Raw genomic sequence first — 57671 nt, 5'->3', positions numbered from 1 at the left:
TTCAGCTGCATTTTGAGGAAGCCGGATTCTGCCTGCTGGCGGCGTTGTTCGAGCTGTGCCCGGCGCTGGTCTTCCCGGAGCCATCGGATGAAAAGCTGTAGCGACAGGGCAGCTATGAGGATGACCAGGGCTGTCCAGGTATTATCCATGAAGAAGGAAGGAAAAGAATTATATAGCTGTATCCTCACTTTTGAAATAGTATCGAAGCGGTAACCCTGATATAGCATTTCTTTTTTGAAGACAAAAAAAGCCAGCAGGTATTTCAGCAGATTAAAAGCGAGCATGACTGGTATCACCAGCTGAAGAAATTTTTTCCAGCTTTTTTGCACCAGCAACAACTGCGCACCCCATCTGTAATAGATATAAAACTGAAAGAAATTGACAAAGCCGAGGATGCCTATCCTTATATGCAGATAGCGGAAGCTCTCTTTTGTAAAAACCGCCATGGTGAGGAAGTTCATACCATATAACACCAGCATGAACAATAGCATCAGCCCCAGAAACTCCTTTACTTCAGACCTGCTCATGATAAAGTTTTGTATGGAAGGAATAAGCGACCATGGATTCTTTTACCGGTCTGATTTCAAGATTTGCCTGGCTCATTTTGATGGAAACGGTAATACGAATATTTCCCGTAAAGCCGGATAACTGCTGCAAACGCTCTTCTGTAGCGGCCTGCATCTGCAGTGGTTCTATCAGCGTGGCTGATTCATTACCACTGCTAATTTCCAGGTCGAGCTGCTGATGCGGATAAAGATATTTTCTTAAAGTAATATAGTGCTGGAAGAAATACAGTTCTTTTTTCAGGTCTACTTTCGCTTCCGTGATTTCTTTATCATAGAGCATGTAACGCAGTAGCTCTGAAAGCAGCAATATGGCCCTGACGCCTTCTTCGCTGCGTGTGGCCTCTTCTTCCAGGATGGGGGTCAGCGCCTGCAAGTGTTGCAATAATAGCTGAGAGCCGCGGTGCATCCGTTCAAAACGAATACTGGCAGTGCTTACCGCCGATTCCAGCCCTTGCTCTGCCAGTTCCGTATTACGCCTGTTTAGAAACAATCCATATCCTATTGCCAGCAGTGCTACGCCCAGACCGGTTTTGAAGGCCTGCTTAAAATATTCTGCAAAAGTAAAATATGATTTAGGCCGGCCTATTAACGCCATTGCTTTCTGAATGACCAGGTCTTTAAACCAGGTACTGCCAATGAAATATTTCAGGAAACACCAGGCAATAACGGCTGCCAGCGCATAGGCAATCGTACGGATGTATTGCCGTTGCTGAATGGGTTTTGTCAGCAGACCGAAAACCAGCAGATAGAAGAGGTTAAAGTTAATGAACCCATACAGGATGTACCTGACAACAGTATATTCCATGGAGAAGGTAGTACGCCATCCAGCGCGCAGTTGCGGGTAGCAATAGAGTAATACCAGCGACATCCAGATGGCGCCATGTATCAGGTAACGGTATGGTTCGCGGTGATAATTCATGTTCCGACCCGATGAAATTACTATAAAGTGCCCGTTAATCCACTGTTTGGCCCAGGAATATTTTTCGTCCCTTCAGGAATCCTGATTGTACATTTTTTATCGGCGGACGTCCAAAAAAAGATAAAACTATCAAGTGTAAATGTACTTTGGTAGCCTATTCCAGCTAGTGGTATCCATAATAAAAATCAACCAACTAATCAGATGAGAAAGCTAGTATTTTTATCCCTACTATGTGCGAGCAGCTTCACTGCAGCGGCACAACAGGTGCTAAAGGGCACCGTAAAGGATTCTCTCACCCGTCAGCCCGTTCCGGGAGCTACCGTAAAAGTCATAGGTACACTGAAAGGTGTCACCACGAATGTAAATGGTGAGTTTGAACTGAATGTTCCTGCCAATGCGCAGATACAGATTTCCTCCGTTGGATTCGAGAACGTTATCCTACAGGCCAGCCTGATCAGCAAAGGTCCAGTTTTTATGAAAATCAGGGCGATGGAATTGTTAGGCACTGTTGTGGTAGGTTATGGTACCCAACAAAGGGCTACGGTTACCAATGCTATATCTACCGTGGGCGCACAGGCATTATCTTCCGAAAAAAACATCGTAAGTGATGTGGGAAAAGCACTACAGGGACGCGTTGCCGGACTTCTTGTTTCACAAACCAGCGGCACTCCGGGTCAATCACCCAATCTGCAGATCCGCGGTGCACAATCCGTTAGCGCGCTTAGCACCAATCCGCTGCTGGTAATAGACGGACTGGTGGTAGAAAACAATGCCATCAATATCAACAGCATCAATCCGCAGGACATTGAGAGTATTGAAGTACTCAAGGATGCAGCATCAGCGGCTATTTACGGCGCCAGAGGCTCCAATGGTGTGATCATCATCTCCACCAAAAAAGGTAAGATGAACAGCAAGCCTACCTTTAGTGTCAATGCCTATGATGGTAAAAACTATGTTCCTACTTCCAGGCGCATGCTCACTACAGATGAGTATAAAAGCGCTTTTGACGACGCACGCACTAACCGCATCGGCGATATCAATACGCAGTTAAGTGATCCTACCGGCCTTACCGCTGCCCAGATCAGTCAGCTGAACAATGAAAAGATAAAATTACAGGGACAGATAGATGCATTGAAAATGGGCAACAGCAGCATCGACTGGATAGACCGTATTAAAAACAAGCAGGCACAGATCAACAACATACAAGCCAGCATGAGCGGTGGTGGAGAAAAGAACTCCTATTATATGTCTTTAGGCCACTACAGCGAAGATGCTGCGATGGGTTCCGGCAACTTCGAACGCTATACCGGTAAAATGAGTCTCACCCAGATCGTGAACAGCTGGTTGAAATTAAATGGTGACCTCACCATCACCCAGGGCACTACCAAAGGCATCAACAACCCTATCGTATCAGCGTTCAATGTACGCCCGGATACACCTGAAGGACTTATCTATAATGCAGATGGCACATTGGGCTACTACGTAGGTTCTCAGCAGAATCCACTGGGGGTTATGCTGGATAATAAAAATAAAAACAAGAGTACCCAGTATGTGGCTTCGTTGGGCGGCGATGTGACGTTAACGAAAGACCTGCAATTTCACAGTGGTTTCAATCTGACTAAACTCAACTCGCTCGCCCGCGACTTCTACTCCCCGCTGAGTTACCTGGGCACCTTTAACAAAGGACAGGCCAAGCTTTCAGGATCAGATAACATGTCTTACAATTTCGACAACTATCTCTCCTATAACAAAAAGATGAAGCACCTGAATGTAAACGGTACATTGGGTTATACTTTTTACAGCTACGAACTGAATACCCTGGGCTATGATGTGATGGGCTTTCCTATCATCGACGGTATCACCGGCTCAGGTGCGGCCGCTACCTATGGCAGCACAGGTACTATAGGCAGTTACAATACTTCCAACAAAGAAATTTCTGATGCGATATTCCTTCGCGGTGGTGTAAACTGGGAAGGCAAATACATGCTGAACGCTTCTCTCCGCCGTGATGGTTCTTCTAAACTGGCGTCAGATCACCGTTACAGCTGGTTCCCATCTATCTCCGGCGGCTGGGACCTTGCCCGTGAAAACTTCCTTAGAGACAGCAGGTTGATTTCTCAGCTGAAACTACGCACCAGCTATGGTATCAGCGGTAACATGCGTGCAGTAGGCTACTGGGATGCACAAAACCTGTTGCTGGCCTCTTCCTACATGGGTACTTCTGCATTGAAGCTTAATGCTACCATCGGTAATCCTGAAATAAAATGGGAAAGGACCAAACAGGTAGATGCCGGTATTGATGCGGCTTTCCTGGCAAACAGGTTAAATATCGCCTTCGACTATTACAATAAAACCACCGATGGGCTGATGAGCAAAAATGATGTCTCCTGGGTATTCGGTGCAGCAGCTATTCCTGATAATATCGGTAATATCCGTAACAAGGGCATTGACCTGGAACTGAGCTATGGCAGCAGACCTGGCAAGTTTACCTGGAAGGTATCTACCAACCTGAACATCAACAAAAATGAAATCCTGTCGCTGAAAGACTCCCTCACCAACTATGGTACCTACATCTTTGGCGGGCCGATGTCTAAAGCCAAAGTAGGCCAGTCTGTAGGCTCCGTACAGGTGTATGAATCATTGGGTGTAGACCCTGCGACCGGCGATATGGTCTATAAAGATCAGAACAAAGATGGCAAATGGGATTCCAATGACATGATCACTGTACCTATTGCCATGCCTAAATTCATTGGCGGCACCACCGTCACACTGGGATATAAAAACTTTACACTGGAGGCACTCTTCAACTATGTAGTGGGCAACAAAGTGTATGATTACTATGAACAGAACCTGCGCAACTACGATGTAGATTATACAGGTCAGATGATCAACAAATTTGACATCGTGAATAAACGCTGGAGAAAGCCGAATGACAAGACAGATGTGCCACGCGCTATCACCGGCCCTCATGGCGCAGGTAAAACCTCTGACTGGAACTATCGCCCTTCCACGCAATTTGTTTATGACGCGTCGTATATCCGTATGCGTAATATCATGCTGAGCTACGCTGTACCGAACAAACTGCTGACTAAAGCGAAGATCACCAACATGCGTGTATATGCATCTGCACAGAACCTGTTTACCATTACCAAATACATCGGCTTTGATCCGGAAGCAGCCGCCAATTCAGGGATTGTGAGCACTAACCTGCCAAATCCGAGATCAGCAGTTGTAGGTATTGATTTATCATTCTAATCATCTCACTAATGAAAAATATACTCAGAAATATATCTCTTGCAGCAGGCCTGACATCGTTGTTTTCCTGCAGCGCCAAACTGGACAGCGTTTCGCCGGACACACAAATTTCCTTCGATAAGATCAGCAGCAGCAATCTGCCCCTGGTCGTAAATGGCATCAAGCTGGCCATCACCAATACCAATGCATTTTATCTCTACTACAGTTACCAGGACATCATGTCTGACGATGTGGAATCCATTGCCTACCCTACCTGGGAAGCCAACAATGTTTTGCCTACAGACAATGGCCTGACTTTCATGTACAAGGCACCGTATACGGCGATAGCTACTGCTAATATGGCGATTCGTTTTGGCGATGCCCACCCTGGAGATTCCACTATACGTACCCCTCTTGGAGAGGCTTATTTCCTGAGAGCATACTCCTGGATGTTATTATCAGAGCATTTTGGCGGCGTTGTGCTGGTGTATGGAGGCGAAGACCCAAGATCACGCCCCCGCAGAGATTCGCTGGGCGCAGTGAACGCACAGATAGAAAAAGACCTGCTGAGAGCGAAAGACCTGCTGCCCGATTATACGATCGGCACCAGTGCTTCAAAACAGGCAGCCCAGCTACTACTGGCAAGAATTTACCTGAACCAGGGCAGAAATGATGAAGCCCTGAGCATGGCTACTGCGGTAATCAATTCAGGTAAACTTAGCCTGACAAATAAATTCGGCGACATTTTCGTATCAGGTACTAATACTTCCGAATCACTGTTTCGCCTGAACGAAATGACATCACCTTCCAGTGATCAGTATGGTCTTGCATACAACTTCGGCCCGGGAAAAAATGCCGGTAGCACCAAAGCTGGAAATGGTAATAGCTGGATAGATTCTAATTTGGTAAAGTCTTATGATAAGAATGACGTAAGAAGAGGTTTCTTCCTGAGAAGCAAAGGAGGCAGCATATTAGACAGCGTTTATTTCCTCACCAAATTTCCGCAGGAATACAACAATTCCTACCCTATATGCCGTTATCCTGAAGCGCTGTTAATAGCCACAGAAGCCACTGCACGGAAAGGAACCATTAACGTAACCTGGTATAACCAGTTAAGAACGGCACGTAACGCCAGCACGCGACAGGTGTCAGATTTCGCCAATGCAGCCGCATTTTTAAGCGAGATAGAACAGGAACGCAGAAGAGAATTTGTAGGAGAAAGGTTACGCTGGCAGGATATGCAACGTTTTGGAAAACGTGACGCATGGCTGCAGTCTTTCGGGCAACCAGTTACACATGCACTATTACCGATTCCTGGCAGGGAAATCTTCACTAATCCAAACCTTGACCAGAACCCGGATTACACTAAATAAATAAAAAACAAACAACATACCACCAATGAAAAGAGCAGTTTATAAAATGTGGATGCCGCTGGCATTGTCAGTAACCTCACTGGCAGTACAGGCACAGCAGAACAAGGTAATAAAAGCTATTACCGTAAAGGGTACCGTTCAATTCACCGATCCTAAGAACCAGGAGCATAAAGTATGGCTGATGAAAGAATCGCTGTCCGGCAAGCCGGTAGCAGTAGATTCCTGCCTGCTGGGTGCAGACAACACCTTTAAATTCAACCTGAAGCAAGACCACCAGGGCGTATATACAGTAGATGCCTTCCATTGGGACCGTGCAAGCTTCTGGAGTGATGCCGATGTTAAAATGGAACTGCGTGGTTATGATACCGCGAAATATAAAGTTAAAATCCCGCACTATAACTATGTAGAGGGATCTTACGACAACAACTTCATCAACCTGGCGGTACTCAACAATGAATTAGGCTACCGTCGTTCTGTGGACGAGTACAACATGCAATACTATGCAAAGAAAGCCGGTGATAGCAGTGCATGGCAGAAATACATGGATACACGAAAAGTGTATAGTCCTTTCAATGAAGATTATAACCAGCGCCAGGAAGTGCTGCAACGGGCTTACCAGGACAGGCCGGTATTGATCTATGCCATCCGCGGCATGGCTGGTACTGAAGCCGGTGAAAAATACGACAAAGCGATGAAGCTGCTGGAAGTACTGATGGTGAAATATCCATGGTTAACAGAAGCTAAACAGCTGAAAGAAACCATTATCTACAATATGAAGCAGGCAATGAAGCTGAAAACAGGTCAGCCAATGCCTTCCGTGAAATATCCTACTCCTGATGGTTCACTGGCATCGCTTGATCAATACAAAGGCAAATACCTGCTGGTAGACTTCTGGGCCAGCTGGTGCGGACCTTGCAGACAGGCAATTCCTCACGTAAAAGAACTTTACAGTGCCTATAAAGACCGTGGCTTTGAAGTAGCGAGTATTTCTATCGACACTGATAAAAAAGCATGGGTAAAAGCGATGAGCGAAGAAAACATGCCATGGATGCAGTTATTATCTGACAACAAAGATAAAACTATGCAGGAATTCCAGTTCAGCGGTATCCCTACCATGTACCTGGTAGACCCTGAAGGAAAAATTCTGGACAGATATACCGGCTTCTCTGAAGAAACTGCGGTGAAAGTGAAAGAAGTTCTGGAAAAAGGTACCAAAGCAGGGGCACCTAAGAAAGCGACTTCTATCCCAATGACAAGCTTTTAATCAAACACCAACCATGAAACAATTTAGCATTATGCTGGCCGGCGGTTTACTGCTGGCTGGCTTTGCCAAAGCACAGACCACGCAGTACAAGTTTACTGCCGACCTTAAAGGACAAGGAGATTATAGGCTCTATACCGGCGTTTTAGTGGGTATGGATCGTAAAACAGATACGGCCAAAGTTCACCAGGGTGATCATTTTGAGTTTAGTGGGGAATATGCTGGTAAAGGACCTGCGCTCGTCATGATCTCTTCTTCGAGTCCTTCCGCCAAATATGAATATTCAAAAGGAGGCATGTTCATGCCGGGTCCGGGCCTGGATTTCTTCATCAGCGACAAACCAGTTACCATTGTTGGGGATGTATCGGAGATCTACAATGCAAAGGTAACCGGCGACAAACTCAACGATGAATATAATAAGCTGAAAGAGAAAACGCTGCCATACACCGCCAAAGCCTGGGAGCTGCGCAAAAAAGCAGCTGCCTTCCGCGCGCCGGCAGACAGCAATGAGCGTAAGCCACTGCTGAAAGAAGCACAGGCAGCAGCTGATGCCATTACTGCTATTCATAAGAAGTTTATAGCGGACAATCCTACATCGTATATCAGCCTGGTATTACTGCAACGCATGTACGAAGACTATGAGCTGGCAGATTATGAGAAAGCATACAAAAAGCTGACGCCTGCGTTACAGCAATCCGCCATGGGTAAGTACATTGCGGATAAAATCCAGGGGACAAAAATGACCACTGTAGGCTCTAAAGCCCCTGATTTCACCAAACAGGATATTAATGGTAAACCATTATCCCTGAGTTCTTTAAAAGGCCAATATGTACTGGTTGATTTCTGGGGAAGCTGGTGCGGGCCTTGCAGGGCAGGCAATCCACATCTGAAAGAATTATATGCAAAATATCACGCCAAAGGTTTTGAAGTAATATCTGTTGCAGATGAAAAAGCCAGTGACCTGAAAGAAGCCGTAGAACACTGGAAAGAGGCCGTAAAAAAGGACGGACTTCCCTGGTTACATGTATTAAACAACTATGACAAAGCAAAAAACGATGTCGTATCAAAATATGCAGTAACCGGTTTTCCTACCAAATTATTACTTGACAAAACAGGTAAAATAATCTTCAAGGAAGTTGGTAACGGTGACGGCTTAAATGCAGAACTGAAAAAAATCTTTGGGGAATAAAAGTTGGTTTTAATCATCATCCCCCCGATGAATGTGATTTGTAAAAGCCGGATAATTCATTATCCGGCTTTTTCGATATTATCAGGCGTATCCATTTCATCTTCGCGCCAGTCGTCGCTAAAGCCTCCCATTAATGGATGGTACATTTCATCACCACTATGCTGCGTAAATTCTATATTCAGGCTATCTGCCTGTAAATTCAGCATTTCTGTACATACTTCCAGTAATGCCTTTGCCAGGCGGCCTCTGCGATCAGGAGTGCGGCCACGGCGAATATCACACATTAATAAAGCTACCTGCCTCGGTTCTGCTTTACCACAGCGCCACACAGCCCCTTCTCCCAGTTCCCGCAAGGCTACAGTAATACGACTGACTTCTGTGGTCATAATCTCCGCGTAAGTATCTCCCATACGCTTAGCCCATCTGCGTTTAACATCCAGCGAATAGTGTCCGTTTACATCAAGTTGAAGGTAAGGCATAACAATTTTTTAGGAGCGTTAACGCAGGCAGAATCGCGATTGTTTAACATAACAGATTTTTTTCTGCAAAGGACGCAGGAAGGCCTGCGTGGCGAAAAAAAAGCAGCCTCCAGAGTAGAGGCTGCTTAACGCAAAAACTAAAAGTAACAGAAACAATCTTTACCAGCCAAAGTATGTTTTGGCGTTATTATAGCAGATATCCTGCACCATATTTCCTACGAGCTGGATATCATCCGGTATTTCTCCTTTTTCCATTTCTTCTCCCAGCATATCACAGAGCAATCTTCTGAAATACTCATGACGCGGATACGAGAGGAAGCTGCGGGAATCTGTCAGCATACCCACAAAGCGCGATAACAGCCCCATATTTGACAGCGCATTCATCTGGCGGGTCATTCCCTCCTTCTGATCTAAAAACCACCAGGCGGCCCCGAATTGCACCTTTCCGGCTATACTACCATCATTAAAATTGCCCGTCATGGTAGCCATCAGTTCATTATCAGCCGGGTTGAGGTTATAGATAATGGTTTTGGTGAGCTGGTCTTTGGTATCCAGGCGGTCGAGGAAGCGCGCCAATGCGCGGGCCTGACTGAAATCGCCGATGGAATCCCAGCCGGTATCGGGACCCAGCTGCTGCATCATGCGGGAGTTGTTATTACGCAGGGCACCCAGGTGATATTGCTGTACCCAGCCGGTACGCCAGTCCATCACGGCCAGTTCGAACAGCAGTGCTGATTTGAGCTGACGCAATTCCGTAAACGTAGCATTTTTGCCGGAGCGGATTTTGCCGAAGATCGCACGAACTTCACTTTCCGTATAGTCGTCGGCGTAGATTTCTTCAATACCATGATCAGAAACCGTGCAGCCGTTGGCGGCGAAGAAGTCGTGACGCGACTGCAACGCCTGCAGCAAATCGTCGTAGGTATGGATACTGATATTCGCTGCTGCGGCCAGTTTATCCAGGTAGCGGTTGTAATTATCCGGGTTATCGGCGTTCATGGAGGCATCCGGGCGGAAGGCCGGAAACACACGTATATCCAGGTTTTCCGCTTTCATCTGCTGATGATATTGCAGGTCATCGGCAGGATCATCGGTTGTGCAAACCACTTTCACATTACGGCTGCGCAGGAGGTTGCGCACGCTGTGGGAAGGTTGTTGCAGCAAAGCACTGCTATGGTCATAGATAGCGCGGGCGCTGTCTGCATTTAATATGTCGTTGATACCAAAGTAGCGTTGCAGCTCGAGGTGCGTCCAGTGGTACAGCGGGTTACGCAGCGTTTTGGGAACGGTGGCGGCCCATTTTTCAAACTTGTCGTAGTCCGTCTGGTCACCGGTGCAGTAACTTTCATGTACACCGTTGATACGCATGGCGCGCCACTTGTAGTGATCTCCGTATAGCCATGCCTGTGTGATATTTGCAAAACTGGTATCCCCTGCAATCTGTGCTGGTGGCAGATGGCAATGGTAATCTATTATCGGCATATCCCTGGCAAAATCATGGTACAGCTGTTCTGCCGTACGGGTATTTAGCAGGAAATTCTCATCCAGGAACTTCTTTCTCATCTGTGATTCTGATTTATATTACAATGAAACCCCACGCTTCCAGGGTATAAAATCATCCTGACCATTGATTACTGATTTCGCCTGGATATTTCCGCTGGCTACTTCTATCACGTAGTCGAGTATACGCTGTCCGGCTGCTTCGATGGTTTCTTCCCCATCGATAATAGTACCGGTGTTGATGTCTATGATATCAGGCATATGCTGATATAGTTTGGTATTGCTGCTGAGTTTCAGCACCGGCGCAATAGGGTTGCCGGTAGGCGTACCCAGACCAGTGGTAAACAATACGATATTGGCGCCGCTGCCTACTTCTGCGGTGGTAGACTCTACGTCGTTGCCTGGCGTGCAGAGGAGGTTAAGCCCCGGCTTCGTTACCTTTTCGGGGTAGTCCAGTACGGCAGCCACCGGAGAGGTGCCCGCCTTTTTAGCGGCACCGGCCGATTTGATGGCGTCGGTGATGAGGCCATCTTTGATATTCCCCGGACTGGGGTTCATATCGAAGCCTGATCCGGCTTCTTCTGCACGCAGTGCATAGGTACGCATCAGCGAAATAAAGCGGTCGGCATCGCCGGTGGTTACACAACGATCGCTCATTTCCTGTTCCACACCACAGAGCTCCGGAAACTCCGCCAGTATTACCGATCCACCCAGGGCTACCAGCAGGTCGCTGGTATAGCCGATGGCAGGATTGGCAGAAATGCCGGAGAAGCCATCAGAACCACCGCATTCGAGGCCGATACACAGCTTACTCAGCGGGGCAGGCTGACGGCCGTTTTCATTGGCCTGCATCAGTCCTGCAAAGGTTTGTTTTATGGCGTTGGTGATCAGCAGGGATTCCGTGCCGGTTTGTTGCTGATCAAGGATGTATAGCGGTTTTGCGAAGGCAGGATCACGCTTTGCGATCTCTTCCTGCAACATACTGATCTGGGCATTCTGGCAGCCCAGACTTAATACCGTAGCACCGGCAACGTTGGAATGGGTGATGTACCCTGCCAGGAGGCCGCAAAGCGTTTGTGCATCCTGTCTGATACCACCGCAGCCGCCTTCATGCGTGAGGAATTTTATACCGTCAATATTTGGGAAGATACGAGTGCTGTTGTCATGGGCAGCAGCCTCCGTATACGTTGTTTCGAGGATGGCGGCTGTGCCTTTTCCTGCCTGCTGCTGCGCGATCAGCTGCTGCATGAAGCCGGCATATTTATCAGGTTTGGCATAGCCCAGTTCTTTCAGCATGGCGACTTTCAGTACTTCCACATTCCTGTTTTCACAGAATACCATGGGAATCACCAGCCAGTAGTTGGCCGTACCTACGCTGCCATCTGCGCGATGGAAGCCGTTGAAGGTGCGGTCCTGGAATTGCGCTACCGCTGGCTGATGCCATGCAGTCCTCCTTTCCGGCGATAAAGAATAGCCGTTGGCAGCATGGTGTACGTTGGTGGTGCTGATACGCATACCAACAGGGATATCTGTATTGGCGCGGCCTACGAGTACGCCATACATGGTAATGGCATCACCTGCACGTAGGTCGGTGGCAGTAAATTTATGTTTGGCTGCGATACGTTCCTTCAGCGTGTATTCAGTACCGTTATACGATATACTGGTACCGGCTTCCAGGTCTTTCAGTGCTACGATCACATTATCGGCAGGATGTACTTTTAAAACTGTGTGCTTCATTTGCTATGATATGATTATCTCTGCGGCTACTCTTTCCAGATAGGCGTTTACACCTTCCCGCTGTAATGCCAGCAGCATGTTGGTAACTGTTTTTGTGAGCCCGGGTACCGCTGTGTTCAGGTTGGTTCCCCATACATTGCTATCAGACAGGCTCTTCTCTGCTACTGTCTCTGCAGGATGCTGTGTCCATAAATCTGCGTAGTAAGCAGCAAACGGATCATCTGCCGCAGGCGATTTCATAAATAACAGGTGGGCAGCAAAACCTAATGCCATCAGCGCAGGTACATGATCAGTATGTTGCTGGTACTGTAACAGTGCCGGCACCACCCTTGCTTTTAGTTTGCTGGTATAGTTGGCACAGATGCTCACCCATTTATGCTCTATATACGGATTACGGAAACGATCGAGCACAGCTACCGCAAAGCGTACCGCCGCATCATGACGTATATGCTTGTCTGTTATAGCGGTCACTATTTCGTGCAGCATAACACCCTCTATGTATGCAGCCATGGAATCGTTTGCCATAGCGGCCTTCACCGTATCGATGCCTGCCAGATGAGCAAGGCCACAGCTCAGTGTATGCGCCCCATTCAGCAGGCGCAGTTTCAGCTCCCGGAAAACGTTGATATCAGGAGCAAGTACAACACCGGCATCTGCACCAGCAAAAGATAATACTTCCTTCACACGCGGACTGTCAGTTTCAATCGCCCAGAGGCGGTAAACTTCCGTCATGATCAGCAGCTCATCTTCATAGCCGGTATCAATATTGGCAGCACCAGGAATGATACTATCTACCAAAGAGTTACAGAAATAGTTATGCTGTTCCAGCCAGGTGATAAAGTCCGTGGGCAGCTGGTTATAGGCTGCCAGTTGCAATATTGTCGCTTTCAGCAGCGTGCCGTTGTCGACGATCAGTTCTGCCGGAACGATCACCATACCACTTTCTTCGCTACCATTAAAATGCTGGTAACGCCTGTAGAGAAAAGCGAGTAGCTTACCGGGATATGATGCCGGTGGATTATTATGAATAGATTCTTCCACGTATGCAATCCCTACTTCAGTAGTATTGGAGATGACCAGCTGCATATCCTTGCTGGTAGCGCAAGACAGGACCTCTTCCCATTGTGTGGTGGCCGTGAGTACGCGGCTGATACTTGCATTGATGATATCCTCCGATACTTTTCTGCCACCGTCTATACCACGGATACACTGCGTATAGAGGTTGTCCTGTTTTTCAAAACCACCGGTATCTCCTTTAGATGTAGATTTTATAACTACTACCCTGCCGTTGAACAGGCCCTGTTTATTGGCTTTGTCGATAAAAAAATCCGGCAGACCACGCAGCAATACACCTGTACCAAACTGCAATACTTTTTCGGGGAGTGCCAGCAATGCTGCGTCAGGCACCTGTAACTCAGGCTGAAGGCGTAAGTCAGCCAACAGTCCTTTGGATAATTTCATGATCGTTCTTTTTGCTATTTGCGCATTAATTCCACTTCATTGGAGGCAAGGATATAGGCTCCTACTCCTTTGGCATCGTTGTCGATTACCTTCTCGCTGAGATAGTATTCATAGCTGCCATCACGGTAAGGGTTTCCTCCCAGTCCGGCTACACTTACCGTACCGGAGAGCCGCAGGTCCCCTTCCGGGTTTTTATGAATAAACTGTTGCTGAATACCACTATACCCTTTTTTCACGACTGCCTTATACGAATCAGGCAGGTATCCTAACCTCACTCCTTTCGCCAGCGCATATACGAACATGCAGGACCCGGAAGACTCTACATAATTCCCTTTACCATCTTTTTTGTCGAGCACCTGGAACCAGCAGCCGGTGGCGGGGTCCTGGTATGTTTTAACGGCAACGGCTGTACGTTTCAATATCTGTATCAGGCTATCTCTTCCCGGATGATTTTTAGGGTAATATTCCAGTGCATCTACCAGTGCCATGGCATACCATCCCATGGCGCGGCCCCAGAAGTTGGGTGATTGTCCGGTCGATTTATCCGCCCATTTCTGCTCGCGGGATTCGTCCCAGCCGTGATAGAGCAGCCCCGTTTTTGCATCGCGGGCATGTTGTTCCATCAGTACAAACTGGCGGGTGATATCATCAAAAGCGCTGTTCTCCCCTGTCATGGCCGCATATTCCGCGTAAAACGGTTCGCCCATATAGAGTCCGTCCAGCCACATTTGCCAGGGGTAGCGCTGTTTATGCCAGAAGCCCCCGTCGTGTGTACGTGGTTGCCCACGCAGCTGCTCGCGGAGCTGATCCGCTGCCAGCTTATATTTAGGATCTTTAGTTTCTTTGTAGAGGGTGAGCAGCACACGGCCATTCTTCACATTATCGATATTGTAATCCTGCAGTTTGTAGGTACGGATATGTCCCGATTCATCAACAAACAGGTCCATGCTCTTTTTGATATAAGCCATGTATTTTGGGTCGCTGGTACGTTTGTACAGGCCTGTAAAGCCTTCCAGCACTACGCCTTCATCATAGCTCCATCTAACCGGTACACCGGGCGTTACAGAAAGGGAGTCTTTCCATATCCGCATACAGGTGGCCGCCATTCCTGCCGCACCGCTCTGGGCGCAGGCATACATCGATTGCAGTGATAAGACTGCAGCTATCAGTTTAACTTTAGAACGCATGATCCTCATTGCTTTTTTGTTTCGCATCACGATAACGGCAGTTATCGAAGGTGATATCGTTGGCATTACGTTTAACCAGTGCTTCTTTTCCCGCACTCGTATGTACGTATACGTTAGAGAAGTGAATACCACTGGCTTCCAGGCAGCTGATACCTTCTTCTGCCTGTATTGTCATATTGCGCATGTTGATATTGCTGATAGGCATCTCCGGTAAACCACGGATAAACACTGCTTTCTTCGCGCTCTGGCAAACAATATCTTCTATATAAAAATTACGGAACACAGGAGTAGCCTCCGTTACCGGCTGCGATTCAATTTTCGGACCATTTCTTTTTTCGCCAGGCAAAGGCACCGGGTCTTTGGCAGCATAATACATATCGAACAGAATGGCTTCTGCCGGAATATCTTTCATGTTAATACGTGCTACATAGATATCTTCCACTACACCACCTCTGCCTCTGGTTGTTTTAAAACGCAGGCCGATGTCGGTACCGAGGAAAGAACAATCCCATACGTAGATATTTTTGGCTCCGCCAGACATCTCACTACCAATTACAAATCCGCCGTGCGCATGGTATACGGTGCAATTGTTCACGATGAGATTTTCTGTAGGCTTACCTCTCTTTCTGCCCTGTTCATCACGACCGGATTTAATACAGATACCATCATCGCCTACATCGAAAGTGCAATCCTGTATCTGGCCGTAGCTGCATGATTCCAGGTCTACCCCATCACCATTTTGCGCATACCAAGGGTTTTTGGCGTAGATGCCGCGTAAGGTGATATTTTCACATAACAGCGGGTGCAGGCACCATGCCGGGGAGTTCTGGAAAGTAACACCTTCCAGCAGCACACCTTTACAAAGACTGATGCTCACCATGTTCGGACGCAGGAAATCTTTGATGGCTGCGAAATCAGCAGGCTGGCTGCCCGGTGTGATCACGCCGGGTGATTTAGTTTGTGCACCCTGGTAAGATAATTCAGATGGATACCAGGTAACACTGTCGGGGCCTAACATGCCGCCACTGCGTACGAGGTTTTTCCACTGTCCTTCGGTTTGTTTATCTTTTTTCACAATGCGCCATGCGTCGCCGCCTCCATCGATAATACCTTTACCGGTGATAGCGATATTTTCCTGACTTACTGCAGAAACCGGCGCCTGGCAACGCATAGCGGCCACGCCTTCGTAGGTGGTAGCCACCAGCGGGTACTGGTCAAAATCGGTGGCAAACTGCAATACAGCATTGGCTTCGAGGTGCAGGTTAACATTACTTTTTAATACGATCGGACCGCTTACCCATAAGCCGGCAGGCACTAAAACTACACCACCGCCTTTGTTGCTGCAGGCGTTGATGGCGTCGTTGATGGCTGTTGAATTCAGCGTATAGCCGTCTGCTTTAGCACCGAATTTGCGTATATCGAAGGTATCGAGTCTGAAGTGAGGCACATAGATCACCGGCAGCTGCCAGGCATATTTGCCCTGGAATGGTGTCTTACGCAGATAAGCCGTCAGTGGCAGTTTCAGGTCGGTGATTGCACCAGCTACCAGCGCGGCGATTTTAGTAGCGCCGTATTCGGTGAAGTGGGTATTATCTTTAAAACCTTCCGGTAATGATTTGTAATGACCGGCAGGAATTGTTTTATACATTTTTACGGAAGCGGAATCGCCCATGGCGTTTACCATGTCGAAGCTACTTTTCTGCAGGTCTATCAGCGGCACGCTCATGGCTTTCGCTACGTTACGTACTACCACCGGGTAGTCGCCGTGGGTATCTACCAGCTGGCCTTTTTCAAACTTGCGGCGTGTCACCGGCGTGATCAGCACCGGGATGGCGCCTTTGGCGCGGGCTTCTTTCACGAAGCGCTCCAGGTTTGTTTTATAGGCGCCGAATGGAGCTGCAAAGCGGGTGCTATCTTCTTTCTTGGCGTCGTTGTGGCCAAACTGTATGAATACATAGTCGCCACTTTTCAGCTGCGACAATACGGTATCCCAGCGGTGTTCATCGATAAAGCTTTTGGTACTTCTGCCATTCACCGCGAAGTTGCGTATATCCGTTCCGTCTTCGAAGAATTTAGGAAAGAGTTGTCCCCAGCCTCTTTCCGGATTGTCTTCGAGCGGTTTGTTGGCCATGGTACTATCTCCAATGAGGAAGATAGTCGGTTTGGAGGCCGTTGGCATCAGCCCTATCAGCGATATCAGTAAAATCTGTAATAATTTCATAGCGTTGGTCTCCTAGTTATATTTTTCGTTCTGCTTAAAGGTATCCTTGTTGGTAACGGCGTCGATCTGGTCCTGCGGGATAGGTCTTACGGTATGGTAAGACTGGAAGAACTTCGCTGCATCCGGGTTGTAGGTATTGATCCTGTCGCCCAGCTTGTTGGTACGTTTGAGATCGAACCAGCGTAATTGTTCGCCGGACAGCTCCCTGGCTCTTTCATCGAGGATGAAGTCGAGGCTGATATTTGATGCATTGATAACCATATCTGCTTCTTTACCGGGGATGGCTGCACGTTTGCGGATCACGTTGATATAGTCTGCCGCTTTGGCGCTGTTGCCCAGTTTAAACTGTGCTTCTGCCGCTATCAGGTACATCTCTGCCAGTCGGATGATAAAGGCATCTCTCGCACTTTCTTCTTCGTTCATGGTAGCGCGGGTAGGATCATCAAATTTTTTCAGGGAGATATAATGTGTACGATCTTTTCCGGCACCATCGGCAGCATATACGGCATTGCGGTCGTAGAGGGTATATTTTGTAGTAGCCGGTAGCGGGTATTTGCTGCAGTATACGGCAGTATCGCCGAGTTTCAGGCTACCAGTCGGGTTGTTACAAAACCAGACCTGTTTGAAAGAAGCATCGAACCTGGAATCTGCATTCTCATTGAAGAGGTTTATCAGGAACAGCGTAGGCATGTAACGGTTAAATGGTCGCATATTGGCGATATCGCGTGTCATGCCTTTCTGGTCATCATATTTCATGCAAAACATCAGGTGGCCGTTGTTGGCGCCACGGGAGTGCCCGTTCGGGAACAGGGTTGCATCGAGGCGATCATCAAACACGAGGTTCTTCATGTAATTCACCGCCCAGATGACTTCCTTGTTGACCAGGTTATCCATGCGCCAGAGGTCCGCATATTTGGCCTGTAAGGCGAAACCATAGCTGGTAATCACTTTATCTGCCAGGTCTGCCGCTTCCTGGTTTTTGCCGCGGGTAAGGTACATTCTTGCTTCGAAGGCTTCTGCTGCCGGCTTGGTAACGCGACCGTAATCGGTGGTGGTAGTGGGCAGGTTAGCTACGGCATAATCCAGGTCGCGGAAGATCTGCGCGTAGAAAGTATCTACGGGTGTTCTGTTGGCAGTGGTTACAACACCTTTGGTTTCCTCGAGCGTAAAATGCACGCCTCCCCAGGTTTCCACGATGTGCCAGTAGTAGAAGGCACGGAGGAAGTGTAGTTCTGCGGAGCGCACTTTCTTTTTATCCTCCGTAAGTCCTGCTTTGTCGATCCTTCCCAGGCCGGCATTACAGAGGTTTACGGCGGCGTACAACTGCTTCCAGAGGCCACTCATGACAGCGTTGCTGGCTTGCAGGTTATTATAGTTCGTTATATCAGGATATTTATCACCGGTACCGCTGGTCCAGATATCAGTACCCATTTCAGACAGCTGGTAACCTTCTTCTTTACCGTACCACCAGCGGTTATAGGTGTATGCGGCATTTACGAGCGACTCAAAACCTTCCGGGGTGGAAAATACCGCATCAGTGGTGGTACCGCCTGGATTGTATTCCGTCAGTTGTTTGTTGCAGGCGGCAAGAGAACCTGCCAGCGCCGCCATGATAATATATTTATTAAACCTTTTCATAATTGCTGATTAAGAAATTAAAACGCTACGTTTAATCCTGCTACGTACATTTTTGTCAATGGGTTGCTCAGGTCTCCGCCTCTTTCCGGATCATAATCCTTCACTTTGCTGAACGTAAACAGGTTCTTACCGGTTACGTATACACGCAGATTGCTGAGGTGTAAAGATTTCAGCACGGATGGTGAGAAAGTATAGCCCAGGGAGATATTGCGGATCTTCACAAAAGAACCGTCTTTATAACCCAGTGTGGTGATAAATGGTGTTCCGCTTTTGCTCAGACTAGCATTAGGACGTGGATAATCGTTGGTTGGATTTTCCGGAGTCCAGTAGTTGAGCGGCGCACTATTTTCCAGGGCCTGCGGATCATATTTCGCAGCATATTCGGAATTGATCCACTGGCCTATACGTGCATATACGTAGATGTTAAGGTCGAAATTTTTGTATTTGAAGTCATTGTTCAGTCCACCGCTCCATTTAGGCACCTGTGCACCGATAATGACCCTGTCGGAGGTATTGATAACACCGTTACCATCCTGGTCTTTCACTTTAATATCACCTGGTTTGTAACCGAATTTGGCGGCGAGGTCAGCTTCACTGGTTTGCCAGATACCGGTTTTCTGATAATCATAGTACACTTTCACCGGAGAGCCGATAAACCATCCGCTGGCAACGTCGTTGGTACTGCCATCCGCCAGGGCTACGATTTCCTCTTTATTGCGGGAGAAAACGATATTGGAAGTCCACCTGAAGGCTGCGGTGGAAATATTGGTTGTATTAATTGCGATTTCTATCCCTCTGTTCCTCGTTTTTCCGACATTCTGCATCACGGAGCTGTTACCCGAAGAAGTAGGCAGTGTGCGTTGCAGCAGCAGGTCACTTGTTTTTGTATCATAAATATCGATGCTGGCGGAGATCCTGTTTTGCAGTAATCCGAAATCGATACCGAGATTTTTGGTAGCGGAGAGTTCCCATTTCAGGTTGAGATTACCTGCGCGGGAGTCGATACCATAGGCAATGGCCGCGTTGGTGTCGTCCCAGGAGAAAGGTATTTTGGAAAGATTACTTACGGTAGAATAAGGGGCTACCGCGTCGTTACCGGCGATACCATAGCTAAAGCGCACTTTCAGGTCGGAGAAGGTGTTTTGTCCTTTCATGAAGTTTTCATCGATCACGCGCCATGCTGCCGCTCCTGAAGGGAAGAACGCCCATTTGTTGCCGGGGCTCAGTTTGGAGGAACCGTCGGACCTTCCGGTAAATGAGAGTAGATATTTGCCTCTGTAATTATAGTTTAATCTGCCTGAGAAGGAGATCAGTTTATTTTGCTGGTAGGCGCTGCGGATGGCGATACCGCTCACGTTGTTCTGCATGGCGTGATAGAGCTGACTTGGCAGGAGCTGTCCGTCGCCCTGCATCATGCTGCTGTCGCGCTGATCAGTGAGTAAACTTGTTACGGCGGTTACGTCGAAGTTATGGCCGCCAAAGGATTTGGCGTAGTTGGCCACATTTTCCCAGCTGAGATAGCGGCGGTTGGCACTGATAGATTGGGCACGGCTACCGGTAGCGGTGGAGCGGGCGATAGAGTTCTGGCTCATAAACACGCCCTCACGGCTACTCTCCAGGATCACACCTAAGTTGGAACGTAGCATCAGGCCTTTTACCGGGCGTATTTCCAGGTAGGCATTTGCCAGTGCGCGGGTAGTACGGGTGTTATCTTCGTAGGCATTCGGCTGTTCGTCGGCCAATGGGTTGATAGCAGAATAGGCATTAGGATATAATACCAGCTTGCCGGTAGAGTCGAAAGCACTTCCCAGCGGCAGGTATTTATTGGCCTGGTTCATCGGGTCGCGGCGCTGTCCCTGGTTATAATAGGTGATCTGACTCTGCACGCCTACCTTGATGGCATCATTGATCGTCTGATCAATATTAAGACGGGTAGAATAGCGTTTGAGATCATCCAGTTTCAGGATACCTTTTTCGTTGAAGTAGTCGAAAGAGAAATAGACTTTTGTTTTATCAGAACCACCTGCCACGCTGGCCTGGTAATCCTGCTGTAAGCCGTCGTGGATCAGCAGATCAGCATAGTTAGTCCAGATATTATTCTGAATATCATTTAATTCGTAGGAATTAAATATTTTGCTGTCATCGGCGATGCTGTTCCATCTGCCGATGGTCCTGTTCGCTTCTCTTTTAAGGGCAACATATTGCTGGCCGTTCATCATATCCGGGTAGCCATTTACCTGTGAAACGCCGGCATAGGAGCTGACATTCAACTGGGGCTTGCCGGCATTACCACGTTTGGTGGTAACCATGATGACACCGTTTGCACCACGGGAACCATAGATGGCGGTAGAAGAAGCATCTTTCAGCACTTCCATAGACTGGATATCATTCGGGTTGATATCTTCTATGGATTCATACTGCACACCGTCTACGATGTAGAGCGGGCCGTTCCCGGCGGAGATAGACCTGTTACCGCGTACTGTCACATTTACCTTTGCACCTGCTGAACCTGAAGACCGGGTGATATCCACACCGGGCAGCTTACCCTGAACCGATTCCATCACGTTGGTGGAAGGCACTTTACGCAGCTCCTCCGATTTGATGGAAACAACAGATCCGGTAAGGTCACGCTTTTTAACGGCGCCGTACCCTACCACTATAACTTCATCCAGTTTTTTATTACTTTGTTCCAGTTTTACGTTCATTACACCTGGTGTTGCCGGCAATGTTTGCGTGGCATAGCCCAGGTAGGTAAATAATAATTCGGTTTTCCCATCTGGCAATTGCAGGGTGAAGTTACCAGAGGGGTCTGTCTGAGTACCCGTACTCGTTCCTTTCACCTGCACGCTTACCATTGGCAATGCTTCACCGGTGGTGGCATCCGTCACTTTCCCTTTTAAGGTCCGCGACTGAGCCATGGCCCAGCTGGTGATACAGCACAGTACAAAGCAGATCAGGCTAAATTTTTTCATAACGTAATTCGTGAAATTTATTGGCAAATGAGTTTTAGCAAAAATTTTTATACGCGCGATTTAGTTGACAACGTGGTTGATATATCTCGTCTAAACTATACTATGACTGACTTTAGCAGCATATAGCTCATCACAAGTCTACATAACTATTTATTAAAAGGGAATTTTATTTACGCAATCGTTCCCGGAAAAATCATTACATTCACGACGGGGAAAAACTCCTGTAATCCCGTGCTGTAAAAGAAATGAAGTACCAAGCCATCACGATCAAAGACATTGCTAAAGCATTGAATCTCTCCACTTCCACGGTATCCCGTGCGTTGCGCGACAGTCATGAAATTAGCTCAGCCACCAAGCAGGTTGTTATGGAATATGCTGCGAAACTGAATTTCCAGCCTAATCCGATCGCACTCTCATTAAAAGAAAGGAAAAGCCATTCCATTGGCGTGATCGTATCAGAGATCGCCAACAGTTTTTTTTCCCAGATCATTAATGGGATTGAATCGGTCGCCAATGAAAAAGGGTATACGGTCATCATCTCCCAAAGCCATGAAAACTTTGAGAAAGAGATACGCACCTTACAATACCTGGCTTCCAGGAGTATAGACGGACTCCTTATCAGCGTATCCAGTGCCACCAATGACCTGAGTCACCTGAAAGGGATGCACCAGTCCGGGATGCCTATTGTATTTTTCGACAGAACAGTAGAAGATATTACTACACATAAAGTGATGGTAGACAATTACCAGGGCGCTTACAATGCCACCATGCAACTACTGGCGGAAGGACACCACAGCATCGCCTGTGTAGCCAACTCAGAGCACCTGAGCATCACGAAAGATCGTGTAGGCGGCTACCTGGCGGCATTGCAACAGCATAACATCACTGTTGATCCTGCTTTAATAAAATACTGCTTTCATGGCGGAATGTTATTGACAGAAGTAGAAACTGCCGTCCATGAGTTATTACAGGCGAGTCCACGGCCAGAAGCTATTTTTGCCACCTCCGACAAACTCACCACAGGATGTATGCGCGTCCTGAAACGCGCCGGCATTGCAATCCCCCAGGATATGGCACTCACCGGGTTTTCCAATTCCGAACTGATTGAATTACTTCACGCACCTATCACCGTAGTACAACAGCCCGCGTATGAAATGGGGCAGGTAGCCACAGAGCTGCTGTTACAGCTGATAGAGTCGAAAAGGCCTGTGAAGGATTTTAAATCTATTGCCCTGCAAACAAGGATGGTACAGCCACAATAATTATTGCAACCGCTATTGCGCCAGCTTTGACAATAACTTCGACAGTCCTGCCGGATCTGTGATCATCGCATCATGGCCGGTATTCATATCAACATGTTGCCATCCAAGGCTTTTGGCTTTTTCACTCATCCTGGCCATAATAGGCAGCTGTGGATTGGTGCAGGCGATGTAGGTCCTGGGCAAACCATTTCCCAACGCATGATGCAGTTTAATTTGCTGCGCGAAGGTCAAAAAAGGCTGATCAGTTAACCTGGCAGTCACCCAGGCAGCCTTTACAGGATCTGTAACACCGAATATCTGCACCGGGAATGGGGCCAGTGGCTGCTTCGCATCAATATTCCTTTGCTCGGAAGCCTGCATTTCTGCTGGCTGTAGTTCATGCAAACTCTGTCCATTCTCCGCTATAATAGCATCCAGAAAAATCAGGCTTCTTAACCTCCCGGGAATGCTATCTGCCACTCCTTCTATGACTGCGCCTGCATAGCTGTGGCCTACCAGCACTACATTATGTAAATCCTCCATGGTAAGGAGGTTGATAATATCGCTGATATGTGTGTCCAGTCCTACACTTTCATTCAGCGTATTTTTATGCTCACCTAATCCACTCAGCGTAGGTGTATATACTTTATACCCCTGTGCCGTCAGCCGCTGACTTACTTCCTGCCAGCACCAGCCCCCATGCCAGGCGCCGTGTACCAATACAAATACGGGTTTATCATACTTTGCCTGTGCAAAGGCATTTTGTGATAAGGCTATCAATAATACCAATACTAATAGCCGTAATTCTTTCTGTAACTTCATAAAATCTATTTTCATCAAAAGTAGCAGTAGCCAGTGTTCTGGCCAATGACTCACCCTAAAGTGAGCCACCCCTTTAAAAAAATAGTCATGGCAACAAATATCAAAGAAACGTCCAGCAGTATTGAAAACCTGAAGGTATTGGCCGGACATTGCAAGATCAATGGCATCCTTACCAGCATCGGACTTCGCTGGAAGATGCAGTTACTGGTTTGTATAGACGCAGGTATCAGTCAGTTCAGTAAACTGAAGAAGATCTTCCCGACCTTATCTGATCAGGTATTAGGGAAAAGAATAGCAGAAATGCTGGAAGAAGGGCTGATTGAAAAAGAAGAAATTCATACTACCTGGCCTTGTCAGTTTAAATATGAGGTAACCCTGAAGGGGAAAGAGTTGTTGGAGATTATGGTATTGTTGAATAAATGGGGTATTAAGTGGGAAGAAAAGATGTAGAATTTTTTCCGGGTTTTATCGACCGCCTCCGGCGGTCGATAAAACCCGGAAATTTGCCCGCACCTGCGGTGCGGGCAAATTTCCGGGTGAAAAAGTTGATCAGGGCGTAACGCGGAACCAATCAACATCAGCATAACCGGCATCATTGGTTTTAACGGTGCGGTAGCAGCTCAGGCCAACTTTAGCACCAATCCAGCGGCCAGGAACCGCTGTAAACACCGCTCCGGCATCTTTGAATTTCATGCCATCTTCACTGTAACTAAACTGACATTGCGCCCCCGGTTTTACGGTTACGCGGAAGTAAATATCCTTACCGGTAAATTTGGAAATTGTAGTCTTTTCTTCCGGCTTGCCCCTGTCGGCCTTCAGACAGCGCAACGAAGTAATATATACGCCATCTGCCTGGTTTTCAAGCGACAACCCGGCATAGTCGGCACCCATAACGGTAAAGACTATACGATCGCCGTTAAGTCGAGGTGTAAAGCTTAGTTTTGTTGTAACCGTGAATGTTTCTGCCGGGAATTTCTGCAGTAATACATTCGGAATCTCCCAGAGGTTGCGTGCTGAATCCGGCGCCTGTGCAGCGAATAAGCGTAAGCTACCTTTTGCTGGCGACGGGAAAGCCCATCCCGCAGCGGGATTGGCCTGCCACTGCCATTGCAGTCCCAGGGCAGGCGTATTAAATTCATCTGAATCAGGAGGCGTAACGACAGGGAAAGTACCTACGTTCGGTTTGCGCCAGGTGGCCACCGGCGTACCTTTGCCGTCTTTGTCTTTATCTTCTCCTATCACCGGCCAGTCGTTGACCCACTGCATCGGCTGCAAATGTATCACACGTCCATAGGCTTCCTGGTCCTGGAAATGCAGGAACCAGTCCTCCCCTTTCTGTGTCTGTACCCAGGCGCCCTGGTGCGGGCCGTTCACTTTTGAATTGCCCTGGTCCATCACAATTTTACTTTCGTAGGGGCCGTAAATATTTTTTGAACGCATCACCAGCTGCCATCCCGTAGATACGCCACCAGCGGGCGCAAAGATGTAGTAGTATCCATTACGTTTATACAACTTCGGGCCTTCCAGTGTAGGGTTGGCATCGTGGCCGTCGAATACCATAACACCTTCATCGATAGCTTTGGTGCCTTCCGCATTCAGCTGTTTTACGACGATAATGCTTTTTATACCTGCACGACTACCCGCGTAGGCATGCACCAGGTATACCTTTCCGTCGTCGTCCCAGAGCGGACAGGGGTCTATCAGTCCTTTGCCGGCAACTACCAGTTCAGGCGCTGACCATGGTCCATTGATATTTTTAGATTTGGTAAGATAAATACCGAAGTCCGGGTCAGGATAATAAATATAGAATTCATCATTATGGTATCGGATAGCGGGCGCCCACACACCGTTGCCATGCTGCGTTTGCGAGAAATGATCAAATGGTGGCTGACGTAATAATGCATGTCCGGTCAGCTCCCAGTTGACCAGGTCTTTAGAATGAAGGATAGGCAGTCCGGGAACAGCATCAAAGCTGGATGCGATCATATAAAAATCATCATTCACACGGATAGCGTCCGGGTCGGAATAGTCGGCATACAGCACCGGATTTTTATAGGTGCCGTTTCCATTGTCGGCCACCCATACTTTAGAAACCTGCTGCTGAGCGTGCAGTGCGACAGGACATGCTGCCAGCAGTCCTATCAGGTAATGTGATAATCTCATTATAATTTAAATTTCCAGTCTCCGTAAATAAATGACGGTGTAAAAGCGGCGGCTTCTTTTTTAGTCAGTTGCCTGGCCCATTTCACGCGTGCGTTGGTATTTGCGCCTGGGCCATAATTTTTGTATTCGGCATAGCGTGCAGTTTGTTCGTTGGTTGTTTTGCCCCAGTTGTCCCAGCCCTGCGGGAGTATATGCCCACCCAGGTAACAGTTAATATATGTAACGCTCGAAAACGGCCTCCATGGCCTCCCCAGGTACACTTTCGTTACGCCGCTGTCTGCCGTAATTTTACATTCTTTAAAAACATATCCGGCGGATTGTGTCTGTATGGTGGAAGCTGCGGTAATATAGGCGTCCCTGTTACTGTGGATATGACATTTATAGAATAACGCTGCCGCATATCCGAAAATAAAGTCGATGCTGCCTTCGATATAACATTCGCGGTAGTATTGACGTGTAGGCCCGTAACTACCTGCCAGCAGTGTATCCTGGTAGCCCAGCATACGGCAATGGATAAACGAAGCGCGATCAGCTTTCACCGCCAGTGCTACTGCCTGTCCGGCGGTGGGGCCGGCAGTATTCTGAAAAGTAAGGTGTTCGGCGCGAAAATCCGATGCGTTGATACTACAGGAATAAGAAGTGAAAGTACGTATAGAATCCCCGTTGGGGGCTCTTCCGCCGGCATGGTCTGCATAGGTGATGATGGTATTGTTTTCATCTTCCCCTATTAAAGTAATGTGGTCTTTGGTAGAATCCAGGTGTAGCTTTTCTTTATAAATTCCTTTTTTTATGTAGATGACCAGCGGTTGTTGGTTGTGAAGCGGAACTGCGTCCAGTGCGGCTTGTACGGTAGTATAATCGCCTGTACCATCCTGTGCCACCGTTTTGGTAGCTGTTTGTGCGTGCAGTGTTATCGTGCATGCCGACAGTAGCAGTACGAGAAAAAATTTTATCATAGCGTGGTATTCGTTTCCACGCATCAAAATAGTAAATGCCACTAAGAAAGGCGTGTTTATTTACGCAATCGTTCCCGATGCTCCCGCTGCCCGCAGGATTTCCTGCAATGCTTCCGGTTGGGTGATAGCGAGTAGTTTGCCATCGGACCTGACCAGTGCGGCGGCGATGAGGTCCTGCAATACACGGAAGGTAGTTTCATAGGTAGCGCCGATGTAGGCAGATAAATCCTGTTTGGTTAAAGGCAGGTTGATAAATCCTTCCGGTGTAGTACCAAATTTTGTGTGTAGTAGCAGTAATGCATTTGCCAGTCGTGCTTTTACGGGAAGATGTGCAAGTCCGTGCATATAGCGTTCTGCTTCCTGCAGTTCCTGTGCATAGAAGCGCATCAGCTGGTACAGGAATTCGTGGTTTACTTTAAGGGATGCCTCGAAGAAGGGCATGTCTACATAGCAAACCGTAACAGGACTCATGGCTGTGGCGGTAACCGGGTAAAGGTTTTCGGTGCTGCCGATGCCCCTGTGGCCAAGGATTTCACCTTTGCCGGCAAAGCGGACGATGAGGTCTTTGTCGGTGCCCCAGTGTTTATGTACTTTTACGATCCCATCATAGACAAAGTAGATGCCCTCCACCGGATCCCCTTCACGGAAGATGGTTTCATTTTTTTTGAACCGATAGTTTTTTACTTGTAGCCTGACCGCAGTTTTCCATTCGGGCATGGATAGCCGGCACAACATGCATGTTTGTCCGTCGCAGGAGAGTTTGTTGTCTGTTCTCATACTAGCAGTTGCAAAGAGGAATTTTTAAAGCATTGCTATTTTTCCTATTTGCACATTTTCACAGTTCACTATAAAAATATGAACGAAATCTACACAAAATTTATAAATTACAATCAATCATCTGCTTAAAAAACAAAAAACACCCAAAAATAATAAATATATATTTTATTGTAATATAAATACAGGTAATTATACGTTTTGTCAAAAGACAATCGTAGCCTATCTTCATCGTGCCAGCATAATACATCATCATGAGTACCCTTTCCCTGATCCTTGTTTTAATAGCCGCCATCATACATGCCTTATGGAACCTCATCACCAAACAGGTGAAGGGAGGATTGCCATTTTTCTGGCTACTATCTTTGTTTTCAGCAGTAATATTTGCACCAGTACTGATCTACCAGATCAGCAGTGCCAAAGTAGAGATCACCAGCACCGCCATCTGGCTGGCCCTTGGCAGCGGACTGCTGCACATCTTTTATTATATCGCCTTGCAGGTAGGCTATCACAAGGCAGACCTTTCTGTAGTATACCCTGTGGCGCGGGGCGCAGGGCCGCTGTTTTCCGTAACGGGCGCTATCCTGCTTTTCGGGGAAAGACCGGGCATACCAGCCTATATTGGCTTTGTGCTGATCATCACTGGTGTGATTTTACTAACAGGATTAAAACTAAGCGGAAGCAGCAAGCAAGTACTAACCGGACTCAATTACGGCCTGCTGACAGGCATTTTCATTGCCGGGTATACGTTGTGGGACAAAAAAGCCGTTGCCGATTACCATATTTCTCCCTTATTCATCAGCTTTGGTTCGATGATCCTGCCGTTGCTGGCACTTACGCCGGTGGCTATACGAAAATCTGAAGAAGTAAAAGTTTCGGTGAAGCTGCACTGGAAGGCCGCTTTGATGGTTTCCATCCTGCAACCCGTCTCCTATTTGCTGGTATTGATTGCCATGAAAACCACGCCGGTAAGTTATGTAGCGCCCGTACGTGAGCTGAGTATCGTTATCGGGGTATTCTTTGGCGTCAACCTGCTGAAAGAAAAAGATGCCACCCGCCGTATGATCGGTGCGGTCATCATCCTGGCAGGCATAGCACTGCTGGCTTTCAGCTAAACAACCACTGCCCTTGCCTGCAGCATGCAGGGTTTTGTTAATACCCGCAGATGCCCCCATAAATTTCCCTACATTTGAATTTCGCAAATAACCGGTTTTATGGAAACGACCTCACTGGAAGATTTTTACAGGGAATATAAAGGCGTGGTACCCGAGGGCATCAGTAATGAGATCGGGCATTTCAATGTATTCAAGACGGCAGATACCGTGGCCGCGGTGAAAGCCAATAAAGGCATGCCCTACAACCGGCGGAATTATTATAAGATCAGTATGATCAACGGCCGGAACAGGGCAGAGTACGCAGACAAAGTGATCGAAATCGAGCAGCACGCGCTGTTATTTGCCAGTCCGAAGATCCCTTATAACTACCAGCCCCTGGACGATGACCAGCAGGGATATTTCTGCATATTCACCCATGACTTCATGCTGCCGCGCAAAAGCGGCGTTGTGCTGGACGACCTCCCCATCTTCAAATCCGGCGGTTATCCGGTGTTCCAGGTATCGGAGAAGGAAGCGGAAGCCATTACCGCTATTTTTAAAAAGATGTATGAAGAGATATCTTCCGATTATGCCTATAAATATGACCTGCTGCGAAATTATGTAATGGAAGTCATTCACTACGGGCAGAAGCTACAGCCAATGACCGCCCTGTACCCTACCCATAATGCTGCTCACCGTATCGCTTCCCTGTTCATAGAGCTGCTGGAGCGGCAGTTTCCGGTAGAGCCGCCACATCAGCGGATGGAGCTGCGCACTGCCAGCGACTTTGCCGATCGTTTAGCCGTACATGTCAATCATCTTAATAAAGTATTAAAAGAAAATACCGGGAAAACCACCACCGAGCTCATCAGCCACCGCATTACCCAGGAAGCGAGAATACTACTCAAACAAACAGACCTGAGCATTTCTGAAATAGCCTATGGACTTGGCTTTGAAGAAGTGGCGCATTTCTCCAACTTCTTCCGGAAACAAACGGCCATTACCCCGGTCAGCTTCAGAAAGCAGCCCGGCATTTGATTTTTGCAAACCATGGATTGAATAGCGTAACAATGATCCGGCAAAACCGGCAGACATTTGTGTAGTCGATTGATAACAACAATTATTGAACAATTGGCAACAGAAATCTTTTATACAAATAAAATATTGTTATGACTACCAGAACCAAAATTGCCCTGGTAACAGGGGGAAGCAGAGGATTAGGCAAAAACATGGCACTCGCCATCGCAGATAAAGGCATCGACGTTATCATCACCTATCACAGCAAGGCTGATGATGCAGCCGAAGTGGTGAAAGCCATTGAAGCCAAAGGCCGTAAAGCAGCCGCCTTACAGCTGGACACCTCTCATGTGGCCGCTTTTGATGCCTTTTTTAAAGAATTCAGCACGGTATTAAACAAAACCTTTAACAGCAATCATTTTGATTTCCTGGTAAATAATGCCGGTACAGCCTTATATGCGCCTGTGGCATCTACCACAGAAGAACAGTTTGATACCGCCGTCAACATACATTTCAAAGGGGTATTCTTCCTGACACAGAAAGCACTCCCTTTCCTGAACGACGGTGGCCGTATCATCAATATTTCTTCCGGCCTGGCACGTTTCACGCCTCCCGGCAGCAGCGTTTACGGCTCACTGAAAGGCGCCATAGAAGTGTTTACCCGGTACCTGGCAACTGAACTCGGCGCACGTGGCATCGCTGCCAATACCGTAGCACCAGGCGCTATTGAAACCGATTTCGGTGGCGGCAGAGTGAGAGACAATAAAGAAATCAATGATGTGATTGCTGCTCATACCGCTTTAGGCCGTGTAGGCCTGCCGGATGACATCGGTGGCGTAGTAGCATTCCTCTGCACGGAAGAAGCCAGATGGATCAATGCGCAACGTATTGAAGTAAGTGGTGGAATGAACCTGTAAACAACAGCTATTATATAGGAAAGCCCCGGAAAGTCAGTGACCTTCCGGGGCTTTCATTATAATAAAAACGTTAGTCTCTTGGCAGTTCCGGCCGTTGCATTTTGTATTGGGTTGCAGTGATGGCGTCCATAAACGCCACAATAGCGCCGATTTCATCCTTAGTGAGGTTCAGTTTATGCAGAATAGGATCTGTATAAGGGAACAGGCTATCCTGCGCCTTTTGCTCCGGCTTTGGATCAATCATATGCATACCACTGTTGTAGATATTGACTACGCCGGTAATATCGTTGAACAGGCCGTTGTGCATCCATGGTGCGTTATGCATCACATCGCGCAGGGATGGCGTTTTGAATTTGCCTACATCATTGGCATCATGGGTAATTTCATATCTGCCCAGGTCCTGGTATTTACGCTTGTAGTAAGTCAGGCCGATATTATGGAAGCTCTCATCTGTCAGGTACTGACCGTTGTGGCAGTTCATACATCTTGCTTTTGTTCTGAAGAGATGCATACCATATAGTTCCTGGTCAGAAAGTGCTTTATAATCACCTTCCATGAATTTATCGAAACGGCTTTTACGGCTGGTAATGGTTTCCTGGAAAGCGGCGATGGCGCCTACGATCATTTCCTGTGTTACCTGCGTAGTACCAAAAGCTTCCTTGAAGAGCTTCTGATAGGCTTTTATCTGGCTGAGTTTAGGGCCCAGCTTTTCGATGTTCATATCCATTTCGTGGTGCGTCTGGATAGGAAAGGCAGCCTGTGCTTCCAGGGAGGCGGCGCGGCCATCCCAGAAGAATGATTTGCGCTGCGCTACGTTCAGCAGTGAGGGCGTGTTACGGGTACCTTCCAGATGGTCGGTACCAAGTGACACACGTCTGCCATCTCCCCACGACAAATGCGGATCATGGCAGCTGCTACAGGAAATCTGGTTGGAGCTGGATAATATCGGATCAAAGAATAACAGCTTACCGAGATTCACTTTCGGCTGTGCAATAATTCTGAAATAACTGGTATCTACGGTTGGCAATGGCTTAAACTCTGCATATACGATCCCTGCATCAATATCCGGCTTCGGCCATTCAGACACCGGCTTTTCATACAGTGCACGCAATGCAGCTGAAGGATCAGGCTGCGCAAGAAAACTACTGCCTGTTACAAATGCCACCAATGTGGCCACGATGATAAATTTTCTTTTCATAGCACTAAGGCTGGCAATTAAAATTGAATAGCTGTCATCACGCTGAAATCGCGTCTGCCAATGGCATTGCGACCTTCATATGCAGCTTTAATATAGCAGGAAAGCTTATTTTTCAGTGGAAAATCTATCCGGACACTTCCGCCATAATTAAGACCAGACGCTGTTAAGTACGCAAAGTTACTCGTTAGCATGGAATAAATGGCAGTTTTCTGGTCTACATCACTCCAATAAAAATCATTACCCAGGTTCTCCTGGCGTTCAAGCTTACCAGAGAGCGTAAGCACCTTTTTACCCAGTTGTTTGCGCAGGGTGATATCACCACCGGCAGTCAGTTGCTGGTACAGCATTTCTCTGTCCGGGGAAACATAGCGCTGCGTATGGTCTTCGTAGCGCGCCTGCGCACCGATGTACCAGTCGAGATAACCACCCGTATGACCATACACCGATCTGAAATGATAGGTTTCGTACTGGTGTATGTACCGTGGAGACGAGGATATTTTGTTGATGTTGTTTTCTGAATTCTGCACATCAAAGATGGCTTCTATTCCCTTTCGCTCCACCATATTCACTGATCCCTGCACAATAAAATGGTGCTGGCCCTGCTCCAGCAGATAACCGGCATTACCTCCCATATTGTTTTCCTCCACAGATCCTACTTCATAAATATCGTTGCCGCCGCTTTTGGAGGTACGTTTTTTTATATCACTTTGGTGAAGATCGAATCCGGCGAAGAACCCGCGGTAATCCGTCGGGCTGATCTTTAAGGAAAACCCATAGCCGACACCGTTATACCAGGCATTCAGTAATGAGCCTACCAGCAGCTTATTGTACACTCCCAGTCCTGCATCGTGGTACACAACGGGTTGCCCCAGTTCACTTACGAAAGAGAGTTTGTTTTTCTGACTGTATTTATTGAGCAGCACATCTGCCGCGATTGCATATTTGTTATTTATTTTCCGGGAGATGGCCAGATCGATATTGACATCGGAGGAGATGTTGACCGGGCGAGGATCCCTGGAGCGATAAGATTGTTGTCCCCTGAAGCCTACGGTGCCTGCTACCTGGTATTGTCCGAGCGTTTTTGCTAGTCCTCCAGAGAAGGAATAGGTCTCTGCTTTCAGGTCGCCACCGATAGAATCTGCCATGACATAGGGATAAACCAGCTGATAATCGGCCGTTTCGTTGAATTTCACGGCATATTGCGTTTCACTGCTGTAGGCAGCGTTTCCCCAGAGGGTGAGGTTTTTCACCTTTTTCTGGTAGGTTTCTGCCTGCAGGGAAAAATACTGCTGTCCACTCCCCTCCTGCTGCAGGTATAGGTCTTGCGTGTATTTGCGGTAGGATGCCACCAGCGAAGCGTAGCTAATCTGTCGTTGATAAATTTTCAGTGCCGGGCTTGCGTAGAGCTGATCCCTTCCCAATGCTGTCACGTTTGTCTGTTCCTTAGCCAGCGGTACTAAAGTGGAATCCTGGGCTTGTGCTGTAAAGCGCAGACCCAGGAAAGCAAAGATGTATATTGTTTTTTGCCAGTTCATTATTCAATTAAGGCATTAATGAAGGCTTAACTTCAGGATCGAAGTCAAGCGTTGAATTATTGTTATCCTGTAAAATCACACGTCCGTCAGGGTTAGTACTCAGCACCTGGCGTCTTACTGCTTTACCATAACGGTTATTATCACCATCTACTTTACCACAGTACGACCAGCCCATATCCAGTGCAGGAGAAGTTAAGATCCATGCAAAATCAGATGGGATAGAGAGATTCACTGCATCCAGGATCCAGTTGTTGGCGATGGTATAGCCGGTAGATTTGGTAGTACCGCCGGCATCATTTACATACGAATAAGTATATAAGTTATTTGCTTTAAAACTGATGGGTGTTACGCCGGCAGGGAAACGAGCCAGCACATAGCTTTTGAAGCCCCTGTTATGCATGGTCATGGCGGTGGTAACATTGATAAGATCAGGCACCTGCGGATTATCTACGTTGATAGAAGACAATAATGTCAGCTCAAAATTAGCACCGGTCAGGTCCATTGAATTGGCATTATATTCCTTGTGGTTGATTGCGTTGTTGGCAATAACGATTTGTTTGCCCGGTAATACCGGATAGTCTTTACCGTTACCAGGGATCATTACCACGGAACCTGCGCTGAAGGTATCTTTCATGATATCCGGCGTATAGGCGCGTTTGGTAGTAGAGAGGAAGGCCGCTTCTGCGATCACCAGTCCATCTGCGTATAAGGTATCCGCAGAGTTATTGTAGATGATAAAATATTTATCTCCATTATACTGTTTACCTTCCGGCGTAACTGTACCGGTGAAGAATATTTCTCTGAATACAAAATTAGCCCCTGTGTTATAAAGGAATAAGGAGAGATTAAGCGCGAATGAACCACCTTTTACTACTACACCCTGCTGGAAGCCGCGTACCTTTCCCGTCTGGGTAACGCCATCCGCGTTATATTCAATATCACCTTCCAGACTTACATTATAGGAACCTTCTGCCAATACGATTTTGGATAATTCAGCAGCATTATTAATGGTAAAGGTGGTAGACACTCCACTGTTCACTTCCTTGAAGATGATATTCAAATTGGAAGTTTTCACCCCTTCCAGTCCTTGTGGATTTTGCAAGCTTACGGCAACGTTGGTTTTGCTGATAGAGATGCCGTCTTTTTTGCAGGCAACAAATGTGCAGGCGCCGGCAGTCAGCAATACAAAAAACAGTTTAGTTAAACGCATATAATATTATATCAATTAGAGTTTGAAATTCATTTCCATTCCGAAGTAAGGGCTGCTGAGGCCACTTCTTCTTTTTGTTGTACCGAAACTGGTATAATCCGGTGTATAGGTAAGCAGTCTGTTAACGAACATGGAGATGACGCCTACTTTCTTAAATTCCTTGCTCACCTTCAGGTTTACCTGTAAATCGATGGGCACCACATATTTGAAGAAGGCGCTTCCGCTGTAATTCGTTACCAGGTAATTCACTTGCGGATCGGTGTAGCTTGCGCTGGTAAAGGGATATGATTTACCATCAGGTGCAATATAATAGGCCGGCACACCTGATTTGTAGGACGTCTGGCTGCTGGTAAACCAGAGATTCTGCACGGAAGCAGATACGATCAGTCCAAGGTTTGGCAGGTAGCTATCTGCCATAATATTTGTATTGAACTGTTCCCTGATGGAGGCATCAGGATCAGTAAACACACCGATATATTGTGCAATATTGCCATTAACAGCCACTTGCTGATCTATCTTATAGGTAGGCTGGTTGTCACTATAGGTAGTGCGATAATAAGCGCCCGTTACAGTGAAACGTGTATTGATTGCCGTTATACGTCTGGATGCGAACTGGAATTCCACCCCGTTTTTAATCAGTTTGCTGCCATTGGTAGTTTTCGATGTACCATAATAGCGGCCGGTGGTTTCATAATTAAATTCTGATAATTCCGGCAGATGGTCCAGTTTTGCTGCATCTACGGAGTTGACGTCATATTTTTTATAGGAATAATAGTTCAGGGCAGATACAGACCTGAAGCCCGAATTCATATATTCATGGAACCAGCTGAAGCTAAGCCTGTTTTCGTTAAAGGTGATATCGCCGGTAAATTCCAGTTTTTTGTTGACTGCTGCCAGCAGGTCGTAATTCACTCTGCTGTTGATATACGTTACTGCATTGGCTCTTCTGTAGGCAGGATTATTATGGAAATAATTCAGCTGTACAAAGTCGAGGTACTGTGGCAGTGGATATAACTGGTCAGTGGTAGGCATTTTTGTTTGCAGGCCATAACCGCCGCCCAGTGTCACTGTTAAAGGTTTTGCGTTGATATAGAAATTGGGTAATGTCCACCGGGTATTGACACGTGGGTCGAGGTAGATTTTATTGGCCAGTGCATAGCGACTGTCCATGCCAGCCAGTGTCATAGCTCTTACACCGCCGGCGGCGACGAGAGTATGGCGGCCGAGGTGCCAGGTGAGTGCATCTTCAGCGAAGCCGGCAACGTTCAGCATACCGGGGATGGAGTCGAAGGCACGCGGGCGGGCCATGATGCTTTCTGTAGGTGGGAAATTGATATCGTACTGTTGTCCTTTGCCTAAGTTCTTGCTATAGTTGGCCTCCATGCCCACTTTCACCTGATGCTGCGCACCTGCAGCCTTAAACTGGAGATTTGTCTGGGCTTTGAGGAATCCCAGCAGTGGCTGGCCATCTACTAACAAATAGGAAGTATAGCTGGGCGTCAGGTACATGATATCATGTTCACCGGCAGTTAATGAATTGAACAATACGGTGGCAGATTTAGCCTGCATCCATTTGGTGATATCCATTCTGTTATGCTGGTAGTTCAGTTGTCCGGCAATTTCCCATGATTGCCACAGGGCGTTGCGGTTGGCAGCCTGGCTGCGGATGCTGCTGCTGATACCGTAGGAGTTATAGGTAGATTTATATTTATCCGTCAGTGCGTAGCTGTTATCCGGGTCGGTGCGTTTATTGTCGATATTGGTGCTGTAATCGAGTGCCGCATTCCATTTAATCAGTCGTTTGTCGGTGATCCAATGTTTCTCTGTTCTTACGCTGGCATTGATCCTGTTATAATTTTCGAAGCTATTGGTAGGATCAGCTTTAGCCTTCAGGTAGCCCAGGTCGAAGTTGAGTGTCATCTTTTGAGCGGGGAGGTCGAAGCCTTTTCCTACGGCAAAGAGTTTACTGAACCCATCGGCTTTCATGCGTACATTCAGTGTTGTGGCCCCTTTGACGCGATTGATTTTTACCAGTCCGCTGGTGAGGTCACCATATTCAACAGAAGGAATTCCCCTGATGATTTCTACGCTTTCGATCTGGTCGGTGGAGATATTACGCATGTCGACACCGGCGTTAACAGCACTTTTGCCACTATTAGGATCGTTTGAAACGAAGGCGGATGAACTCTGGAGGTTGGCGCTGGTATTGACTGGCGCGCCATCTATCAGGAAGGCGGTACCCAGGGAAGAGATATTAAAATCAGAACCGCCGCCGCCAGTTTCCCGGAGTTTTACCTGGTTCATGGCTGTCAGTTTAGGATCAGTGGCGCGGCCGCCAGGCAATAGTTCCATGAGGTCGGAGAAGCTGGAGGGCTGCAGGTGGCTCATGGCCTTGCGGTCGATAACGGAGGCCGTGCTGAGTCCTTTTGATTCCGCTGCTGTTACATATACTTCAGATAATGTTTTTATTTTTTTCGTTACGATGATTTCCAGTGGCTGGTCTTTGTGGAAGTGGATGGTCAGCGGCGCTGCCTGGTAGCGCATACTATATATACCTATGGTATAGGTACCATAGGGCAGTTGTTTGAACAGGAAGTGTCCCTGCTCATCACTGACAGTGCTGAAAGGTTGTTTATTGTCTGCTGCGGTGGCAACAACAGTAACGATATCGGCTACACGGGAACTATCTTTATCCCAGAGGTTACCGGATAACACGCCTGATGCCTGCTGCGCATAGGTTCCGGCAGGTATAAGCATTAGCAGCATAGTGGCGAGGCATAGGCCCAGGTTGATTACTCTTAAATAGTTGGTACGGTTCACGCTAACATCCAGATCTTTTGATTGCCTGCAAAGGTAGATGATGATAAACAGTGGAACCAGCTTTTGGGCTGTTGCGGGCATAATAAATTCCGGATACGATCAATGCGTTTCCCGATCCGATTATCGCTTCCCGAGGGCTTTTTATCATTTTATCCCTTTTTCTTTACCAAAATTGCAAAATCACGTTCATTTTTTGTCATTTCACTAACAATTCAATTATTTACTTGAAAATATTTTACTTTTTAGATTATTTTATTGAATTTTGTCATACCAATTCAAAAATTGATCAGAAATTATTCAAACATACCAGTGAAAAAAGCAATTTAAAATGAGTGCCCTCACCAAAACACAGTATCCAGGCAAATTACTGGTACAGGAACAACTTATTTCGCGGATTAAGGACCACTTTTCCGCAGCACTTTGCGAGGCCCTGTGCCTGACGAAAGTAAATGCACCCTTGTTTGTACAATCCGGTACCGGGTTAAATGATGACCTCAACGGCGTGGAGCGTCCGGTGAGATTTAATCTCAAAGGCATAGACCATCATGTAGAGATCGTCCATTCCCTGGCCAAATGGAAACGCAGACGCCTGTACGAACTGGGCATACAACCCGGAGAAGGTATTGTTACCGATATGCGTGCCATTCGTGCCGACGAGGAAATTTCCCCGGTACATAGTTTTTATGTAGATCAATGGGACTGGGAGAAATCTATCCGGCAGGAAGAGCGTAACCTGGTAACCCTCCGCGATACCGTTACGGCGATCTACGACAGTGTACGCAGCGCCAATACGATGCTGCGCGAACACCAGGACAGCATCCTGGAACTTCCTGAGGAGCTGACCTTCATACATAGTGAAGTGCTGCTGACCCTATACCCGGAGCTGACGCCCAAAGAGCGTGAAAACAGGATTGCCCGGGAACACGGCGCCGTATTCATTTTCGGTATCGGCGGGCCGCTGAGCAACGACCTTGTGCACGACGACCGGGCCCCGGATTATGACGACTGGACGACTCCCAACGAAGATGGCTTCAATGGCCTCAATGGGGACCTGATCATCTGGAACCCTATCCTGGATCGGGCCCTGGAAATTTCCTCCATGGGTATCCGCGTAGATGCTACAGCATTACGCCGCCAGCTCGGAATGAAAGGCTGCAGCGAACGTGCCGGCCTCGACTTCCATCACAACATCCTCGAAAACGTTTACCCGCTGTCGATGGGTGGCGGTATCGGACAATCAAGATTATGTATGCTGCTGCTACAGAAACAGCATATCTCCGAAGTACAGGCAAGCATCTGGCCAGACGAACATCAGTAAAATTTATATAATTTGTCCGGCTGTTCGGACTTTAAACCATCAGGAAGCCTTCTCTATTCATTTAGGGAAGGTTTTTCATTTTTATGTACCCGCAGTACAGCAACGGTTTACGGGAACCCAGGCACACCGGATAGCTAAAACGTTTAACTAAATTTCCTGTTTTTGTTATTTTATTATTAATTTACCATTGTAATTATGACGAAGATTGTATTAGTAAGTGATATAAACCGAACCTTTGCCAATCATCGACTTACCAAACGAGACCGCACTACTTGAGCGAGTGGCCGCAGGAAATGCGGATGCATATACCATCATATTTAATCACTACAGTAACCATGTATATGATGTGGCCATGGTATATCTGAAGGATACCTACCTGGCCACGGAAACGGTACAGGACATCTTTCTGAAGATCTGGATAAAAAAAGAAGGATTACCTGGCATAAAAAATTTCCGGGATTACCTCTTCATACTTACCCGCAACCATATATATGATAGCTTTAAGCGCAGGCTGACGCGCATAAAGGTATACGACATACATCAGCAGCAACAGCCGCTTGCCACAGCAGATGCCGACCACCGGCTGCTGGAACATGAATACAGCGGCATCCTGAACAGGGCAGTATCGTCGCTGCCACCGGAACGCCGGAAAGTATACCAGGCCAGGATGGCAGGCTTCAGCAACGAAGAAATCTCACAACAACTTAACATCTCCATACATACAGTAAAAAAACATATGAGCCTGGCATCCCAGTCTGTACGATCCTTCGTGCAGGCAAACGTCAACAACGACGTTTTGCCAATACTCTTACTGATACTGGCTTTCAGGAGATAATTCCCTATTCTCAACTATTATGAAAAATTTTTTTTCAGGACGGTTACTCCTTCCGGAGGAGTTGTACGTCTTTACCTTACATCCACCGGGAAAACTGATATAATATGAAGGAAGTTCAACAACTGTTATCACAGTACAGGAGCGGTCGTATCACAGCCGAAGCGCTGGAGCGGCTGCAACAGTTATTGGCGACCGGTGACTACGATGAAGTGCTGCAGGACGACATTATGCACTCCCTGCGTACCGGCGTTCCTGCAAGTGACTGGGCACCAGCCGCACAACAGGCCGTACTGGCCAGCATCCTGGGCAAGCAGGAAGAAGCCCCCGCACCTAAGAAGGTACACCACCTCTCCCGCTGGAGGTATGCCGCCGCCGCTGTGGCCCTGCTGGCCATCGCCGGTAGCGGTTATTACTATCAACTCCGGCAGCAGCCTTCTACTCCTAAAATCGCCTTTAAGCGCCAGCCTATGCAACCGGGCAGCAACAAGGCCATGCTGATCCTTGCAGATGGCAAAGCCGTGTCGCTGGACAGCGCCAACACCGGCAACATTGCCACCCAGGGCGATGCTTCCATTGTAAATACGGGCAACAGCCTTTCCTATAATGCCAACGGCAAATCAGCACAGGTGGTCTATAATACCGTGGTAACGCCCAGAGGCGGCCAGTTTCAGCTGGGCCTCCCGGATGGCAGCAAGGTATGGCTCAATGCTGCCAGCAGTATTCGCTTCCCTACCGCCTTCAGGGAAGGCGAGCGCCGCGTACAGATCAGCGGAGAAGCCTATTTCCAGGTGGCCGCCAATGCACAGCAGCCCTTCTTCGTGGAAGTAAACGGCAACAAACAGCTGTCGGTACAGGTATTAGGCACCAGCTTCAATATCATGGCCTATAACGACGAAAAAGCCGTGACAACCACCCTGGAATCCGGATTGGTAAAAGTATTGTACAAAGATAAATTCCTGACGCTGAAACCAGGACTGGGCGCGAGTTTGAACGAGGCTAATGAATTCGAAACAGCCGCTGCCGACCTGGAAGAAGTACTGGCCTGGAAAGAAGGGAAATTCCGTTTCCGTAATACCAGCGTACAGACAATCATGCGGCAGATATCCCGCTGGTACGATGTAGATATCAGTTATGAAGGGGACCTGGCCGATGTCAGGCTGACAGGAGTGATATCCCGCAGGGAAGATGCCGGCACATTATTAAAGATATTATCAACAACCAAACTGGTCCGGTTTGAGGCCAGCGATAATAAAATCCAGGTAAAACCTGTGAAGGAATAGTAACTATTTATATCCACTTATGATTAAAAAATAACAGTTATGAAAACGTGAATGATTCTACCCGGTTACGAAAAAACCGGAAGCACGCCAATGCTCCCGGTTGAATGCGGCCATCCAAATTTCCATTTGCACTAAAAAATTGAATTTCTAACGCCACACAAAACAAAAGTATGGAACTCCTTTGTACCTGCAAAGTCCGCAGAAAGGGCGGGCATTTGCATAGAAAACTATTATTGACTATGCGATTAACCGCAATATTGACACTTGTTTTCACGCTAAACCTGAGCGCCAAAACTTTCTCACAAAGCATTACCATCAAGGGAAAACACCTCCCGCTCTATGATGTATTCAATAGTATCAGTCGCCAGACGGGCTATGAATTTGTGTATGATGAAAAGATGCTGCAAAAGGTAGCACCCGTAAATCTTGATATGAACAAGGCATCATTGACGGAAGTCCTGAATGCCTGCCTCAGTAATAAACTCTTTACCTACAGCATTGTAGACAAAACCATCGTGGTCTCTCCCAGGCCCAAAGCCACGGAAACCGCTGCAGCAGCGGGGCCTATAACAGGAAAGATTACCGGCGACAATGGAGAACCGCTGGTAGGGGTATCTATCCAGGTCAAAGGTACCAGTAAAGGCACCGCTACCGATATCCAGGGTTCCTTTTCCCTGCAAGCCAATCCCGGCGATGTACTGGTGGTTACATATGTTGGATTCGCCCAGCAACAGATAACTGTTGGCAATAACACGACTATCAATATCAGGATGGCGCCACAGGACAGTCAGCTGAGTGGTGTGGTAGTAACGGCACTGGGTATACGCCGCCAGGAGAAATCCATCACCTACTCCACCCAGCAGGTAAATGGCCTGGAGCTTACCAAAGCAAAAGATCCGAACTTAATTAATACCCTGAACGGTAAAGTGGCTGGTCTTACGATTTCCACCAGCAGCTCCGGTGTGGGAGGTTCTTCCAAGGTAATCCTTCGTGGCAGCAAGTCGGGCTTAGGTTCTAACCAGGCGCTGTATGTGATAGATGGGGTACCGATGAACAATACCCTTTCCAATCAGCCAAGCAGCATTTATGGCGGTAGTAACTCCTACGATGGTGGCGACCCGATTTCCAACCTCAACCCGGAAGATATTGAAAACATCACCGTGCTGAAAGGCGCCTCTGCGGCCGCGTTATATGGTAGCCAGGGCGCTAATGGCGTTATCCTGGTAACCACCAAATCCGGAAAATCCGGGCACTCTTCTGTGAGCCTGTACTCCGGCTTCAACTTATCACAAGCGGCTTCTCTGCCTAAGTTTCAGAATAACTATGCAGAAACAAAAGACAGCAGCACCACCAGCTGGGGTTCAAAAATCAGCAACCCTGTCAACCGCGATAACCTGAAGGATTTCTTCCAGAATGGCCAGCTGTTTACCAATGCAGTAAGTCTTTCCGGTGGCAGCGAGCAGGCACAGACCTACTTCTCCTATGCCAACGTTTCCGGCAGAGGTATTGAGCCAGGTAATAATATTGCCCGTAACAACATCGACTTTAAAGAAACCGGTCATTTCCTGAACAACAAGCTGACCGCTACTGCCGATGTAAACTATATGACCCAGAAGATTGACAATATGCCGTTATCCGGTTACTATTTCAATCCATTAACAGGCCTGTACCTGTTTCCACGTAGCCTGGACATCACCCAATATAAAAATACCTTTGAAGCACCGGATCCGGCAAGGAACTACCTGATGACACAGAACTGGCTCTTCAACGAAGATGTACAGCAGAACCCATGGTGGATTACCAACCGCAATACCAATTCGCTCAACCGCAACCGCATCCTGGCAAATGCCAGCCTGAAATATGATGTCAACAAATGGCTGAATGTGCAGGCACGCGGAAGCATTGACCGTATCTCCGATAAATACGAACAGAAAATATATGCTGGTACACAACAGGTACTGGCATCTGCCAACGGTAGTTATAACTATTCCAACAACACCACTACCCAGCAATATGGCGACCTGCTTGCCAACTTCAATTTCCCTGGTAAAAAAATCAGTGTAAATGGATTAGTTGGTACCAGTATCCGTGATGTAAAAACAGATGGCGACTACTTCAATTCCGGAAAAGACGGTCTTTTCATTCCAAATGTATTTACCATCCAGAACGTGCATACATTGGACGGTGCCCAATCAGGTACCACCCAGCAAAAGCACAGCCAATGGCAGTCTGTATTTGCCAGCGCCAATATCTCCTTTGAAGAATGGATTTACCTGGACCTGACTGCCCGTAATGACTGGGCGTCCAACCTGGCGTTTACCCCTCAGATGAACTACTTCTACCCTTCTGCGGGTCTGAACGTTATTCTGACACAGGCACTGCACCTGCCTAAGGCTATTTCCTTTGCAAAAGTGCGTGGTTCCTATGCTATTGTAGGTAACAGCCCGCTGGCCTACCAGAGTAATACGCCACTGGCTAAACTGGGTACTTCCGGTAATATCGTAGTAAGTACAGCCAATCCGTTCATTGCCCTGAAACCAGAAAAGACCAAATCGCTGGAACTGGGTACCGAATGGCGTTTTCTCGAAAACCGTTTAAGCTTCGACGTTACCTACTATAAAACAAATACCACCAACCAGACACTGGAAATTGCCGCACCACAGGCAACACTTAACAATACCGTATTCATCAATGCCGGTAACATCCAGAACCAGGGTGTGGAGGCAATGGTTCGTTATGATGTATTCCCTAAAGAAAACAAACTGCAATGGAATACAGGGCTGAACTTCGCTACCAACCAGAATAAGATCATTTCCTTATCGCCACAGGTAGACCGTTTCACCTTATCAGGAGCTTCCGGCGCCAACTACGCCTCCCAGTTTAAAGTAGGTGGTTCTTTCGGCGACATCTATGGTACCGTATTACAGAAAGATGCCCAGGGCCGTGTCCTGATCCAGGATGGCAAACCCGTAAAACAAGGCGGCGACATGGTATACCTCGGCAACGGTAATACCAAATGGCAGCTGGGATGGAACAACAACCTGTCCTTTGGCAACTTCACCTTCTCCTTCCTGATCGATGGTAAATTTGGCGGACAGGTAATGTCTGTTACCCAGGCGATGCTGGATGGCTATGGCGTATCAAAAGCGACTGGTGATGCCAGAGATGCCGGCGGTGTGAAAGTGAACGGTGTAGACGAAACCGGTAAGGCAGTAACTACTGTAGACGCAGCCAACTGGTACTCCGTAGTAGGCGGCAGAGAAGGTGTTTCCGGAGAATATATGTACAGCGCCACCACCGTACGTCTGAGAGAGGCGGCACTGGGCTATATGATTCCATTACATAACACCTTCCTCAAAACGCTGAAATTCTCTGTGTCAGGTCGTAACCTCATCTATTTCAGCAAAAAAGCGCCATTTGATCCAGAGCAGACCATGTCTACTGCAAACGGACTTGGCGGCGTAGATGCGTTCATGTTACCTGCCACCCGCAACTATGGTCTGACATTGAATGCTACATTCTAATTGGTATCACTGAAAAAATGAACAAGATGAAATTTCCAAATAAAGTGAAAGGTGTGTGGGCGCTGATGTTAATGCTGGTAGCCGGATTCACCGCCTGTACGAAGAATTTTGAAAAATACAATACTGATAATACCGGTATTTCCGGATCAGAGCTGGGCCCCGATTTCAATGGTCTGGGATTGTTCCTGAAGTCGGCACAGATGTCTATCATCAATTTTTCCGGTGGTGGAGATCCTAACTCCTATCAGCTGCAACAGAACCTGAACGCCGATATCTTTAGTGGCTACTTCATGTCGGCAACACCTTTCGCAAGTGGTATCAACAACACCAACTATGCACTGGTAAATGGCTGGAATGGCGAAACCTACAAAGTGGGGTATTTGAATATCATGTCGCCGATAATGAAGCTGAAAGCCACTGGTATTGAACAAAACTATCCGGCGGTATGGGCCGTGGCCCTGATCGTAAAAGTAGCCGGCATGAGCCGTGTCACCGATGTTTACGGCCCGATTCCGTATAGCCACGTAGGTGAGAATGCACCTACCATTCCTTACGACAGCCAGCAGGATATCTACAAACGTTTCTTCCTGGAGCTAGACACCGCCACACAATACCTGCAGGCACAGCTGACCTCCGGCAAGGCATTGCCTTTCGATTTCGGTCAGTTCGACCTCGTGTATGGCGGCAACTTTGCACAGTGGCTCCGTTTTGCCAACTCATTGCGTTTAAGACTGGCTACACACATCAACTATGTAGACAAGGCTACCGCTAAAACAGAAGGTGAAAAAGCCCTGAACCCGGCTAACGGCGGCGTTATCTCTGACAACAGCGATAACATGAACGTAAAAATTACCGGCAGCTTTACCAACCCACTGGTGTTCATTGCCACCGACTGGGCTGATATCCGTATCAATGCCTCGCTGGCATGTTTCCTGAATGGGTACAAAGATCCGCGTATCAGTAAATACCTGGATAAATCCACTGACCCATCTTTCCCTTCCCAATATATTGGTATCCGCGTAGGTGGTGTTACCAGCAATAATGTGAAAGATGATTATGTGAAATATTCCAACCTGAATGTAAGCGATGGCGCATCACCGTTCTTCAGCAAAAAGACTTCGGTGCAGCTGATGACCGCTGCGGAAGTCTATTTCCTGCGTGCAGAAGCAACCCTCAATGGCTGGGCAAATACAGGAGGATCTGCCCAACAGCTCTATGAGCAAGGCGTAAGTACTTCCTTTGCACAGTGGGGCGTCAGCGATGCCACCTATCTGAACAATGATACCAGCATCATCGCGCGTTATGTAGATCCTAAAAACCATAGCAACGATACGATCAGTCCATCTAAGATCACCATCAAATGGAACGAAGGCGGTAGTACAGAAGAGAAACTGGAGCGTGTTATTACGCAGAAATGGATCGCGATGTTCCCTGAAGGCCAGGAGGCGTGGACGGAATTCCGTCGTACCGGCTATCCGCAGATCTTCCCGGTGGCACATAACAACAGCGGTGGTACCATCAATACAACGGTACAGATCCGCCGTTTACCATTCCCGCAGAACGAGTATACCACCAACCCTGCCACAGTAGCAGATGGTGTTAAACTCCTGGGTGGCCCGGATAACGGCGGCACCAAACTCTGGTGGGATGCGAAAAATAAGTAGCGTTTAATTATAACAATCAGTCACAAAAAGCGCGGGCTCGTTACGAGTCCGCGTTTTTTTATGCCCTTCCGGATTCAAGGCGGAAATGACAGGATTCAAGGTCTTATAACCGACACGGATATATCCAATTAATTTTACATCGTTACCGGTAGCAATAAAACTTTTATAAATTTATCCGTAATGAAAAAAATTGTCCTGTTTTTTATCCTGATAATAAATACCTGTATTGCAGCAGCCCAGACAGTACCAGACCATATGAGTACGCTGGGATTTCAGAATAATAGCCTGTATATTGCTATTACCAGTAATTACATCGGCACCCAGCATGGATCACAGCCTGTACCCGGCAACCTTCCTGCACATGTCGATTATGTAGAGATGATTGGCCCGGATCTCACGATAGGGGCAGTACAGATCTGCAATACCAGCCTTAAGTCAGGCGGGCCGCATATGGTATCTTATCCTCCTATGTACCTGAACGATGTTATGGTGAAGGTTAGCCGGAACCAGGATACCACCGCACCGTTAGTTCCATTATTGCAGCTATTTTCTTATGCCGACGGACGACTGGTGACGGATATGACGATAGCGTGTGCTACTATGGGCCACCTTTCCTATCACCGGCATCTGGAACAAGATGATGTTATCACGATTGAGTTTTACAATAAGCAGGTACTCTTCCTGGTATTTCATGTGCACCGTGCGATGATAAATCTGCAACCATTTTTAATGGCTGTGGAAAGAGGACCGGCTTCTGCAAAAACCCTGCTTAGGCCTGAAGAAGATTATAATAATCTTCCGGGTGAAGGAGCTACCTATACAAATTTTAATATCCCGGAAAGCACCATCAACTTCTTTTACCGCACAGACAGGGATTCCAGCGGAACGATCATTCCTTTGGAATACCGGCTGGTGAGAAATAACAGGTTTAATTTAAACTGGAAACCCTGTGGCTATCACCTGACACTTGATCACCTGCAGCCCAACAGCAATTACAGGGTGGAAGTACGTTATGCCCGACAGGGAGTAAAAGTGAGTACCTATTCCTTCAGCACCGGGCCCGCCTGGTACCAGCAACCGTTGATCATTGTTATTTTCGTTATGATGCTGATTGCCGTCATTCTATACCTGTTGCTGAAAAATGCACGGCGTAAACACCGGATGAAATCTTTGGAAATGCAGGCTATCCGGGCACAGATGAACCCACATTTTCTCTTCAATGCACTGAGTAGTATACAGGGCTTAATGAACAACCACCAGATCGATCAGGCCAACAGGTATTTTGCAGATTTTTCCCGATTGCTCAGAAGTACGATTTCCACCAGCAGGAATGAGCTGATACCTTTATCGGAAGAACTAAGAAATCTGAAAAATTATATAGACCTTGAAGTGCTACGGTTTGGTTTCGTGTATACGTTTGAGGTAGATCCCTCCATTCATGTAAATAACCTGGAGATACCGCCGCTACTCGCACAACCGCTGATCGAAAATGCCATCAAGCATGGGCTGGCCGGGCGTAAGGAAGCGGCATTACTGTCGATCAATTTTCAGCAGGATGGTAAAGATCTGCGTATATCCATCACCGATAATGGCGCAGGATATAATACCAGCCAGGCTACCGGCGGGCATGGCATACAACTTACCCGCAACCGCATCGCACTGTTTAACAGGGTTTACAAACCCCTGAAAATACAGTTGGATATTCAATCAGACAACAATGGCACCAGGTGTTTGCTGTTGCTTAAAAACTGGATAGATAAATGATAAATGCAGTTATTATAGATGATGAAGCGAATAATATCCTGAATCTGCAAAGGATGCTGGAGAAGTATTGTCCGGGTGTAAACATCACCGGTAGCGCCGACAGCGCTGCCGGTGGCATTGCACTCATCAACAGGCATCAGCCGGACCTCGTGTTTCTTGACATCCATATGCCGGAAACCAATGGCCTCGAAATGCTGCAGCAATTACAAAGCAAGGACTTTGCCCTCATTTTTGTGACGGCCTTCAACCAATATGGCGTGCAGGCAGTGAAGTTTGCCGCCATGGACTACCTGCTCAAGCCTGTAGATCCGGAGGAGCTGATCATGGCCGTAAAAAAAGTAAGTGATAATCTTCATAACAAAAACCAGCAGCAACAATTAAGGTTGCTGGTAGACTTGCTACAGCAGGGGCTTCCAAAGGATGATTTCCGTATAGCCCTGCCCTCTCTGAAAGAAACCCGCTTTGTGAACACTGGTGAAATTATCCGTTGTGAGAGCAGCAACAGCTATACGCACTTCTTCCTGAGCAACGGAGAAAAAATTACGGTAGCCAGTTCCATACAGGAATATGAAGGGCTGCTCCTGCCCTATGGCTTTCTCAGACCACATCAGTCGCACCTGGTAAACAGGAAGTATGTACGCAGTCTGGTAAAGGAATCCGGCGGTTACCTGCTTTTGCAGGATGGAACACAGGTGCCGGTTTCCAGGGCAAAAAAGGACGAAGTGAAATCGAGATTAAGTAGCAGTAAATAATTGAATATCAGCATAAAACAACCGCAAAAACATCTAGCTAAATAAAAAATACCGTTTAGCTGTAACTACTGGTGATTATACTTCGTTTAAGAAGGGATGATGGGTAACTGTAGAGAGCTATTATCTGACTAAATAACATAGTATCACCAAAATCTACGTACAAATGAAATTGCTGAAAACCTCGACTGTACTGCTGGTGCTGGCTGCCGGCCTGTTTTTCTCCTGCAAAAAAAATGCAAAAGGGCCTGAGATAATAATTTGTCCTCCCGCAAATTTCTGTGTTCCTGTAAAATATATAGGAAATGGTTGCGAAGATGTTATACAGTTAATGGATAGTAGCGGGGTTGCAGGTCTCAGACCATATCTGACACAGTGGAGAAATGAAAAAGGTGAACTGATTAACAATGCTATTGGTGCAGGACATCTTCCTACTATCTTCAGAGATGGCAATATTTTTCATATAGCCGTAAACAATATAGATTCCAATAAAATACAAACTACTGAATGCCTTCCGATTAAATTTTCTATCAGGTATTATTCATTAGGGAAAGATAAATGTGTAATTGACAGCACATTGTACAAACAAATGTCAGCTAACTAATCTGTTTTATCGCCATTCGGATTTTGGGCAGACCAGGAGTATTTTATAGCCAGCAGAGCACCCGCTATAAAATACCTTTTGGTCGCCCTTTTTTATGCTGTTATGGTACGATGGTAATAAAGAGATAAGTGGCCAGGATGACCAGTTGTACAATGCCCTGTAAGATATTGGTACGACCGGCGCCGAAGGAAATATTGAGTGTGAAAAGGCTGAGTAACAGCAGCAGCGTGGATTTGCCATCGATGCCCATGGTTACCCTGAAACCGGCGATATAACATACGATGGCTACAGCAGGAATGGTGAGTCCTATACTTGCCAGGGCGGAGCCCAGCGCCAGGTTCAGACTCGTTTGCAGCCGGTTGCGGTAGGCATTGCGGATAGCAGCCGTTCCTTCCGGCAAAAGGATGACCGCCGCAATAATAATACCCACGAGGCTTTTAGGCGCGCCCAGGTCCAGCACGATATGCTCGATGGTAGGCGATAATTTTTTAGACATCAGCACCACTACCCCCAATGCCAGCAGCAAGGCCAGCAAACTCAGGATGGTGGTAGCTGTGGAAGGAGGCGCCGCATGGGCTTCTTCGCCCTCAGCAGGATTTTCCGGCAGGAAATAATCCCGGTGCAGGCCTGTTTGCACCGCTACAAATCCCCCGTATAATACCAATGATACAATGGCGATAAAAATGAGCTGGCTGTTAGAATAAACTGGGCCTGGCGTGGTCACGGTATAATTGGGCAGCACCAGTGTAAGCACTGCAATGGCCGTCAGCGTGGCCATAGCGGCACTTACCCCCTGTTTAATATAGGCCTGTTCCTTGTATTTATAGCCACCTACCAGCAGTGAAAACCCGATGATGCCCGTCAGTATGAGCATGATAGCCGCAAAAACCGTATCCCTGGCCAGGGTAGATTCGTTCATGGATTCGGACAGCATAATGGAAACGATCAGCGACACTTCAATGATGGTGATGGCCAGCGCCAGGATAAGGGTACCGAAAGGCTCTCCCACCTTATGTGCCACTACTTCTGCATGATGTACCGCCGCCAGTACGATGGTGATGAGCGAAATACCCATCAGTACTGCGAACCATCCGCTATCCTGCGTGGCAGCGAGCATTATCAGCACAACGCCTATCAGCGGACAGATGAGGCTCCAGAGTGGCAGCGCAATGCCCCAACGTTTGAATAAGAAATGTTTAAACGGCATATCGGTAGTTATGATGATCAGTAATACTTACAAGATAACGTATAGTCGCTACATTCAGTTCATCTGTGGGGGCAATAAAAAACCACTGCCTATTAAGACAGTGGCTATCCGGATTTCAGGTTAAAACGGTTTACGCAAAACTAAACTCACTTTCCTTGCCGTTTGCCTGTACTAAAACACGAAGGGGAATATGGCCGGCGGGCTTGTCGGTAGGGTACCAGTTTCTGCCGGCACGGCTGATGACAAACATACCTTCTTCGTCTCCCACTACACAGAATTCTTCCAGTTTCGGACCTTTGGCAAACCAGGAAAGCCCGTGGTTGGAAACCAGGTCTTCTGCCAGTACCAGCGGTGCCGCCGGGGAGATACCAACTTCATTGATACCGATAATAGCATGCTGATCGAAGGGCTGGCTATTATGGGAATGCTGGTCGTAACGGGTAATCAGTTCCAGCAGGTTATCTTCCTGATCATAAAAATAGAAGGATTTTGCATTCCATGCAGGAAAACCTGTTATTTCATTGTGATCTTTATCCTTTACCACGGGCATTTTGGCTGCAATCCAGTGCAGTGCCTCTTCCAGGTGGTTATTGGCAATATCGAATGCAAGGTGGTAAACGCCCTTCGCCTGGTTATCATGTTTAAGAGTAAAGAGGGTATGACCGATTTTCACGACTGCTTTTTCAGGACTGGAAGCTACCAGCTCAAATCCCAGTATTTCGTGATAAAAGTGAATCGCTTTATTGATGTCGTTGCTGATAATTTCCAATGCGGTGATCTTCATAATTGTAATTTTTGTCTGGTGTGTCAATAAATTATCAGTTATAAAGGTAGATGATAAGGATGGTTAACAATATTGATATTATTTATAAAGAGATAGATACCAGGATCTGCGTTTGATTTTTAAAGCAATAGCTTCGCTATTGCTTTGGTGGTTCCGCGCTGCGCGCGGGGGCTGACGCCCGGCCTGAAAGCAAAATAGTCCCCTGATCCGACTTCATCGGGATCAGGGGACTAAGAAAAATATCTTGTTCAGTTATTTAGCGATCACCACATTGCTGATATACACTTTCGCATCGTTTTCGGCGTTGAGCGGAGCGCTTACGAAGAAGTATTTGCGTACATCATCCTTAAACATTTTTGAGTCAAGGATTTTAGTTTTATCCAGGTAGACTTTCATCTGTGCATGGTCTATAGCGATAGAAACGTGTACTTTATCATTTGCATATTTGCTGAGATCATATTCTGTGGAGATGTATTTATCTACCGGGTTGGCGAAGCTGGTGACTTTATTGTTGTTGTAGAACTCCAGTTCGGTGACGGCGATACTGCCTTCATTGAAGGAGGCCACGCTGTTGTTTTCGGCGAACCCGAAGGCTACCGGGCTGATATCCGTGATTTTATCGCAGCTGGTGAGGAGGTCGAATTCTACCGTAAAAGTCTCTGGTAATTTATAGTTCTGATTGAGTTTGTAGGAGGCGCCGTTCTGCATTTCGAGCCAGGTACCGGCTACCTCGCCGGATTTCATGAGTTGTCCGCTACCATTGGTTTTCCAGGTTGGCGGCATGGCTCCAGCCTTGAATTTATCGAAATTGCTGGCGTACAGTACAGAGTCGCCGGCTTTAAAGTCGAACACACTGTTCATGGAGATACGTTTTTTACCGGTGGAAATAGTTCCGGTATCTGCGGTGGTGGCAGATTTCGTACCTGACACGCCTTTATCGATGGCATCATTGGCTTTTTGCTCCAGTTTATCAGAGGCTTTTTTCAGGATGTTGCCAAATTGTGCGTTACTGTACTGGAATGCCAGCATCAGGCCCAGGGATGCGGCGAGTGATTTGCAAACGAATGAACTTTTCATAAAATATTATTCACTTTGGGTTTACAGCAAAGGTTTCCTACCGTTTTTCAGATATAGTTTTGTCTGTTACTGTTAAAATTCCCGCAATATTAGCAAAAAAACCGGAGCTTATGTGTATCCGGACGGGCAGGCTTTAGCAAAAAAGGGGCCGGAAATGCACCAATCATGTTGGCATATACAGCGATTACGTGTATAGATGAGGGTTAACCCGAAAATCAGGTCATCTTCTTCCTATGTTTATCTTTTACGACAGATACAATAATTCCATATTGCTTGTCGGACACCTTATATTTTGACTCCAGCAGGGGTTGTTTAATAATTTTTACTTTCCTGATTCTTTTAGTGTGTGTCAGGTTCATGAAGTATCCTGCCAGCGCAGGTGCAGCAACTATTCCATTTTCATCTAAATAGACCAGACAGTCACTGCAGTCTGCGATTTTACGGTATTTTACTGAGCACCTGCTCAGTAAATCGTGGGCGCTTTTCATAATGTAAGGCTTTGTTTCTACCTCTATTGCCCCCATACGACCTTCCTCCCCGTATATTTTCCCTGCCCGTTGTTTTTTCACAATGGTAATCCCCTGAACAATCATAGGATTCAGTTCCTTCAAGGAATCAACGGGTACTTTCTTTCCATCAATGACAATCAGCGGTGTTGCATCCGCATCAAAATAGGCGTTTATATCAACACGTTGATGTGTAGTATCGACTGTTTTCTCTTGTGCGACAGCCATGGTAGCCAATAGCAGCATTGGAACCAACAAAAATGCTTTCATGAATAAAAACCAGGTTTTTAAAGCTATTTAGTTTTATAGGAAGTAATGATCCCGTACTTTTTGCCGGTGATATTATATTGCTGTTGCAGGGCAGGTTGTTCTACCACTTCTACGTTCCCGATTTTTCCCTGCTGCAACCGGCGCAGGTATTCGGCCTTCTCCTCATCTTTTATTACCCTGTCTGACTGTATATAGACCGTGCAATCCGGACAGTTACCAATGGCTTTATATTTCTTTGAATATTTACTGAGCAGGTCATAAAGGCCACTATTCACATAAGGTTTTGTATCAATGATGATCACGCCGTTAGCGGCGCCTCTGGCACCATATATTGCGGCTATCGTATCTCCTTTCAGAACGCTGATAGATAGTATATCGTTCGGATTAATCGTTTCCAGCTTCAGGGAGTCCCTGACTTTTCCATTTAACACATAAAGCGGCTGATCGCTGCTGATAGTGGCCCTGCAACAACGAAACCCGACACCACCACCGGAATCAACCTTACTATTGATAACAGTCGATCGGGAAGGGCCACAGATTATTATTTGTTTAGGCCTGACCGTATCTGCCCCACTTGCCAGCACAGGTGTTTTTTGTTCCAGGTCAGTTGTTTTCTGCTGTGCCACGGCTACAGTAGTCAGGAGCATCCATACAGGTATGAAGCAATATTTACGCATACAGTTTGCTTTTTAGATAGGTCTATTTAGGATGGTAAGTGACAATAACGCCGTATTTTTTATCTGCAACGTTATACTGCTGCGTGAGTACGGGCTGTTCAAGAATAGTGATACTATCGATCTTTGATTTTTCCAATTCGCTCAGATACTCGTCCCTGACAGCGTCTCCAACGATCTTGCTGTGCTGGATATATACCATACAATCATTGCAGGTACCTATCTCTTTATATTTTGCAGAATATGGGCTGAGTATTTTATAGATATTACCGTTTACAAATGCATTTGTGCTGATTAATACCACACCATTTTTACCCGCTTCACCATAGATACTCGTGGCGGAGGGGCTTTTCAGCACTTTTATCGACATCACCTCTTCTGGTTTCAATTGATTAATCCTGGCGGAATCACTGACAACTCCATTCAGAATAAATAGTGGGTAAATTTGATTTAAGGGGGTGTTTTTGCCCGCAACAGGGCCTTCCTGGCGCATCATCCTTGCCCTGGCAGAGTCGGGGGATTGGGCCTTGAGCACTGTGCCCAGCAGTAGCATAGGGAATAAAAGATATCTTCTCATGCGGCAAAAATATATTTCCGCAAGAGAAGATACCTTTTTTACAGTTAATCTATCTATGAATTTTTTTACAGGATAAGATCGCTATTGCCAGTGGTTCAGCACTGGCATTCCCATGATCGTTGCGGGCTTATCTGCCGGTACATTTATAGCAGTGATTCCTAATAAATCAAGGTATTGTGCGGTAATATATTCGTTATTGTGCTGCGTATAGGCATAATCGTAAGCCTGTTCTACTTTTTTATCTGACTCAGCCTGATTACGCAGGATTTTATCGATGGCATTGCCCAGGGCCTGACCATTTTTGGATTCGCACATATATGCCCTGCCGTCGCCGACCAGGTCTTTAAGGCCGCCCGCATTGGTAGAAGCCACGGGCACCTTGTAGATGAAGGCATCCAGCACGCTGCTGCCAAGGCCCTCTTCTTCGGAGCTCATGGTAAAGCCCTGCATCACGCTGAAGAAGTCTTCCACATCTTTATAAAAGCCCATCAGCTTATATTGGTCCTGCAGGCCGTAGTCGACCACTCTGGCTTCCACTTCCTCCATCATATTCCCATTACCGAAGTGAAGGAATACGAAGTCTTTGTGGCTTTCAGCGCAGTGTCTGATTGCTTCCACCATGTTCAACGGATCTTTGTGCTGTACCAGCGCCGCAGTGGTGGCGATGATTCTGGTATCCGGAGAGAGGTTCAGGTCTTTGAGCAGGTCTTCTGCTCTTTTTTTGTTGAGCGGTTTAGGTTCTACCACACTGGAGATCAGCGTAACATTTTTCACGCCGAAGTTGGTAACGATTTGCTGGATAGCGCTGCTGATAGCCACCACATGGGTGCACAGCTTGTATTTCAGCAATGTAAGTCTGCCTTTGGGCACGAAGTCTATACGCCGGGTATATACGATTTTTCCCCGGTGAAAGGCCCTGGTCAGCACCACATAAGTGAGTATATGTGATGTTTGTACATGGAAGATATCGTATCGATGTCCATGTAGCATAAGAAAGAAGATCACGCCAAAAATATTTTTGAAAGACCTTGCTTTCATGCCGGCGTCCCTGGCTTTTTGTTCCAGCGGGAATCCTTTTCTGCAGAGGATTTCCACGTGCAGTCCGGCATTACGGAATCCTTCCGCATTGTACATAGTTTGCCTCTCCCCGCCCCTCCACGTTCTTTCGAAGTTGAGTTCGAGGACCCTGGTTTTTTTAGTTCGCATAAGGCTTTTCCCTATTTTTTAGTTTCGCAAGTGCTTCGTCATATAGTTGGCCAAGTCTACTAAAAAATCCTTAACGATGGGTAATTCCTTAACACTACTTAACAGTAGTTAACACTTTGCTGTGGCTCATTCGGAGCTAGACCTCCCGATACGGGCGATTATCGGGAAATTCTCTCTGTTTAAAGATTTTATGAACTAAATTTCCAGGTATTGCCATTACTTTTGGACATGAGAATTTTGTTCGCCGGAAAGTATGATCCTTCGTATAATCGTACACGTATTTTACTGGACGGGCTGGCTTCGTTGCCAGGGGTTACGGTAGAAGAATATTGTTTCAGGAAGCGCTCCAGGTGGAATATTCCTGCGCTGAAGCGCGCCTGTAACCGGGCGGATGTGATTTTTCTTCCTTCTTTTACGCATACAGATGTGCCATGGGTGCGTTTCTTCACAAAGAAGCCCATCATCTTCGATCCGTTAATCTCCCGTTACCAGTCAAAAGTATTCGACTATAAAGTAATCAGGCCCGGAAGTATCCGTGCCCGGAAGAACTTTCTGAAAGATAGTCTGGCCCTGAAATATGCAGACCTTGTCATCTGTGATACACAGGCCCATGGCGATTATTTCCAGCGCACCTTTGACATCGCTGCGGAGAAGCTGCGTGTAATACAGGTGGGGGTAGATATTAATAATTTCTATCCGGCTGCAGCAGACAAGAGCGACCTGTTCACAGTAGGATTTTACGGCAGCTTTATTCCTTTACAGGGAGTCAGGCAGATACTGGCTGCTGCGACGCTGCTGAAAGATCACACGGATATACGTTTTCAGCTGATAGGAAATGGATTTGAATATAAAGAGATGTTGTCCTATGCTGCTACCCATCAGTTGTCGAATGTGAGCTTCCTGGGATGGATGCCCTACGATGCATTGAATAATGCGGTCAACCGGTTTGATATGACACTGGGTATTTTTGGGAGCGGGGAAAAAACAGCGATGGTAATACCCAATAAAATATATCATTATGCTGCGTTGAGAAAGCCTGTGCTGACCTGCGATACCCCTGCGATTAAGGAAGTTTTTACACATAACAGTAATATTCTGCTTTGTTCCCATCATGCAGCCGATATTGCTGCAGGTATCCTGATATTAAAAAATAACCCTTCCCTCCGGGAGCAGATTGCAGGCAATGGATATAAGCTGATCACCACCGGATATAATGCCTCAAAAATGGCTGGCCTCTTGCTGGAAGCGGCCACGACGTTGTTAAACCGCGGCCGATAATATTTTTTTCTCTTTTAATATTAATATTTGTGCAGCCCCTGTTATTTTAATAATAAAGTTGCTATCTTGGGCCGATTTCGCTTTATGCTGAGAAAGTGGCAGGAACATATAGCAATACATAACGATACAGAGGCTTTTAAGGCCTTATATCTGCATTTGATGCCTGGCCTTTCCAGGTTTGCCACCGCGTTTCTGCGGGACGCTTCCATCGCTGAAAACATCACTGCCGATATCCTGGCAGGGGTCTGGAACAACCGTCATACTTTACTGGAGATTGATAACCTGAAAGTGCATCTGTATATGATCATCCGTAATGCATGTATGCATTACCTGGAGTTGCGCGATAAAGTATCTTTCTGTGCCTTTGAGACGATGCAGGTAACACCGGCGATGTTAAGCACCGGCCCGGGCAATTACCAGAAGCGGATGAAAGCAGAAATTCAGGCGGTGCTGAATCAGGCAGTGCGGGGATTATCATCCAAAAGCAAGCTGATTTTTGTACTGGCGAGAGAGGAGCAATTCAGGCATGAGGAAATCGCCGTTATTCTAAATATTTCCACCCGTACCGTAGATTACGAACTGGCGCTGATTACAGAGCAATTACATCACTGCATCATGCCATACCTGGTCAAATAAATTCATGCCGCCAGATGTCAATTAACAAATACTGGATATTAAAGGCAAAACAGTTGAACAATGCTGCTACTCCTGATGAGCTGTCGGAGCTGAGTCTCCTGTCGGCCTGCATGGACGCAGATACCCGTGTCGATAACGGCTTACATAATATCTGGCATGCTCAATCCTATACCTCCAATGAACTCGACAGAGAAAGATGGATGATGTTATTATCTGCCAGGGTGCCGGAGATTT

General features: G+C 47.1%; 45 protein-coding genes (2 of these 45 only partly in view). 20 read left to right on the top strand and 25 right to left on the bottom strand.

The genetic code is table 11. The features are described from left to right. Both F3J22_RS18785 and F3J22_RS18780 read right to left on the bottom strand, forming a co-directional pair. Positions 1–527: the 5' end (the start) of a sensor histidine kinase gene (locus tag F3J22_RS18785; RefSeq protein ID WP_167019479.1), read on the bottom strand. 535 nt of this gene lie to the left of the window's left edge; 527 of the gene's 1062 nt are visible here — the first part of the coding sequence; its start codon is at positions 525–527; its stop codon lies beyond the left edge, outside the window. Beyond that, positions 514–1485 carry a histidine kinase gene (locus F3J22_RS18780; protein ID WP_167019478.1) on the bottom strand — a complete coding sequence of 324 codons (972 nt, stop codon included), beginning with the start codon at positions 1483–1485 and terminating at the stop codon, positions 514–516. The genes F3J22_RS18785 and F3J22_RS18780 overlap by 14 nt, the downstream gene beginning before the upstream one ends. 201 nt (positions 1486–1686) lie before the next feature. On the opposite strand from F3J22_RS18780, the gene F3J22_RS18775 reads away from it, so the two are divergent. Genes F3J22_RS18775 through F3J22_RS18760 form a run of 4 tightly spaced genes read left to right on the top strand, consistent with a single transcriptional unit; the run spans position 1687 to position 8542 of the window. After that, the gene (locus F3J22_RS18775) at positions 1687–4740 is read left to right on the top strand and encodes a SusC/RagA family TonB-linked outer membrane protein (protein WP_167019477.1); all 3054 of its coding nucleotides are present in this window, start codon (positions 1687–1689) and stop codon (positions 4738–4740) included. Positions 4741–4751: 11 nt separating this feature from the next. Continuing rightward, the gene (locus F3J22_RS18770; RefSeq protein ID WP_167019476.1) at positions 4752–6092 is read left to right on the top strand and encodes a RagB/SusD family nutrient uptake outer membrane protein; all 1341 of its coding nucleotides are present in this window, start codon (positions 4752–4754) and stop codon (positions 6090–6092) included. 25 nt (positions 6093–6117) lie between these two features. Beyond that, positions 6118–7356, top strand: a complete 1239-nt coding sequence (locus tag F3J22_RS18765; protein ID WP_167019475.1) for a TlpA disulfide reductase family protein — start codon at positions 6118–6120, stop codon at positions 7354–7356. Positions 7357–7369: 13 nt separating this feature from the next. Then, positions 7370–8542: a TlpA disulfide reductase family protein gene (locus F3J22_RS18760; RefSeq protein ID WP_167019474.1), complete on the top strand. Its 1173-nt coding sequence runs from the start codon at positions 7370–7372 to the stop codon at positions 8540–8542. A 59-nt stretch (positions 8543–8601) separates the two neighbouring features. Here the strand turns inward: F3J22_RS18760 and F3J22_RS18755 are convergent, their stop codons facing one another. The 8 genes from F3J22_RS18755 to F3J22_RS18720 all read right to left on the bottom strand — a co-directional run bounded on the left by F3J22_RS18755 (position 8602) and on the right by F3J22_RS18720 (position 21737). Further along, entirely contained in the window at positions 8602–9021 is a 420-nt protein-coding gene (locus F3J22_RS18755) for a tautomerase (RefSeq protein ID WP_167019473.1), read from the bottom strand. A gap of 159 nt (positions 9022–9180) precedes the next feature. Beyond that, positions 9181–10584 carry a glucuronate isomerase gene (gene uxaC / locus F3J22_RS18750; RefSeq protein WP_167019472.1) on the bottom strand — a complete coding sequence of 468 codons (1404 nt, stop codon included), beginning with the start codon at positions 10582–10584 and terminating at the stop codon, positions 9181–9183. An 18-nt stretch (positions 10585–10602) separates the two neighbouring features. Then, on the bottom strand, positions 10603–12258 hold the full coding sequence (locus F3J22_RS18745; RefSeq protein WP_167019471.1) for a UxaA family hydrolase: 1656 nt from the start codon (positions 12256–12258) through the stop codon (positions 10603–10605). Between the two features lie 3 nt (positions 12259–12261). Continuing rightward, positions 12262–13719 carry a tagaturonate reductase gene (locus F3J22_RS18740; RefSeq protein WP_167019470.1) on the bottom strand — a complete coding sequence of 486 codons (1458 nt, stop codon included), beginning with the start codon at positions 13717–13719 and terminating at the stop codon, positions 12262–12264. A gap of 14 nt (positions 13720–13733) precedes the next feature. Continuing rightward, positions 13734–14906 carry a glycoside hydrolase family 105 protein gene (locus F3J22_RS18735; protein ID WP_167019469.1) on the bottom strand — a complete coding sequence of 391 codons (1173 nt, stop codon included), beginning with the start codon at positions 14904–14906 and terminating at the stop codon, positions 13734–13736. Then, complete coding sequence (locus tag F3J22_RS18730) at positions 14896–17127, bottom strand: glycosyl hydrolase family 28 protein (protein ID WP_167019468.1); 2232 nt, start codon at positions 17125–17127, stop codon at positions 14896–14898. The genes F3J22_RS18735 and F3J22_RS18730 overlap by 11 nt, the downstream gene beginning before the upstream one ends. Before the next feature lie 12 nt (positions 17128–17139). Then, positions 17140–18765: a RagB/SusD family nutrient uptake outer membrane protein gene (locus F3J22_RS18725; protein WP_167019467.1), complete on the bottom strand. Its 1626-nt coding sequence runs from the start codon at positions 18763–18765 to the stop codon at positions 17140–17142. Between the two features lie 17 nt (positions 18766–18782). Continuing rightward, the gene (locus F3J22_RS18720; protein WP_167019466.1) at positions 18783–21737 is read right to left on the bottom strand and encodes a TonB-dependent receptor; all 2955 of its coding nucleotides are present in this window, start codon (positions 21735–21737) and stop codon (positions 18783–18785) included. Positions 21738–21982: 245 nt separating this feature from the next. Here F3J22_RS18720 and F3J22_RS18715 point away from each other — a divergent pair, with 245 nt between their 5' ends. Continuing rightward, positions 21983–22999 (top strand): LacI family DNA-binding transcriptional regulator, encoded by a 1017-nt coding sequence (locus F3J22_RS18715; RefSeq protein WP_167019465.1) that lies wholly within the window; start codon positions 21983–21985, stop codon positions 22997–22999. Between the two features lie 12 nt (positions 23000–23011). On the opposite strand, the gene F3J22_RS18710 is transcribed toward F3J22_RS18715, so the two are convergent. Beyond that, a complete protein-coding gene (locus F3J22_RS18710; protein WP_167019464.1) occupies positions 23012–23800 on the bottom strand; it encodes an alpha/beta fold hydrolase in 789 nt (262 codons plus the stop codon). An 87-nt stretch (positions 23801–23887) separates the two neighbouring features. Between F3J22_RS18710 and F3J22_RS18705 the strand changes: the two genes are divergently transcribed. Beyond that, the gene (locus tag F3J22_RS18705; RefSeq protein ID WP_205195411.1) at positions 23888–24250 is read left to right on the top strand and encodes a helix-turn-helix domain-containing protein; all 363 of its coding nucleotides are present in this window, start codon (positions 23888–23890) and stop codon (positions 24248–24250) included. Positions 24251–24349: 99 nt separating this feature from the next. On the opposite strand, the gene F3J22_RS18700 is transcribed toward F3J22_RS18705, so the two are convergent. From F3J22_RS18700 to F3J22_RS18690, 3 genes are read right to left on the bottom strand one after another with little or no spacing between them, the layout of a single operon-like run. Next, positions 24350–25963 carry a glycoside hydrolase 43 family protein gene (locus tag F3J22_RS18700; RefSeq protein WP_167019462.1) on the bottom strand — a complete coding sequence of 538 codons (1614 nt, stop codon included), beginning with the start codon at positions 25961–25963 and terminating at the stop codon, positions 24350–24352. Next, positions 25963–26919 carry a pectinesterase family protein gene (locus F3J22_RS18695; RefSeq protein ID WP_205195409.1) on the bottom strand — a complete coding sequence of 319 codons (957 nt, stop codon included), beginning with the start codon at positions 26917–26919 and terminating at the stop codon, positions 25963–25965. The genes F3J22_RS18700 and F3J22_RS18695 overlap by 1 nt, the downstream gene beginning before the upstream one ends. Positions 26920–26979: 60 nt before the next feature. Next, positions 26980–27696 carry a Crp/Fnr family transcriptional regulator gene (locus tag F3J22_RS18690; RefSeq protein WP_167019461.1) on the bottom strand — a complete coding sequence of 239 codons (717 nt, stop codon included), beginning with the start codon at positions 27694–27696 and terminating at the stop codon, positions 26980–26982. Between the two features lie 251 nt (positions 27697–27947). Between F3J22_RS18690 and F3J22_RS18685 the strand changes: the two genes are divergently transcribed. The 3 genes from F3J22_RS18685 (at position 27948) to F3J22_RS18675 (ending at position 30721) form a co-directional block, all read left to right on the top strand. After that, complete coding sequence (locus F3J22_RS18685) at positions 27948–28808, top strand: DMT family transporter (protein WP_167019460.1); 861 nt, start codon at positions 27948–27950, stop codon at positions 28806–28808. Between the two features lie 99 nt (positions 28809–28907). Further along, on the top strand, positions 28908–29825 hold the full coding sequence (locus tag F3J22_RS18680; RefSeq protein WP_167019459.1) for an AraC family transcriptional regulator: 918 nt from the start codon (positions 28908–28910) through the stop codon (positions 29823–29825). Between the two features lie 131 nt (positions 29826–29956). Continuing rightward, entirely contained in the window at positions 29957–30721 is a 765-nt protein-coding gene (locus F3J22_RS18675) for an SDR family oxidoreductase (protein WP_167019458.1), read from the top strand. Between the two features lie 70 nt (positions 30722–30791). Here the strand turns inward: F3J22_RS18675 and F3J22_RS18670 are convergent, their stop codons facing one another. The 4 genes from F3J22_RS18670 to F3J22_RS18655 are packed head-to-tail and all read right to left on the bottom strand — an operon-like array spanning position 30792 to position 37565. Beyond that, complete coding sequence (locus F3J22_RS18670) at positions 30792–31919, bottom strand: cytochrome-c peroxidase (RefSeq protein ID WP_167019457.1); 1128 nt, start codon at positions 31917–31919, stop codon at positions 30792–30794. A 17-nt stretch (positions 31920–31936) separates the two neighbouring features. Further along, entirely contained in the window at positions 31937–33454 is a 1518-nt protein-coding gene (locus F3J22_RS18665) for a DUF6850 family outer membrane beta-barrel protein (protein WP_167019456.1), read from the bottom strand. Between the two features lie 7 nt (positions 33455–33461). Beyond that, positions 33462–34664, bottom strand: coding sequence for a DUF4876 domain-containing protein (locus F3J22_RS18660; RefSeq protein WP_167019455.1), 1203 nt, complete (start codon positions 34662–34664; stop codon positions 33462–33464). A gap of 15 nt (positions 34665–34679) precedes the next feature. Next, positions 34680–37565: a TonB-dependent receptor plug domain-containing protein gene (locus F3J22_RS18655; RefSeq protein ID WP_167019454.1), complete on the bottom strand. Its 2886-nt coding sequence runs from the start codon at positions 37563–37565 to the stop codon at positions 34680–34682. A 247-nt stretch (positions 37566–37812) separates the two neighbouring features. Here F3J22_RS18655 and asnA point away from each other — a divergent pair, with 247 nt between their 5' ends. From asnA to F3J22_RS18615, 8 genes are all read left to right on the top strand, one after another. Continuing rightward, a complete protein-coding gene (gene asnA / locus F3J22_RS18650; RefSeq protein ID WP_167019453.1) occupies positions 37813–38802 on the top strand; it encodes an aspartate--ammonia ligase in 990 nt (329 codons plus the stop codon). A gap of 235 nt (positions 38803–39037) precedes the next feature. After that, entirely contained in the window at positions 39038–39637 is a 600-nt protein-coding gene (locus tag F3J22_RS18645; protein ID WP_167019452.1) for an RNA polymerase sigma factor, read from the top strand. Between the two features lie 104 nt (positions 39638–39741). Next, positions 39742–40917: a FecR family protein gene (locus F3J22_RS18640; protein WP_167019451.1), complete on the top strand. Its 1176-nt coding sequence runs from the start codon at positions 39742–39744 to the stop codon at positions 40915–40917. A gap of 239 nt (positions 40918–41156) precedes the next feature. Next, a complete protein-coding gene (locus tag F3J22_RS18635) occupies positions 41157–44441 on the top strand; it encodes a SusC/RagA family TonB-linked outer membrane protein (protein WP_167019450.1) in 3285 nt (1094 codons plus the stop codon). 26 nt (positions 44442–44467) lie between these two features. Next, the gene (locus F3J22_RS18630; RefSeq protein WP_167019449.1) at positions 44468–46105 is read left to right on the top strand and encodes a RagB/SusD family nutrient uptake outer membrane protein; all 1638 of its coding nucleotides are present in this window, start codon (positions 44468–44470) and stop codon (positions 46103–46105) included. 180 nt (positions 46106–46285) lie between these two features. After that, positions 46286–47869 (top strand): sensor histidine kinase, encoded by a 1584-nt coding sequence (locus tag F3J22_RS18625; RefSeq protein ID WP_167019448.1) that lies wholly within the window; start codon positions 46286–46288, stop codon positions 47867–47869. Further along, positions 47866–48621, top strand: a complete 756-nt coding sequence (locus F3J22_RS18620) for a LytTR family DNA-binding domain-containing protein (RefSeq protein ID WP_167019447.1) — start codon at positions 47866–47868, stop codon at positions 48619–48621. The genes F3J22_RS18625 and F3J22_RS18620 overlap by 4 nt, the downstream gene beginning before the upstream one ends. A gap of 163 nt (positions 48622–48784) precedes the next feature. Continuing rightward, complete coding sequence (locus F3J22_RS18615) at positions 48785–49222, top strand: hypothetical protein (protein ID WP_167019446.1); 438 nt, start codon at positions 48785–48787, stop codon at positions 49220–49222. 100 nt (positions 49223–49322) lie between these two features. On the opposite strand, the gene F3J22_RS18610 is transcribed toward F3J22_RS18615, so the two are convergent. The 7 genes from F3J22_RS18610 to F3J22_RS18580 all read right to left on the bottom strand — a co-directional run bounded on the left by F3J22_RS18610 (position 49323) and on the right by F3J22_RS18580 (position 55523). Further along, the gene (locus tag F3J22_RS18610; protein WP_167019445.1) at positions 49323–50429 is read right to left on the bottom strand and encodes a calcium:proton antiporter; all 1107 of its coding nucleotides are present in this window, start codon (positions 50427–50429) and stop codon (positions 49323–49325) included. A gap of 130 nt (positions 50430–50559) precedes the next feature. Continuing rightward, a complete protein-coding gene (locus F3J22_RS18605; protein ID WP_167019444.1) occupies positions 50560–51213 on the bottom strand; it encodes a VOC family protein in 654 nt (217 codons plus the stop codon). Between the two features lie 252 nt (positions 51214–51465). After that, positions 51466–52290, bottom strand: a complete 825-nt coding sequence (locus F3J22_RS18600; protein ID WP_167019443.1) for a hypothetical protein — start codon at positions 52288–52290, stop codon at positions 51466–51468. A gap of 215 nt (positions 52291–52505) precedes the next feature. Then, positions 52506–53066 carry a hypothetical protein gene (locus tag F3J22_RS18595; RefSeq protein ID WP_167019442.1) on the bottom strand — a complete coding sequence of 187 codons (561 nt, stop codon included), beginning with the start codon at positions 53064–53066 and terminating at the stop codon, positions 52506–52508. Between the two features lie 23 nt (positions 53067–53089). After that, positions 53090–53743, bottom strand: coding sequence for a TonB-dependent receptor plug domain-containing protein (locus F3J22_RS18590; RefSeq protein ID WP_167019441.1), 654 nt, complete (start codon positions 53741–53743; stop codon positions 53090–53092). A 22-nt stretch (positions 53744–53765) separates the two neighbouring features. Next, positions 53766–54317, bottom strand: coding sequence for a hypothetical protein (locus tag F3J22_RS18585; protein ID WP_167019440.1), 552 nt, complete (start codon positions 54315–54317; stop codon positions 53766–53768). A gap of 81 nt (positions 54318–54398) precedes the next feature. Next, positions 54399–55523, bottom strand: a complete 1125-nt coding sequence (locus F3J22_RS18580; protein WP_167019439.1) for a glycosyltransferase family 4 protein — start codon at positions 55521–55523, stop codon at positions 54399–54401. 228 nt (positions 55524–55751) lie between these two features. Between F3J22_RS18580 and F3J22_RS18575 the strand changes: the two genes are divergently transcribed. The 3 genes from F3J22_RS18575 to F3J22_RS18565 all read left to right on the top strand — a co-directional run. Next, entirely contained in the window at positions 55752–56801 is a 1050-nt protein-coding gene (locus F3J22_RS18575; RefSeq protein ID WP_167019438.1) for a glycosyltransferase, read from the top strand. Positions 56802–56885: 84 nt separating this feature from the next. Then, positions 56886–57437: a sigma-70 family RNA polymerase sigma factor gene (locus F3J22_RS18570; protein WP_167019437.1), complete on the top strand. Its 552-nt coding sequence runs from the start codon at positions 56886–56888 to the stop codon at positions 57435–57437. A gap of 14 nt (positions 57438–57451) precedes the next feature. Continuing rightward, on the top strand, positions 57452–57671 hold the 5' end (the start) of the coding sequence (locus F3J22_RS18565) for a FecR family protein (protein ID WP_167019436.1). The gene runs 821 nt beyond the window's last position; the window shows 220 of its 1041 coding nt (coding positions 1–220); the start codon lies at positions 57452–57454; its stop codon lies off the right edge, out of view.

It is taken from the genome of Chitinophaga sp. Cy-1792 (genome assembly GCF_011752935.1).
Lineage (GTDB): Bacteria > Bacteroidota > Bacteroidia > Chitinophagales > Chitinophagaceae > Chitinophaga.
The sequence above is the reverse complement of the archived record's forward strand: the minus strand, read 5'-3'. Positions and strand labels throughout refer to the sequence as shown.

Coding starts and splice junctions, on each gene's coding strand:
- F3J22_RS18665 (WP_167019456.1), bottom strand. CDS start 33,454: ATGAACTGGCAAAAAACAATATACATCTTTGCTTTCCTGGGTCTGCGC.
- F3J22_RS18640 (WP_167019451.1), top strand. CDS start 39,742: ATGAAGGAAGTTCAACAACTGTTATCACAGTACAGGAGCGGTCGTATC.
- F3J22_RS18770 (WP_167019476.1), top strand. CDS start 4,752: ATGAAAAATATACTCAGAAATATATCTCTTGCAGCAGGCCTGACATCG.
- F3J22_RS18690 (WP_167019461.1), bottom strand. CDS start 27,696: ATGAGAACAGACAACAAACTCTCCTGCGACGGACAAACATGCATGTTG.
- F3J22_RS18680 (WP_167019459.1), top strand. CDS start 28,908: ATGGAAACGACCTCACTGGAAGATTTTTACAGGGAATATAAAGGCGTG.
- F3J22_RS18585 (WP_167019440.1), bottom strand. CDS start 54,317: ATGAGAAGATATCTTTTATTCCCTATGCTACTGCTGGGCACAGTGCTC.
- F3J22_RS18655 (WP_167019454.1), bottom strand. CDS start 37,565: ATGCCCGCAACAGCCCAAAAGCTGGTTCCACTGTTTATCATCATCTAC.
- F3J22_RS18745 (WP_167019471.1), bottom strand. CDS start 12,258: ATGAAGCACACAGTTTTAAAAGTACATCCTGCCGATAATGTGATCGTA.
- F3J22_RS18620 (WP_167019447.1), top strand. CDS start 47,866: ATGATAAATGCAGTTATTATAGATGATGAAGCGAATAATATCCTGAAT.
- F3J22_RS18580 (WP_167019439.1), bottom strand. CDS start 55,523: ATGCGAACTAAAAAAACCAGGGTCCTCGAACTCAACTTCGAAAGAACG.
- F3J22_RS18610 (WP_167019445.1), bottom strand. CDS start 50,429: ATGCCGTTTAAACATTTCTTATTCAAACGTTGGGGCATTGCGCTGCCA.
- asnA (WP_167019453.1), top strand. CDS start 37,813: ATGAGTGCCCTCACCAAAACACAGTATCCAGGCAAATTACTGGTACAG.
- F3J22_RS18630 (WP_167019449.1), top strand. CDS start 44,468: ATGAAATTTCCAAATAAAGTGAAAGGTGTGTGGGCGCTGATGTTAATG.
- F3J22_RS18700 (WP_167019462.1), bottom strand. CDS start 25,963: ATGAGATTATCACATTACCTGATAGGACTGCTGGCAGCATGTCCTGTC.
- F3J22_RS18710 (WP_167019464.1), bottom strand. CDS start 23,800: ATGAAGTTACAGAAAGAATTACGGCTATTAGTATTGGTATTATTGATA.
- F3J22_RS18575 (WP_167019438.1), top strand. CDS start 55,752: ATGAGAATTTTGTTCGCCGGAAAGTATGATCCTTCGTATAATCGTACA.
- F3J22_RS18600 (WP_167019443.1), bottom strand. CDS start 52,290: ATGAAAAGTTCATTCGTTTGCAAATCACTCGCCGCATCCCTGGGCCTG.
- F3J22_RS18735 (WP_167019469.1), bottom strand. CDS start 14,906: ATGCGTTCTAAAGTTAAACTGATAGCTGCAGTCTTATCACTGCAATCG.
- F3J22_RS18755 (WP_167019473.1), bottom strand. CDS start 9,021: ATGCCTTACCTTCAACTTGATGTAAACGGACACTATTCGCTGGATGTT.
- F3J22_RS18590 (WP_167019441.1), bottom strand. CDS start 53,743: ATGCGTAAATATTGCTTCATACCTGTATGGATGCTCCTGACTACTGTA.
- F3J22_RS18595 (WP_167019442.1), bottom strand. CDS start 53,066: ATGAAAGCATTTTTGTTGGTTCCAATGCTGCTATTGGCTACCATGGCT.
- F3J22_RS18625 (WP_167019448.1), top strand. CDS start 46,286: ATGAAAAAAATTGTCCTGTTTTTTATCCTGATAATAAATACCTGTATT.
- F3J22_RS18715 (WP_167019465.1), top strand. CDS start 21,983: ATGAAGTACCAAGCCATCACGATCAAAGACATTGCTAAAGCATTGAAT.
- F3J22_RS18725 (WP_167019467.1), bottom strand. CDS start 18,765: ATGAAAAGGTTTAATAAATATATTATCATGGCGGCGCTGGCAGGTTCT.
- F3J22_RS18760 (WP_167019474.1), top strand. CDS start 7,370: ATGAAACAATTTAGCATTATGCTGGCCGGCGGTTTACTGCTGGCTGGC.
- F3J22_RS18605 (WP_167019444.1), bottom strand. CDS start 51,213: ATGAAGATCACCGCATTGGAAATTATCAGCAACGACATCAATAAAGCG.
- F3J22_RS18685 (WP_167019460.1), top strand. CDS start 27,948: ATGAGTACCCTTTCCCTGATCCTTGTTTTAATAGCCGCCATCATACAT.
- F3J22_RS18705 (WP_205195411.1), top strand. CDS start 23,888: ATGGCAACAAATATCAAAGAAACGTCCAGCAGTATTGAAAACCTGAAG.
- F3J22_RS18670 (WP_167019457.1), bottom strand. CDS start 31,919: ATGAAAAGAAAATTTATCATCGTGGCCACATTGGTGGCATTTGTAACA.
- F3J22_RS18720 (WP_167019466.1), bottom strand. CDS start 21,737: ATGAAAAAATTTAGCCTGATCTGCTTTGTACTGTGCTGTATCACCAGC.
- F3J22_RS18775 (WP_167019477.1), top strand. CDS start 1,687: ATGAGAAAGCTAGTATTTTTATCCCTACTATGTGCGAGCAGCTTCACT.
- F3J22_RS18615 (WP_167019446.1), top strand. CDS start 48,785: ATGAAATTGCTGAAAACCTCGACTGTACTGCTGGTGCTGGCTGCCGGC.
- F3J22_RS18740 (WP_167019470.1), bottom strand. CDS start 13,719: ATGAAATTATCCAAAGGACTGTTGGCTGACTTACGCCTTCAGCCTGAG.
- F3J22_RS18695 (WP_205195409.1), bottom strand. CDS start 26,919: ATGATAAAATTTTTTCTCGTACTGCTACTGTCGGCATGCACGATAACA.
- F3J22_RS18660 (WP_167019455.1), bottom strand. CDS start 34,664: ATGCGTTTAACTAAACTGTTTTTTGTATTGCTGACTGCCGGCGCCTGC.
- F3J22_RS18635 (WP_167019450.1), top strand. CDS start 41,157: ATGCGATTAACCGCAATATTGACACTTGTTTTCACGCTAAACCTGAGC.
- uxaC (WP_167019472.1), bottom strand. CDS start 10,584: ATGAGAAAGAAGTTCCTGGATGAGAATTTCCTGCTAAATACCCGTACG.
- F3J22_RS18730 (WP_167019468.1), bottom strand. CDS start 17,127: ATGAAATTATTACAGATTTTACTGATATCGCTGATAGGGCTGATGCCA.
- F3J22_RS18570 (WP_167019437.1), top strand. CDS start 56,886: ATGCTGAGAAAGTGGCAGGAACATATAGCAATACATAACGATACAGAG.
- F3J22_RS18675 (WP_167019458.1), top strand. CDS start 29,957: ATGACTACCAGAACCAAAATTGCCCTGGTAACAGGGGGAAGCAGAGGA.
- F3J22_RS18765 (WP_167019475.1), top strand. CDS start 6,118: ATGAAAAGAGCAGTTTATAAAATGTGGATGCCGCTGGCATTGTCAGTA.
- F3J22_RS18780 (WP_167019478.1), bottom strand. CDS start 1,485: ATGAATTATCACCGCGAACCATACCGTTACCTGATACATGGCGCCATC.